Annotated in this window: 54 protein-coding genes (2 of these 54 running past the window's edge); 36 read left to right on the forward strand and 18 right to left on the reverse strand. The window is 70.1% G+C overall.

All coding sequences use genetic code 11. The annotated features are described in order from the left end of the window. On the reverse strand, positions 1-591 hold the 5' portion of the coding sequence (locus ABD191_RS13080; RefSeq protein ID WP_344080826.1) for a hypothetical protein. 72 nt of this gene lie to the left of the window's left edge; 591 of the gene's 663 nt are visible here — the first part of the coding sequence; it begins with the start codon at positions 589-591; the stop codon falls past the left edge of the window. 53 nt (positions 592-644) lie between these two features. Here ABD191_RS13080 and ABD191_RS13085 point away from each other — a divergent pair, with 53 nt between their 5' ends. The 7 genes from ABD191_RS13085 to ABD191_RS13115 all read left to right on the forward strand — a co-directional run bounded on the left by ABD191_RS13085 (position 645) and on the right by ABD191_RS13115 (position 7,691). After that, positions 645-1,982, forward strand: a complete 1,338-nt coding sequence (locus tag ABD191_RS13085) for a hypothetical protein (protein ID WP_344080829.1) — start codon at positions 645-647, stop codon at positions 1,980-1,982. A gap of 91 nt (positions 1,983-2,073) precedes the next feature. Further along, positions 2,074-2,553, forward strand: a complete 480-nt coding sequence (locus ABD191_RS13090; protein WP_344080832.1) for a hypothetical protein — start codon at positions 2,074-2,076, stop codon at positions 2,551-2,553. Continuing rightward, a complete protein-coding gene (locus ABD191_RS13095; RefSeq protein ID WP_344080834.1) occupies positions 2,550-3,767 on the forward strand; it encodes a hypothetical protein in 1,218 nt (405 codons plus the stop codon). Before ABD191_RS13090 ends, ABD191_RS13095 begins: the two co-directional genes overlap by 4 nt. Continuing rightward, a complete protein-coding gene (locus ABD191_RS13100; protein WP_344080836.1) occupies positions 3,755-4,879 on the forward strand; it encodes a S8 family serine peptidase in 1,125 nt (374 codons plus the stop codon). The genes ABD191_RS13095 and ABD191_RS13100 overlap by 13 nt, the downstream gene beginning before the upstream one ends. A 106-nt stretch (positions 4,880-4,985) precedes the next feature. Further along, the gene (locus tag ABD191_RS13105; RefSeq protein ID WP_344080839.1) at positions 4,986-6,173 is read left to right on the forward strand and encodes a MalT transcriptional regulator family protein; all 1,188 of its coding nucleotides are present in this window, start codon (positions 4,986-4,988) and stop codon (positions 6,171-6,173) included. Beyond that, the gene (locus ABD191_RS13110; protein ID WP_344080842.1) at positions 6,161-7,258 is read left to right on the forward strand and encodes a S8 family serine peptidase; all 1,098 of its coding nucleotides are present in this window, start codon (positions 6,161-6,163) and stop codon (positions 7,256-7,258) included. The genes ABD191_RS13105 and ABD191_RS13110 overlap by 13 nt, the downstream gene beginning before the upstream one ends. Positions 7,259-7,262: 4 nt before the next feature. Then, positions 7,263-7,691, forward strand: coding sequence for a cupin domain-containing protein (locus tag ABD191_RS13115; protein ID WP_425560712.1), 429 nt, complete (start codon positions 7,263-7,265; stop codon positions 7,689-7,691). Positions 7,692-7,702: 11 nt separating this feature from the next. Here the strand turns inward: ABD191_RS13115 and ABD191_RS13120 are convergent, their stop codons facing one another. Next, positions 7,703-8,056 (reverse strand): DUF1304 domain-containing protein, encoded by a 354-nt coding sequence (locus ABD191_RS13120; RefSeq protein WP_344080845.1) that lies wholly within the window; start codon positions 8,054-8,056, stop codon positions 7,703-7,705. A 306-nt stretch (positions 8,057-8,362) separates the two neighbouring features. Between ABD191_RS13120 and ABD191_RS13125 the strand changes: the two genes are divergently transcribed. The 4 genes from ABD191_RS13125 to fxsT all read left to right on the forward strand — a co-directional run bounded on the left by ABD191_RS13125 (position 8,363) and on the right by fxsT (position 15,765). After that, the gene (locus ABD191_RS13125) at positions 8,363-8,551 is read left to right on the forward strand and encodes a hypothetical protein (RefSeq protein ID WP_344080848.1); all 189 of its coding nucleotides are present in this window, start codon (positions 8,363-8,365) and stop codon (positions 8,549-8,551) included. Then, on the forward strand, positions 8,548-9,753 hold the full coding sequence (locus tag ABD191_RS13130) for an FxsB family cyclophane-forming radical SAM/SPASM peptide maturase (protein WP_344080851.1): 1,206 nt from the start codon (positions 8,548-8,550) through the stop codon (positions 9,751-9,753). Before ABD191_RS13125 ends, ABD191_RS13130 begins: the two co-directional genes overlap by 4 nt. A 201-nt stretch (positions 9,754-9,954) precedes the next feature. Further along, positions 9,955-11,145 carry an FxsC protein gene (fsxC, locus tag ABD191_RS13135; RefSeq protein ID WP_344080855.1) on the forward strand — a complete coding sequence of 397 codons (1,191 nt, stop codon included), beginning with the start codon at positions 9,955-9,957 and terminating at the stop codon, positions 11,143-11,145. 135 nt (positions 11,146-11,280) lie between these two features. Then, positions 11,281-15,765, forward strand: a complete 4,485-nt coding sequence (fxsT, locus tag ABD191_RS13140; protein WP_344080858.1) for an FxSxx-COOH system tetratricopeptide repeat protein — start codon at positions 11,281-11,283, stop codon at positions 15,763-15,765. A gap of 35 nt (positions 15,766-15,800) precedes the next feature. On the opposite strand, the gene ABD191_RS13145 is transcribed toward fxsT, so the two are convergent. After that, positions 15,801-17,012 carry a TIR-like protein FxsC gene (locus ABD191_RS13145; RefSeq protein ID WP_344080861.1) on the reverse strand — a complete coding sequence of 404 codons (1,212 nt, stop codon included), beginning with the start codon at positions 17,010-17,012 and terminating at the stop codon, positions 15,801-15,803. Between the two features lie 105 nt (positions 17,013-17,117). Then, a complete protein-coding gene (locus ABD191_RS13150; protein WP_344080863.1) occupies positions 17,118-18,845 on the reverse strand; it encodes an aKG-HExxH-type peptide beta-hydroxylase in 1,728 nt (575 codons plus the stop codon). Positions 18,846-19,399: 554 nt separating this feature from the next. Between ABD191_RS13150 and ABD191_RS13155 the strand changes: the two genes are divergently transcribed. Then, complete coding sequence (locus ABD191_RS13155) at positions 19,400-19,804, forward strand: hypothetical protein (protein ID WP_344080865.1); 405 nt, start codon at positions 19,400-19,402, stop codon at positions 19,802-19,804. 3 nt (positions 19,805-19,807) lie between these two features. Here the strand turns inward: ABD191_RS13155 and ABD191_RS13160 are convergent, their stop codons facing one another. The 7 genes from ABD191_RS13160 to ABD191_RS13190 all read right to left on the reverse strand — a co-directional run bounded on the left by ABD191_RS13160 (position 19,808) and on the right by ABD191_RS13190 (position 28,306). After that, on the reverse strand, positions 19,808-20,347 hold the full coding sequence (locus ABD191_RS13160) for a hypothetical protein (RefSeq protein WP_344080868.1): 540 nt from the start codon (positions 20,345-20,347) through the stop codon (positions 19,808-19,810). Next, positions 20,344-21,516, reverse strand: coding sequence for a M23 family metallopeptidase (locus ABD191_RS13165; RefSeq protein WP_425560713.1), 1,173 nt, complete (start codon positions 21,514-21,516; stop codon positions 20,344-20,346). Before ABD191_RS13165 ends, ABD191_RS13160 begins: the two co-directional genes overlap by 4 nt. Further along, entirely contained in the window at positions 21,513-22,031 is a 519-nt protein-coding gene (locus ABD191_RS13170; RefSeq protein WP_344080874.1) for a hypothetical protein, read from the reverse strand. The genes ABD191_RS13165 and ABD191_RS13170 overlap by 4 nt, the downstream gene beginning before the upstream one ends. A 43-nt stretch (positions 22,032-22,074) precedes the next feature. Next, entirely contained in the window at positions 22,075-23,940 is a 1,866-nt protein-coding gene (locus ABD191_RS13175; RefSeq protein ID WP_344081159.1) for a DMT family transporter, read from the reverse strand. A 107-nt stretch (positions 23,941-24,047) separates the two neighbouring features. Beyond that, the gene (locus tag ABD191_RS13180) at positions 24,048-27,614 is read right to left on the reverse strand and encodes an ATP-binding protein (protein WP_344080877.1); all 3,567 of its coding nucleotides are present in this window, start codon (positions 27,612-27,614) and stop codon (positions 24,048-24,050) included. Beyond that, complete coding sequence (locus ABD191_RS13185) at positions 27,611-27,973, reverse strand: hypothetical protein (protein ID WP_344080880.1); 363 nt, start codon at positions 27,971-27,973, stop codon at positions 27,611-27,613. The genes ABD191_RS13180 and ABD191_RS13185 overlap by 4 nt, the downstream gene beginning before the upstream one ends. Before the next feature lie 6 nt (positions 27,974-27,979). Continuing rightward, positions 27,980-28,306, reverse strand: coding sequence for a hypothetical protein (locus ABD191_RS13190; RefSeq protein WP_344080883.1), 327 nt, complete (start codon positions 28,304-28,306; stop codon positions 27,980-27,982). Between the two features lie 321 nt (positions 28,307-28,627). Between ABD191_RS13190 and folP the strand changes: the two genes are divergently transcribed. The 8 genes from folP (at position 28,628) to ABD191_RS13230 (ending at position 34,744) form a co-directional block, all read left to right on the forward strand. Then, entirely contained in the window at positions 28,628-29,479 is an 852-nt protein-coding gene (gene folP / locus ABD191_RS13195) for a dihydropteroate synthase (RefSeq protein WP_344080886.1), read from the forward strand. Next, entirely contained in the window at positions 29,476-29,841 is a 366-nt protein-coding gene (gene folB / locus ABD191_RS13200; protein WP_344080889.1) for a dihydroneopterin aldolase, read from the forward strand. Before folP ends, folB begins: the two co-directional genes overlap by 4 nt. Beyond that, complete coding sequence (gene folK / locus ABD191_RS13205) at positions 29,838-30,356, forward strand: 2-amino-4-hydroxy-6-hydroxymethyldihydropteridine diphosphokinase (RefSeq protein WP_344080892.1); 519 nt, start codon at positions 29,838-29,840, stop codon at positions 30,354-30,356. The genes folB and folK overlap by 4 nt, the downstream gene beginning before the upstream one ends. Positions 30,357-30,366: 10 nt before the next feature. Then, positions 30,367-30,903, forward strand: a complete 537-nt coding sequence (locus tag ABD191_RS13210) for a DUF3180 domain-containing protein (protein ID WP_344080895.1) — start codon at positions 30,367-30,369, stop codon at positions 30,901-30,903. A 192-nt stretch (positions 30,904-31,095) separates the two neighbouring features. Then, complete coding sequence (locus tag ABD191_RS13215; protein ID WP_344080898.1) at positions 31,096-32,241, forward strand: ABC transporter permease; 1,146 nt, start codon at positions 31,096-31,098, stop codon at positions 32,239-32,241. 28 nt (positions 32,242-32,269) lie between these two features. After that, the gene (locus tag ABD191_RS13220) at positions 32,270-32,566 is read left to right on the forward strand and encodes a hypothetical protein (RefSeq protein WP_344080901.1); all 297 of its coding nucleotides are present in this window, start codon (positions 32,270-32,272) and stop codon (positions 32,564-32,566) included. Between the two features lie 41 nt (positions 32,567-32,607). Then, on the forward strand, positions 32,608-33,075 hold the full coding sequence (locus tag ABD191_RS13225) for a hypothetical protein (RefSeq protein WP_344080904.1): 468 nt from the start codon (positions 32,608-32,610) through the stop codon (positions 33,073-33,075). Positions 33,076-33,184: 109 nt separating this feature from the next. Beyond that, on the forward strand, positions 33,185-34,744 hold the full coding sequence (locus tag ABD191_RS13230; protein WP_344080907.1) for a hypothetical protein: 1,560 nt from the start codon (positions 33,185-33,187) through the stop codon (positions 34,742-34,744). 1 nt (position 34,745) lies between these two features. Here the strand turns inward: ABD191_RS13230 and ABD191_RS13235 are convergent, their stop codons facing one another. Both ABD191_RS13235 and ABD191_RS13240 read right to left on the reverse strand, forming a co-directional pair. Continuing rightward, positions 34,746-35,894 (reverse strand): NADH-quinone oxidoreductase subunit D, encoded by a 1,149-nt coding sequence (locus ABD191_RS13235; protein WP_344080910.1) that lies wholly within the window; start codon positions 35,892-35,894, stop codon positions 34,746-34,748. Between the two features lie 60 nt (positions 35,895-35,954). After that, positions 35,955-36,884: an SAM-dependent methyltransferase gene (locus ABD191_RS13240; RefSeq protein WP_344081162.1), complete on the reverse strand. Its 930-nt coding sequence runs from the start codon at positions 36,882-36,884 to the stop codon at positions 35,955-35,957. 139 nt (positions 36,885-37,023) lie between these two features. On the opposite strand from ABD191_RS13240, the gene ABD191_RS13245 reads away from it, so the two are divergent. Genes ABD191_RS13245 through ABD191_RS13285 form a run of 9 tightly spaced genes read left to right on the forward strand, consistent with a single transcriptional unit; the run spans position 37,024 to position 45,397 of the window. Continuing rightward, on the forward strand, positions 37,024-37,908 hold the full coding sequence (locus ABD191_RS13245; protein WP_344080913.1) for a Rossmann-like and DUF2520 domain-containing protein: 885 nt from the start codon (positions 37,024-37,026) through the stop codon (positions 37,906-37,908). Then, complete coding sequence (panC, locus tag ABD191_RS13250) at positions 37,905-38,729, forward strand: pantoate--beta-alanine ligase (RefSeq protein ID WP_344080916.1); 825 nt, start codon at positions 37,905-37,907, stop codon at positions 38,727-38,729. The genes ABD191_RS13245 and panC overlap by 4 nt, the downstream gene beginning before the upstream one ends. Then, positions 38,729-39,178 (forward strand): aspartate 1-decarboxylase, encoded by a 450-nt coding sequence (gene panD / locus ABD191_RS13255; protein WP_344080919.1) that lies wholly within the window; start codon positions 38,729-38,731, stop codon positions 39,176-39,178. The genes panC and panD overlap by 1 nt, the downstream gene beginning before the upstream one ends. A gap of 51 nt (positions 39,179-39,229) precedes the next feature. Beyond that, on the forward strand, positions 39,230-40,141 hold the full coding sequence (locus ABD191_RS13260) for a septum formation family protein (RefSeq protein ID WP_344080922.1): 912 nt from the start codon (positions 39,230-39,232) through the stop codon (positions 40,139-40,141). Between the two features lie 5 nt (positions 40,142-40,146). Next, positions 40,147-41,034, forward strand: a complete 888-nt coding sequence (locus ABD191_RS13265) for a septum formation family protein (RefSeq protein WP_344080924.1) — start codon at positions 40,147-40,149, stop codon at positions 41,032-41,034. Positions 41,035-41,093: 59 nt separating this feature from the next. Continuing rightward, positions 41,094-42,014: a septum formation family protein gene (locus ABD191_RS13270; protein ID WP_344080927.1), complete on the forward strand. Its 921-nt coding sequence runs from the start codon at positions 41,094-41,096 to the stop codon at positions 42,012-42,014. Positions 42,015-42,063: 49 nt separating this feature from the next. Then, positions 42,064-43,704 (forward strand): L-aspartate oxidase, encoded by a 1,641-nt coding sequence (locus tag ABD191_RS13275; protein WP_344080929.1) that lies wholly within the window; start codon positions 42,064-42,066, stop codon positions 43,702-43,704. Between the two features lie 46 nt (positions 43,705-43,750). Next, entirely contained in the window at positions 43,751-44,632 is an 882-nt protein-coding gene (gene nadC, locus ABD191_RS13280) for a carboxylating nicotinate-nucleotide diphosphorylase (protein ID WP_425560717.1), read from the forward strand. 3 nt (positions 44,633-44,635) lie between these two features. After that, entirely contained in the window at positions 44,636-45,397 is a 762-nt protein-coding gene (locus ABD191_RS13285; protein ID WP_344080934.1) for a type III pantothenate kinase, read from the forward strand. 19 nt (positions 45,398-45,416) lie between these two features. Here ABD191_RS13285 and ABD191_RS13290 read toward each other — a convergent pair whose 3' ends face one another. Then, positions 45,417-46,172 (reverse strand): class I SAM-dependent methyltransferase, encoded by a 756-nt coding sequence (locus tag ABD191_RS13290; RefSeq protein ID WP_344080937.1) that lies wholly within the window; start codon positions 46,170-46,172, stop codon positions 45,417-45,419. A 128-nt stretch (positions 46,173-46,300) separates the two neighbouring features. Here ABD191_RS13290 and lysS point away from each other — a divergent pair, with 128 nt between their 5' ends. From lysS to ABD191_RS13305, 3 genes are all read left to right on the forward strand, one after another. Next, the gene (lysS, locus tag ABD191_RS13295) at positions 46,301-47,818 is read left to right on the forward strand and encodes a lysine--tRNA ligase (RefSeq protein WP_344080940.1); all 1,518 of its coding nucleotides are present in this window, start codon (positions 46,301-46,303) and stop codon (positions 47,816-47,818) included. A 126-nt stretch (positions 47,819-47,944) separates the two neighbouring features. Then, positions 47,945-48,301 (forward strand): histone-like nucleoid-structuring protein Lsr2, encoded by a 357-nt coding sequence (locus tag ABD191_RS13300; RefSeq protein WP_344080943.1) that lies wholly within the window; start codon positions 47,945-47,947, stop codon positions 48,299-48,301. Positions 48,302-48,620: 319 nt separating this feature from the next. Beyond that, a complete protein-coding gene (locus tag ABD191_RS13305) occupies positions 48,621-51,158 on the forward strand; it encodes an ATP-dependent Clp protease ATP-binding subunit (protein WP_344080946.1) in 2,538 nt (845 codons plus the stop codon). A gap of 96 nt (positions 51,159-51,254) precedes the next feature. Here the strand turns inward: ABD191_RS13305 and ABD191_RS13310 are convergent, their stop codons facing one another. Next, the gene (locus tag ABD191_RS13310; protein ID WP_344080949.1) at positions 51,255-51,482 is read right to left on the reverse strand and encodes a hypothetical protein; all 228 of its coding nucleotides are present in this window, start codon (positions 51,480-51,482) and stop codon (positions 51,255-51,257) included. A gap of 69 nt (positions 51,483-51,551) precedes the next feature. On the opposite strand from ABD191_RS13310, the gene ABD191_RS13315 reads away from it, so the two are divergent. Continuing rightward, positions 51,552-52,256 (forward strand): Crp/Fnr family transcriptional regulator, encoded by a 705-nt coding sequence (locus ABD191_RS13315; RefSeq protein ID WP_344080952.1) that lies wholly within the window; start codon positions 51,552-51,554, stop codon positions 52,254-52,256. Beyond that, on the forward strand, positions 52,253-53,419 hold the full coding sequence (locus ABD191_RS13320; RefSeq protein ID WP_344080955.1) for a hypothetical protein: 1,167 nt from the start codon (positions 52,253-52,255) through the stop codon (positions 53,417-53,419). Before ABD191_RS13315 ends, ABD191_RS13320 begins: the two co-directional genes overlap by 4 nt. Positions 53,420-53,425: 6 nt before the next feature. On the opposite strand, the gene ABD191_RS13325 is transcribed toward ABD191_RS13320, so the two are convergent. Further along, positions 53,426-54,367 carry an HhH-GPD family protein gene (locus ABD191_RS13325; RefSeq protein WP_344080958.1) on the reverse strand — a complete coding sequence of 314 codons (942 nt, stop codon included), beginning with the start codon at positions 54,365-54,367 and terminating at the stop codon, positions 53,426-53,428. Between the two features lie 29 nt (positions 54,368-54,396). Here ABD191_RS13325 and ABD191_RS13330 point away from each other — a divergent pair, with 29 nt between their 5' ends. Both ABD191_RS13330 and ABD191_RS13335 read left to right on the forward strand, forming a co-directional pair. Then, positions 54,397-54,915: a glycine cleavage system transcriptional repressor gene (locus tag ABD191_RS13330; RefSeq protein WP_344080961.1), complete on the forward strand. Its 519-nt coding sequence runs from the start codon at positions 54,397-54,399 to the stop codon at positions 54,913-54,915. An 8-nt stretch (positions 54,916-54,923) separates the two neighbouring features. Further along, positions 54,924-55,466: a peptide deformylase gene (locus ABD191_RS13335; RefSeq protein WP_425560718.1), complete on the forward strand. Its 543-nt coding sequence runs from the start codon at positions 54,924-54,926 to the stop codon at positions 55,464-55,466. Positions 55,467-55,690: 224 nt separating this feature from the next. On the opposite strand, the gene ABD191_RS13340 is transcribed toward ABD191_RS13335, so the two are convergent. Continuing rightward, positions 55,691-56,209: a tetratricopeptide repeat protein gene (locus ABD191_RS13340; protein WP_344080967.1), complete on the reverse strand. Its 519-nt coding sequence runs from the start codon at positions 56,207-56,209 to the stop codon at positions 55,691-55,693. A 91-nt stretch (positions 56,210-56,300) separates the two neighbouring features. Next, a protein-coding gene (locus tag ABD191_RS13345; protein ID WP_344080969.1) for an epoxide hydrolase family protein crosses the window boundary here: on the reverse strand, positions 56,301-56,538 show its 3' portion. Its footprint extends 890 nt past the window's final position; 238 of the gene's 1,128 nt are visible here — the last part of the coding sequence; the start codon falls outside the window, past its right edge; it ends in the stop codon at positions 56,301-56,303.

The raw sequence follows: 56,538 nt of genomic DNA on the forward strand, positions 1-56,538 counted from the left end.
CAGGCGCGGCGAGCGGGGCGCCCGGCCGATCGTGAGATAGCCCGCGACCCAGGCGATCACCGGGAAGACCAGGCCACACAGCGGCGCCCAGAACACGCCGCTGATCTCGTCGGCCACGCCCAGAAAAATGATCAGCTGCATGACGAGGACGATCCCCGCGTACGCGCCGTAGATTAGCGCGTTGCGTGGCCACGCCGTCCCGGCGTTCCCGGCCGCCGGCGCAGGGGCCGGCGCTGGCGGGTCCGCGAAGCGTACGCTGCCCGGCGCGGCGAGCAGCCGGTCCGCCAGATCCAGAGTGGACGCGCCGGTCGTGACGGCCTCCGCCACAGTCGCGGCGCTGAGGTCGCCGAGCGCCGTACGCGCGCCCGACACCTCGGCAGGAGTCGGCGCGAGCGACGGTACGGGCACCCCGTTGGCCGCGGCGACCTCCGCGAAGCGGGCCTGCTGCAGCAGCAGCCGCTCACGCAGAGCCGGCAGTGCGGCCGGTTCGGCGCCCGCACGGGCCGCCGCCACCACGAGCGCGGCCACGAGCCGATGGGCCTGTGCCGCCTGAGACAGGGCGGCCACCCCATCGGGACCCGAATCCACCACGCCGTCAGCGTACGGTGTGGTCGCCGGTGGACCGTGATGGATACGGTGTGCGCGTGGCGAGCGATCCGGTCGTACTCAAGACATTGGCCAGGCTGCGCCGCGCGGACCCGGCGGCGGCCCGACTGGCCCAGACCGGCCTGGACGACCTGCTCGCCGAGGGCGGACTCGCCGACCTGACCCAACACGACCTGCAGACCTACCTCTGGTTCACGCTGCCTGAGCACGACGAGTCGCCGCTGACCGCGGCCGCGCTCGCGCGGTTCTTCGAGCTTGCCGAGCTGGAGCGCTACGCCGGCATCGCGGAAGCCGAGACGACCAGGGAGGTGCTGCGCACCTACGCCGAGCGCGGCCAGACGGCCGGCCAGCGGGCCGCCACCCGGGCCATGGAGGCCTCCGGCGTCGTCCCGCCCGACCTGCCCGAACTCGAATGGGGCGAGGCGATGGGCACCGCCGAGGCCGCCGCGTACGACAGCGTCGCGACCACCCTGGAACTCGCGCTCGCCACCGGCGACCTGAAGCCGGGCGCCCGGGGCTGGCGGGTAACCCAGGCGCGGCTCACCCGCATCCAGCTCACCATGGCCCGCCACGACGGGCCGCCGTTCCTCGAACGCATCCGCGTCGAACGGCTGGAACTGTGGGCGCGCCACGGCGGCCAGGCCCGCCGCGCCCTCGCCAGCGCGGCGCTGGGCAACCTGACGTCCACGCCCGCGGTGCCGTCCGATGTGGCTGAGCGCATGGAACCCATGCAATGGCTGCTGGAGTTCGCCAACGGCCGCCCCGGCGACGCGCCCGGCGTCCCGCTTACGGTCACCGGCAACCTGGCCCGCCGCGTCGTTCAGGAAGCCGCCGAACGGTTCAACTGGTGGGACCTGCCCGACCGGCTGCCCCGCTCCGAGGGCGACATGTGGCGCCTCACCGTCCTGCGTACGGTCCTCGCCTCCGCCGGCGCCCTGCGCCGCGTCGGCCGCAAGCTGCTGCTCGGCACCCGCGGCCGGGGCCTGCTCGGCAACCCGCTCGCCCAGTGGCAGACCGCCACCGAACACCTGCTCGCGTCGTCGGGTTTCGAGGCGGCCGCCCAGGAGGCCGCGCTGCTGCTGTTGCTGCAGGCCGGCGGCATGGTCGAGATGCGCGAACTCGTCGCCGAGGTCGCCGACGTCGTCTCCGGCTCAGGCTGGCGCGACACCGGCAACGGCTCGCCCCCCGACGACCAGGACGTGAGTCGCGCGGTGTGGGCGTTCGTGCGCCGGTGCGAGCTGTGGTCACTGGTCGACTCGGGCCGTGGGCCCGGCTGGTCGACCCGGCTCCGCCTGTCGCCGGCCGGCCTCCTCGGCGGGTACGCCGCACTGCGCCACCAAGCGCTGCGTGCCCGCGCCGCCTCCGAAGTGGACTGACGCGTCATCCACAGGCCGTGTTCGTCGCTGGCCGGACAGTGACCAACCGCGATACCCTGCCCTACGGCCAGCACGCGCGAGGGGGGCGGGGATGGGCGACGTTCACCATGACTGGGACACGCTGGGGCCCAGCCAGGAGCCCACCGTCGACCTGCGGGTCAACCCGCGCGATCTCGGCGAGGCCGGTGCGGTCGTCGACAGGGAACTCGCCGACCACCTCCGACCGAGGGCCGTCGAGCTCGTCCGCGACTGTGAAGACGACCTGCTCACGTTCGGCCCCCGCTTCACGACCAGTTCCGTCTACGCCATGCGCGGCACCTACCAGGACGCACTCGCGCAGACGCTGGACAACGTCCGCGCGTACGTCACCGCCTCGCAGATCCTGATCGAGGCAATGCAGAAGATCCAATCCGGGTACGACTCGACGGACGGCGCGACCAGCGGCACCTTCGACGGCGCCGTCAAGGCGGCCATGGAGCGGGCCATGGGCGCGCTGGCCTACGAGAACGTCCAGCAGGCCAACCAGTACGTGTCCGATGTGCCCGACGGCTCCTGGGACGGCAAGCTGTGAGCGGGCAGTCGACCGGGGCGGACGCCAAGAGCCGCCTGACGGAGCTGTGGGCCCGACTGGCGCAGGAAACCCCGGAGGCCGGTGCGGCGCAGGTGAGAGCCTGGCTGGCGATCGATGGCATGTGCCGTCAGCACGCGGACGTGTTGGAGACCATGGCGACGCGGCTGGCCGACACGTGGACACCGACCAAAGGCAGTGCGGCGGAGGCGTTCCAGGCATTCGTTGGGCGACTGGTGGGGTCCATGCGGCTGACGGCGCAGGCCGCGTACCGCAACGGGCTGAACGTCGACGCCTTTCACCAGGACCTGATGGAGACCAGGACGGGTGTGGCCCGCCTGATGGCGGAGTTCGAACGGCGCGAGAACTCCGAGAGGACGAGTGGCAGTGGCGGCTTGGCCGGTTCGGCAGCGGCGATGTCGACGGGTGGGTGGCGACGTCGACTGGCGGATGATGCTGTCGCGCTCATGGCGGCCACTGACGCCAACGCCGACCTGGTCACGCGCATTGCCCAAGTCCCGCAGCGCTATGTTGTTGGCCATGACCGGTTTGCCGGCACACCGGGTGACCCGCTGAGCGGCGGAGGTGGTTCCGGTTCCGGAGGTTCGAACACGACGCAGGTTGGGCGGGATGGGGCCGCCTCCTCGTGGGCTGATGCGCCCCACGGTTCGAGCACGTCCGACCAGGGAGTGCCGGTGCTGACCGGCGGAGCAGTACCAGGACCAAGCTCCGGGTCCGCTGGTGGCGGTGGTTGGCACGCGTCAGGCGGTTCGGACTCTCCCGATCGTCCTACTGTTCCGGGCGGTTCCTCGGTGGGGAATCCCGGGGGCCGAATGGTCGGTCGGCTCCCCGCTGCTCCGGGTAATCCTGGCGGAGAGGCCGGGTCTTCGGGGCGTGCGGGCGGCATGCGGTCCGGCGCAAGCCCCAACGCAGGCGTTGGATCACATGGCGGTGGTCCGGCGGGCTTGATGGGTGCCCCGATGATGCCCATGACAGGTGGTATGCCGATCACCACGCGTGACGGCACCCGCATTGGCCGGCCGGGTGGGGTGATCGGTGGTCAGCGTGGTGAGCGCCCTTACGACCCGGACGACCCTTGGGCCGTGAGCGCCAAGGGGGTAGCACCGATCATCGGCGTTGAACAGATGGACACCACCGAAGAGTCTGACGAGGTCCTCCCGCCTGGTGTGGTGAAGGTCAGAGGATGGCCCAGGTGACCGCGGTTCGGGGGTTCGATACGCGGCGCCGTCGCATGCGGGCACGAATGCGACGGTGGTCGGCGTGCGCGCTGACCGGTTGGTTAGTCGTACTGGCGGTGCCACCCGCCCCAGCGGCGGCGATGGACAACATCGACGAGGGCCAGTGGTATGTGCAATCTCTGCGATTGCGGGAGGCACATCGGATTACGCAGGGGAAAGGTGTCACGGTCGCGGTGATCGATGGCGGCGTAGGTCGGCACGCTGACCTGGCCGGCAATGTGTTACCGGGCAAGGACGCGCGCCCGGGTACCGCTGAGCCGGACGCCCGCAATGATGAGAGCGGACATGGTACGGCGATGGCGGGTCTGATCGGCGCGCATGGTCGCGTGTTGGGAGTGGCGCCGCAGGCGACGATTCTTCCTCTGAAGTACAAGAGTCCGTCGACCCCGTTCGGTGAGATCGAGACATCGGTCAATTGGGCGGTAGCGCAGGGCGCCAAGGTCATATCCATCTCACAGGGCTACCCGACGGCGGGTGTATCGGACAGAAGAGCCGTGGAGAACGCCATCGCGGCCGATGTCGTGATAGTCGCCTCTGCCGGCAATGCCGATACCGGCACTCGGGTCGAGTACCCGGCGGCGTACCCGGGGGTCGTGGCTGTCGGGGGCGTTGACCGCGACGGCAATCATTCCAAGGTTTCGGTGCGGGGATTCGCGTTGGTGTTGTGCGCGCCGGCCGAAGACATCTCGTCGACGGCGCCCGGTGGCAAGTACCGGGTCGCCTCCGGAACCAGCAGCGCGACAGCGTTGGTGGCTGGGGCGGTGGCGCTGGTGCGGGCGAAGTTTCCCGAGCTGTCGGCGCAGGAGGTCATTCATCGGTTGACCGCTACAGCCGACGATAGGGGCCGGGCTGGGCGCGACGATGAGTACGGTTACGGGGTTATCAATATCGTCAGGGCGTTGACGGCCGACGTGCAGCCGAGCGCTGGTGCGCCGACCAGCGGCGGGTCGGCGACCGGGCCCGCTGGTGGCGGTTCGGGACGTTGGGTGTGGGTCGTGGGCGTGGCGGTGCTCTTGGGCGTACTCCTGGTGGTGGGGTTGTTGATGGCTCAGCGCGCTGGGCGCGGGTGAGTAAGGCGGTGACGAACCGGGCGATGGGCGCTTTCGCCTACGAGACCGTCCAGCAGACCAACCAGTACGTGTCCGATGTACCCGACGCGACGCGGGACGCGTCGCCATGAGCGACCAGACCAGCGAGCCAGACGCGAAAGCCCACATGGTCGAGCTGTGGGCTCGATTGGCGCAGGAAACTCCGGAGGCCGGTGCGGCGCAGGTGAGAGCCTGGCTGGCGATCGATGGCATGTGCCGTCAGCACGCGGACGTGTTGGAGGCCATGGCGACGCGGCTGGCCGACACGTGGACACCGACCAAAGGCAGTGCGGCGGAGGCGTTCCAGGCATTCGTTGGGCGACTGGTGGGGTCCATGCGGTTGACGGCGCAGGCCGCGTACCGCAACGGGCTGAGCGTCGACGCCTTTCACCAGGGCCTGATGGAGACCAGGACGGGTGTGGCCCGCCTGATGGCGGAGTTCGAACGGCGCGAAGCCGTGGAGAAAGCACGCGCCAGCGGCGGCATCGCGGGTTCGACGAGGACGATGGCATCGGCCGGCTGGCGCCGTCAGCTCGCCGATGAGGCGGCCGCCCTGGTGGCGGCCTCCGACGCCACCGCCGACATCGCTATGCGGGTTGCTCAGTTCCCCCAGCACTACAGTGTCGATTCCAGAGACGATGCCGAGCCCGAGCCGTCCGGTGGAAAGACGACGGGTGAGGGAGGCAGAGCCGGTGCCGGGGACTCGAACATGGGACCGGAAGTCTTCCCGCGTGGAGTGCCGGTGCTGGCGGGCGGCGTTGACTCACCAAGCTCCGGACCTGTCGGTTCCGGTGGCAGTCAAGCACCTGGCGGAACGCAGCCTGTCAGCGGTGCGGGCTTCCCAGGTCGTCAGTCAATGCCGGGCGGCTTGCCGATCGGGGTTCCGGAGGGTCGGGTGATTGGCGCGCATCCTATTGCCCCAGGCCCTCGTAGTGGTGACCCAGCGCCGACCGGGCGTGCCAGCGGGGTACGGCCCGGTGTGGCAACGGGCGGAGCGGCGGCGCACGGGGCGGTCGCCGCCGGGATGGTTGGCGCACCGATGATGCCTATGACGGGTGGTGTACCAACCACGGCACGGGACGGCACGCGCATCGGCCGGCCAGGCGGTGTGATTGGTGGGCAGCGTGGTAAGCGGCCCTACGATCCGGACGACCCTTGGGCTGTTGAGGCAGACGGCGTCACACCGATCATCGGTGCTGAGTGCGTCGACGCGGTCGAAGAGTCCGCTGGCGCTCTGCCGCCTGGTGTGGTGAAGGTCGAGGGATGGCCGAGGTGAACACCGGTTGGGGGCCCAGTGCGCGGCGGTGGTTGGCAGCCGTACTGGCGAGCTTGTTGGCCGTACTTGTGGCCCCACCGACTCCGGCGGTGGCACTGGACAGGATCGACAAAGGCCAGTGGTATGTGGACTTTCTCCGCCTGCAAGAAGCGCACAGGCTGACGCAAGGTGGGGGCGTCACCGTCGCGGTCATCGATGGCGGAGTCGGTCAGCACCCGGATCTGGCGGGAAATGTACTTCCGGGCAAGGACACCCGAACTGGAGTCGAGGAACCGGACGCCCGCAACGATGAGGACGGGCACGGCACCGCCATGGCGGGCCTTGTCGCGGCGCATGGCCGCATCCTAGGAGTTGCGCCGCAGGCCACGGTCCTTCCGGTGAAGAACCAGAGCCCTTCCACGCCATTCGGCGATATCGGAACGTCGATCGATTGGGCGGTGGCACAGGGCGCCAAGGTGCTGTCCATCTCGCAGGGTTCCCGGGACGACTCTGTCACGGAAAGACGAGCAGTGGAGAGGGCGATCGCAGCGGACGTCGTCATCGTTGCGTCCGCCGGAAATACCGACAGGGAAACCCGGGTCAAGTACCCGGCCGCGTACCCGGGGGTCGTGGCTGTCGGGGGCGTAGACCGCGACGGCAATCATTCCAAGGTTTCGGTTCGGGGATTCGCGTTGGTGTTGTGTGCGCCGGCCGAAGGCATCTCGTCGACGGCGCCCGGCGGCAAGTACCGGGTCGCCTCCGGGACCAGCAGCGCGACGGCGTTGGTGGCTGGGGCGGTGGCGCTGGTGCGGGCGAAGTTTCCCGAGCTGTCGGCGCAGGAGGTCATTCATCGGTTGACCGCTACAGCCGACGATAGGGGCCGGGCTGGGCGCGACGATGAGTACGGTTACGGGGTTGTCAACATCGTCAGGGCGTTGACGGCTGACGTGCAGCCGAGCGCTGGTGCGCCGACCAGCGGCGGGTCGGCGACCGGGCCCGCTGGTGGCGGTTCGGGACGTTGGGTGTGGGTCGCGGGCGTGGCGGTGCTCATGGGCGTACTCCTGGTGGTGGGGTTGTTGATGGCTCAGCGCGCTGGGCGCGGGTGAGAGGGTGGGCACCGACTACATCGCGGCGCTCGGGCTGGAGCCGCATCCGGAAGGCGGCTGGTACCGGCGGACGTGGGCGTCGCCGGTGACGTTCGTGCCGCCCGGCTACGGCGGTGCGCGGGCCGCCGCGACCGCGATCTACTTCCTGCTGCGACCCGGTGAGGTGTCGCGGTGGCACGTCGTGCGCTCTGCCGAACTGTGGTTGTGGCACGCGGGCGGCCCACTCGCGCTGACGCTGGGCGACGCGCTGCCCGTCGCGCGATCGGAGATCATCCTGGGTCCTCATGTGGGCGCCGGGCAGCAGCCGCAGGGCATCGTGCCGGGCGGCGTCTGGCAGACCGCCACACCCCGCGGGGACCAGCCCACCCTGGTCACCTGCGTCGTCGCGCCCGGCTTCGACTTTGCCGACTGGACGATGACGCCACCCGCCTGATCATGGCTGGGTCAGCCACCCAGCAGGACGGCGACGAGGGCCACCACGGCGGGCACCGTCTGGACCACCAGAATCCGCCTGCTCACCGTGGCGGCCCCGTACAGGCCGGCGATCGCCACGCACAACAGGAAGAAGACCTTCACCCCCAGGTCGCCCGAGACGGCGCCCCACAGCAGGCCAGCAGCCAGAAACCCGTTGTAGAGGCCCTGGTTCGCCGCGAGCACCCGGCTCGCCTCCGCGAACTCCCGGGTGGTGCCGAAGATCGCTCGCACCCGCGCCCTGGTCCAGCCGAACATCTCCAGCCACAGGATGTAGAGGTGCAGCACCGCCACAGCGACGACAAGAACGGTCCCGATGACCCTCACAGTCGCCACACTAGTTGGTTCAGCCCGGTTCCTGGTCAGGTGGCCGGATCCCAGGGGGAGATTCACGTCAGCGGGCAGCAGGAGATGCGCCACCGCGTAAGGCCCTCGTCGCCATTTTGCTTCCTGTCCGTCAGTACCTCTGTGTGGTCCGACCGTGGCTCGGGACCGGACGCTCGTGCCGGCATGATGGCGGGTGAGCGACATTCACGGCATACCTGGGACGTTTACATTCAGATATAGTCATGAATAGTGACCGGTGCCTTCCGAGCCACGGCAGTTCTGTCTTTGAGAACCGAAGAGGTTGCCATGTCCGAGCAGTTCGCGCCCGTCATCGATGATCTGGTGGTGACATTGAACTCCTTGAATCTCAATGAGGTGCTTGCGGTTGACGGATCTCTCCTCGCCGACGTGGTTCGCCGGCTCAAGGAGCGGGCCTGCCAGCCGGAGGCCGCAGTGGCCGCGTTCGGCAACGCACCCTCGCCTAGATTCACTTGAGTGGTGACCTGCGACCGGCGAGCGGCGGCGCCCGTATTCGACAGGTCCTCGTCAAAGTCCATAGCCGATGCAATCTGGCGTGCGATTACTGTTACGTCTATCAACATGCTGACCAGAGCTGGCGGGCCCGTCCCCGCGTCATGACGCGGGCGACCATCGATCAGACGGCGGGCCGTATCGCCGAACACGTCAAGAGCCACGGCATTCCGTACGTGGCGGTCATCTTCCATGGGGGCGAGCCGCTACTCGCCGGACCGGCCCTACTCGACCACGCCGCCCGGACCATGCGCGAAACATTGTCCGGCTTGGCCACTGTGGCGCTGAGCGTCCAGACGAACGGCATACTCCTGGACGAGGAGTTCCTCGAGCTGTTTCTAGCCCATCGCGTACAGGTGGGAATCAGTCTCGATGGCCCGGCTCACGCCAACGACCGGCACCGGGTGGGCCACCAGGGCAAGGGAAGCCACGCGGCCGTTATGCGAGGGCTGCGCCGGCTCCGCTCACCCCGGTACGAGAAGCTCTATGGCGGCCTACTCTGCACAGTGGACCTGGCGAACGACCCCATCGAGGTGTACGAGCACCTGTTGGGACTGGCTCCGCCGGAGATTGATTTTCTGCTCCCTCATGGCACATGGTCGAATCCGCCACCGGGACGCTCCGCCGACCCGACACAGACCCCGTACGCCGACTGGCTGGCCACGGTCTTCGACCATTGGTACGCGTCGCCTGGCAAGACCATCCAGATTCGACTGTTCGAATCGCTCATCTCTTTGCTGCTCGGTGGCCCCAGCGGGACGGATGTCGTCGGCCCCGGAGGCGTTGATCTGATAACGGTCGAAACTGACGGCACGCTGGAACAAGGTGACGTCCTCAAGGTGACCAGGCCCGGCGGGCCCGCGACCGGGTTGCACATCGGATGGGACTCTTTCGACGACTACCTCGCGCACCCCGCCGTGCTGGCTCGCCAAGCGGGCGTGGCCGGACTGAGTGAGGTCTGCCGCGCCTGTCCGGTCGTACGGATCTGTGGTGGAGGGCATTACGCCCACCGGTACCGGTCGCACAACGGTTTCGACAACCCATCCGTGTACTGCGCCGATCTCGCCAGTTTCATCGGACACGTTGCCGGTCGTCTCGCCACGGACCTCGCCCCGGGCGCCGGTGCGGAACCGAACCCCTCGGGCAGTCGCGATCCCCGCGGTTGAATACAGGATGACGTGACGCGACAGCACGTGCATGCCCGCGCGAGGTGGAGTACTAATGACATATGCCCGCGGGAGTTCCCAATGAACGCCAGACGTGTGGCGGCGGTGTGGGGTGTTGTCCGCTGAGCGGCCGGGCGGTGCAGGGTCTTCACGGAACCGGTGACTGATCGGAGCGACGAGTTGTGGCTCAAGGGAGAGCTGATGCCGTACTTCTTCCTGAGCCATGCGCCCGACGAAGACGCAATATTCGTTGAGCGGTTCTATCAGGATCTATCTGCGGAAATCCGAAAAAGAGCCATCGTCGATCCGCATGTCGACGTTGGTTACCTCGATATCGCGGCCCGGGAGGGCGCACATTGGCCTGCGGACGCAAAGGCCGCCCTGGCCGGCTGCCAAACGTTCATCGCGCTCTGCTCCGCCAAGTATTTCCTCACCAGCAGTTGTGGGCGTGCCTGGGGCGTCTTCGCCGATCGGCTCCGCAAGTTGGAGAGTGCGGGAGGGCAGCAGCCGCCCGCACTTGTCCCGGTGATCTGGTCCAGCGAAGGACTGCCGGAGGACTTCCTCGCTGAAGAGGACATCCGGCTCGCCCGGCAGCATACGCCGGGCGACGAGGATCTGCGGGTGCTGCTGCGACTGCGCCGGCACCGGCAGGCATACCGCGCGTTCGTGGCATCATTGGCCCACCGTGTCATTCAGACCGCCCGGGTTCATCGCCTGCCGCCGGCGTCAGAGCTCAACGTCGATACGCTGGAGAACGCCTTCGAGCGTCGCTCCCGGTGGCTGCATGGCGCGCAGCGACCGCAGAGACTTCACTTCATCGTGTGTGCCGGGACCCGGCAACAGATGGCGTCGATTCGCAGCGATCTGCAGTACTACGGCAGCCGTAGCGAGGATTGGTCCCCATTCCCGGAGGCGTCGCCCCAGCCCTTGGCCGCGCACGCCGGCAGCATCGCGGCACGCTATCTGCTGCGTTCTGTTGTGGTGCCCGTCAATGGCCTGGAGGACCAGATTTCGGCCGCGCGAGCGCGAAACGAGATAGTGGTGCTGCTCGTAGACGCATGGGCAGTTCGGCTTCGAGCGGTGCGCGACGCGTTGATGTCGATGGGCCGGGGTGACGAGGGGTACGTCGCCGTGCTCGTCCCGCACAGTCCTGATGATCGCGAGACGGCGACGCACTGGGAGGCGCTTCATCGACAAGTGCTGGATGCCCTGCCACACACATCGCAGCACCGCGACGGGTTCTGTTGGGAAGCACTCGGCTCACTGACAGATTTCGAAGCGCGGCTGGGCTGTGCCATCGTGGAGGCGCAGCAGCAGATTCACCGCCGTGGCAGGGCTTTTCGTACCCCCGGCGGCAAACCAACGTCCAGGCCGATCATTGATGGGCCGTAGGCGGCGATGCCGGTTGCTCAACGTTCAGTAGTCAGAGCCTTGCGCATAAATGGCGCACTCTGCGGTGGTGGCGTACTGACCGTACGCTGAGGGTCACATTTTCGCCCCTTGTTGGCCAGCCGCTGGAGCACGGGTATGCTGCCTTTCTTCTTGAGCCACCAGCACAGCCTCAGCGATGAACCCTCCGGGGACGTCTCTCAGCGACATGAATACCTGGTAAGGCGTTTTTTTCGTGATCTCTCCGAAGAGGTCCGTGCCATTATGGGCGTGGCATCTCGCGACCGGGTCGGCTACTTGGCCGATCCGGTCGCTGCGGTTCCGGAAAGATCTGCCATGCTTCGGAACTGCCATACGATGATCGCTTTGTTATCACCCCGGTACGTTGCTGATCCGCTGTGCGCGCAGGACATCGCCACGTTCCAGCAGCCCGATGCGGCGCCGGCTGCCGCCCGTCGGCGGCTGCTTCCGATCTTCTGGGAACCGACTGACGTCCCGGCGAACCTTGACGCCATCCAGCACGCGGACCCCTTGCTGAATGCCGCCTACCGCCAGCATGGGCTACGTCGACTGATGGTCGCCGACGACTATCGCAGTGACTACGTGGAATCGGTGAACGCGGTAGCACTGCGTGTCGTGCAGGCAGTGGGTGCGTCGCGCGTCGAGCCGGAGAGGCCACCCGCCCCGCAGGCACAGGTCCCGGCCGATCCGTCACGACACGGCCAGATCATCACTTTCTATTCCTTCAAGGGCGGCGTCGGTCGCACCATGGCCCTGGCCAACATCGCCTGGATCCTCGCCAGTACCGGCCGGAGCGTGCTCGCTGTGGATTGGGATCTGGAGTCGCCCGGGCTGCACCGGTACTTCGCGCCCTTTCTGGCGGACCGCGATCTGCGTCAGTCGCCCGGAGTCTTCGACGCGATCTGGCGGTTCGTGAACGTCGTGATGCAGCCGGCAGAGGATGGCAGCCAGGCAGAGTTGTCCGTGTCGGACATCCGGAAGGCGGCCCAGGCGCGAAGGTATGCGACATCGCTTGAACGCTATGAGTTCCCCCGAGGGGGGACCATCGACTTCATGCCGGCGGGCCGGCAGGGCGCCGACTACTCCCGCACGCTCAGTCACTTCGACTGGGACCAGTTCTATACCCGGCTCCACGGTGATCAGTTCCTGCTCGCCCTCGCCGATGACATGCGCGCGAACTACGACGTCGTACTCATCGACAGCCGCACCGGGCTGAGCGACAGCGCCGGCATCTGCACCGTGACCCTGCCTGACATTGTTGTCAATTGCTTCACCTACAACAATCAGAGCATTGAGGGTGCCGCGGCGGCGGCCCGCTCCATTACGGTCCAGAGCCGTGGCAACGTCCGGGTCTATCCGGTGCCGACCAGGGTGGAGGACGGCGAGGCGACCAAGCTCGATCGCCGACGCAGCCTGGCGCAGCAGCGCTTCGCCGATCATCTCGCGAGTCTCGGATATCCCGACCCCACGCGGTACTGGGGCCAGGTGGAGATCCCATACAAGATTTTCTATGCGTACGAGGAGACGCTGGCGACCTTTGGCGACCCGCCCTATCAGCAGAACACGCTGCTCGCCTCGTACGAGCGCCTCGCCGGTGAACTGTTCGGCGAACCGATAGGTTTTGACGGCGTTCCGGAACCCGTGCGGCGGGGCTGGCTGACAGAGTTCGAGCAGCGTGGCTCGGCCATCGCGGGCACTCTCATGATCGCCTACATGCCGCGGGAGCGGGTGTGGGCCGAGTGGATCGCGTACCAGCTCCGGCTGGTGGGACAGCGAAGCAACCTGCGCGATCTCAACGACAGCAAAACGGCAGTGGAGGCACTGGGGCAGGCCGAGCGTGCGATTGTGGTGCTTTCGGTGGAGAGCGCCAAGGCCTCGCCGGTGCGGACGTGGTGGGAGCACGCGGTCACCAGGGACGTCCCGGGCCAATGGCGGTTTCTGGTGCCGGTGCGGCTGGACGGCCAGCGCATGCCTTCGCCGTATGACAGCCACGAACCGGTCGACATGTACAACGTCACCGAGGCCGACGCGGTCGGTGCGCTCCTGGCCCGGCTCGGCCTACGCGACGCCCTGCAGGTGACCGAGCCGCTGGGCGGTGGTCCGCGTCCCCGGTTCCCGTTCACGCCTGCCCGCGTCTGGCGCGTGCCGTCGCGTAACACGGGTTTCGTCGGTCGTGATACCGCGATGGAGCGGCTGCGCGAGCGCCTGAACTCGAGCACGGCACAGACCGGGCCGGCCGTGCTGCAGGGTATCGGCGGGGTGGGGAAGACCCAGATCGCCGTGGAGTATCTGCATCGATTTGCTGCTGATTACGACGTGGTCTGGTGGATCTCGGCCGAGCAGCCGGCGCTGATTCTCACGGAGCTGGCCAACCTCGCCCAGGAACTCGAACTGCCCGTGGCTGAACGGCTTGACGACCAGGTAGGGGCCGTGTTGGAGGCCCTCCGGTTGGGTCGGCCGTCGGCGCGGTGGCTGTTGGTCTTCGACAACAATGACGATCCGGAGCAGCTCCGCCCGTTCATCCCCATCGGCGGCGGAGATGTGATCATCACGACGCCGGGGCAGGAGTGGTCGCGCGAGGCGTGGACCCTCGATGTGAATGTCTTTGAGCGTTCGGAGAGTGTCAGCCTGCTGATGAACCGGGTCGTCGGGCTGGCCGAACCGGACGCCGAGGAGATCGCTGAAAAGCTCGGTGATCTGCCACTGGCGGTGGAGCAGGCCGCCTCGTGGCTGGCCGCCACCGCCATGAGTGCCCGCGGCTACCTCGATCTGCTGGATCAGCAACTTCCCAAGATCCTTAACGAGCCGCCTCCGCCGGGATATCGCCATGCCGCGGCCGAGACATGGCGGCTTTCCCAGGAACGCCTGCGTCAGTCGAGCCGGGCCGCCGCGCACCTGACCGAACTGTGCGCCTTCTTCGGCCCTGAGCCCATCCCGACGCGGTTGATCGACAGCCCGGGAATGGCGGCTCTCCTCGCCGCGGACGACCCCAATCTTCGCGACTCGCTGGTGCGGGGTTCTCTCATTCGCGAGATTACGAGATTCGGCTTGGTTCGCGTGGATCCGGCGATTCACGCATTGCGGATGCATAGGCTAGTACAAAGCGTATTGCGTAATGATTTATCAGAATCTGAGCGAGTTTCACGGCAGAGGCAGGTACATGTGATCTTGGCGGCTGATACGCGCGGCGAGCCGGATGATTCAAAGAACTGGCCGACGTACCAAGGGCTCCTCCCGCATCTGGAGCCTTCTGGAGCGCTTGACACAGACGACTCTGACGTCCAGCAGTTCGTGATCGACATGATCCGGTATCTCCGCTACCGAGGCGACCTCAGCAGCGCTCAGGCCCTGGGTGACCGGGCCGATAAGGCATGGTCGGCACGTTCGGGTGACACCAACAAAGTGGCCGTCCTTCGCGTCCGCAGCGAGCTCGGCAACATCCTGCACGCGCGCGGTCGTTATCAGGACGCGCTGCGGCTGCAGGGTGAGGCCAGCGTCGGACTGACTCGCGCACTCGGCGAAACCCACCCGTATGCGCTTATCGCGGTCGGCGGGCAGGCGGCCGCCCAACGAGGGTTGGGCAACTATCGGGCGGCCAGGGATCTGGACGAGCTGTCCGCGATCCGTTGGCAGGCGACGCTTGGCGACAATCACGCCCGAACGCTGATCGCGAAGAACAATCTCGCCGTGTCGCTTCGCCTGACCGGGGACTTCGCCGGGGCGTTGCGGGAGGACGAGGAACTCGTGCGGGCGTCTGAGCGAGCGGGAGGAAGCAGCAGCTGGTGGACCCTCCTGTTCCGGGTGAACCTCGGCCGTGACCTCCGGGAGACGGGCGATCTCCTTCAGTCCAAGGCGGTTCTCGAGAAGGTGGAAAGTGACTGCCGCGCGGTGCTGGGCGATCAACACAGTCGCACCCTGTCCGCGGCGAAGAACCGCGTCATCACGATGCGACGCCTGGGTCTTTCAAAAGATCATCTCCAGCTGATCGACGATACCGTGGCCGAATCTGAGCGAACCTCCGGACCTCGCCATCCGAGCACGCTGCTGTGCGCGCTGGAGGCAGCCTGTGTCAGGTCGGCTCTGGGCCAGCATGATGAAGCCTTGTCGCGGGCGGAGACCGTGGTTTCCGCATACCGGGAGATCCTCGGAGCGGATAATCCAGTCACCCTGGCGTCGGTCAACGATCACGCCGTCTTCCTTTTGCGTCGTGGCGACGCGGCAGAAGCACTACGGGAACTCGTCGACACGGCTTCGCGGTTCAGGACCACCCTGGGCACTGACCACCCATACGTGCTGACCTGTGAGACCAACCTGGCGACCGCTCATTTCGCGGTCGGCAACCACGCCAAGGCTAACCAGATCGACCAGGGCGTCCACGGGCAACTGCGGGCAATCTTCAACGACAGTCACCCGGCTGTCCTCGCGGCGGCAGCGAATCTCGCGGCGAGCGAGGAGGCTCTCGGGCACTTGGACGCGGCGTTCACATTGCGGGAGGAGACAACCCGGCTAGCCATCGCCAAGTTGGGTGTCGAGCACCCCAACGTGCAGGCCATCCGCGACGGCGAGCGCATTACCAGCGACATCGATCCGCCTGAGGCGTGAATGCCCACCCATGGTCCGCACACGTCGACGGTGAGTCAGGGGTTCTGGATGATCGGGCGCTGGCCGGGGTTGCTCCGCCGCCGAGGGGCCTTCGCGTCGCGGATCGGATGCACCCGCTTGCGCTCCAGAAGGGCGCGCAGGCTCTCCGCAAACGCTTCCATGGTCGAAACGCCCTCCTGGAACACGACGTCCGGGCGCGCCGACAGCGTGCTCAACGCCGGACGTAGCGACATGAGCAGACTGCCCAGATGACGGTGGGTCTCGAGGTCATCGTCACTTGCCAGCACAAACACTCCCACCACCGAACGCTGCTGGGCCTCAACGGATGCGGTGAGCGCCGCCCGGCGGGCGGCGACCAACGCCACCCAGGGATCGACCAGGAGCACCGACATCGTGGCGCGGGCTGCACCGTCGTCGACCGCGCTGACGGAGACCACGAAGTCGTACTCCTGAGCAAGGGACCGGGCAAGGTCAGCCACGGGGACCTGCGACGTCGACTGGTAGGGAGCCCAGCGAGTGGCGTCGGGACCGTAGAACCGCGGGTCACGGCGAAACGCGGTGAGGTCCCGCGTCGCGAGATCGGCTCGCGTCGGGGCGGCCACGATGATCCGGATTGGACTGCGCGTCGGGGCCGTCCGGTTGCGCCGGGCGAACGCGTGGGGAATCTGTTCGAAGGTAAGATCGCTGGGCCCCGGCGGAATATCGAGATTCTGAGCGGCGTGGACGATCCGCTGCGCGAGCTCCGCGATGAAGCGGAAATAGTGATCCCGATGATCCTGAAGTCGCATGAGCTGGCGTAGGCCCGCCCTCCCGTAGACGGGAGGCAAATCTCCGTCGTAGAGCGTTTCTTCCACAAAGCGCGGCAGCTTTGGCGGAGGCAGCCAGAGAAGCGTCATATGAGCCGACGCTGCCTGTTGCCCGCGCGCCGTGGCCGCTCGAACGCGGTCGGCGAACACTTTCCACTCGCGACCACATGGTTCGCTGCCGAGATAGCGGGGGGAGGCCAACGCGATCAAGGTACGAGTCCGTAGCAGCGCCGAGACCAGCTCATCGGACCAGTACTGGCCAAGGTTCAAGGTCTCGTCATCGAGGAACCCAACTGGTACGCCGGGCGACACGCCGGCGTACGACCGCACCTCAGCGCTCAGGTCATTGAAGAACGTGCGGATCAGTTCAGAATCGTCACTTCTGGCGTAGCTGAGAAAGAAGTACAGCGGGGGGCGCTTCGGGTCATCTCGAACTGTCAATCAGTCCTCCCGGCCACGATGCGCGAATGGTGTGGTGGATCGCGCCGCGGCGTTTCCGATTGTATCGCCGGAGTTCCATCTCATCGGGTCGACGAAGTGGCCGGTTCAACGGCCGAACGGCGGACTCGGTCTGGTCGTGAGCCACTCCGCCAGTTCTTCCGGCGCGGGGTGCGGATATCGGTGAGCGAGTGCGGTGAAGAGGTCGCGCAGCACCGCCGGATACGTCTTCTCACCGGTCATGTCGGGACGGCCACGACGGTGCCAGGCCACGGCAAGGCCAGCCCAGTCGTCGACTCCGCCGCCCTCCTCGATCGCGGCGACATAGCGTACGGCCGCGGTGTCGTAGTCGCCGGCGACGAGGAGGGCATCGGCGGAGGAGCCGGCATCGGCCCCACCCGCTATCGCGCGGGCGGCGAGGTGCAGCCTCGGCATATCCCGCGCCAGTCGGGTGGCCGGCTTCGCATCGACTGCTGGCGGCTCATGTGACGGACACGGCTGACCCCGCCGCCAGGCCGAGGCAAGCCGGGCCACGAATGCTGAGGGCGCGGCGAAGTTCGTCAGACACCAGCGCACCCGGCCACCCAGGGCGACGTCCTCCGCCAGGCGCACGCAACGGCCGCTCACCGGCTCGCTGTCCCAGCTCTGGACTGTTCCGGCCATGCCGTGGACGAACCGTTCGCCGGCCGGTGTCAGCTCGCAGGAGCTGAGCAGCGAGGCGATACTGTCGCTGACCAGGCGCCGCCACAGGGTGAACTCGTAGTCCGCCCAGGGGCCGTCAAGACCGGGGCGCCGCAACCGCCAATAGTCGGCGACGGCGAGATGCGCGTACGTTCCCTGCATGAGAGCACCCACAGGCCGCGGATCCGGCCGCCAGGCCGCATAATGCAGTGCTCCGCCCGGCAGGTACAGGTCCACGTGTTCGAGCAGCGCATACAGCTTCATGTGCGCAACCTCGTGGATCGCGAGCTCCGCCAACTGCTGGGCGTTGTCCGTCGGGGAAATCGCGATGGCCCCATACGCGAACCGTGAGGCAGCACTAACCGTGTGACCGGCTGACGGCGGCATCACAGGTACGACGCAGCGGAGCGCGGCCCGGACGCCGTCTGCGTGGCAAGGGTGCTCGTGGTCGAGTATCCGGGTCGCCTCGGCCCAGGCAGTGCGCAACCGGTCGAAGTCCTGGTCCGACAGCCGGTCGAGGGGCGGCCACGAGTAGCAGGACCGGTACGGGTCAATATCGTCGAGCAACACCTCCGGATCACCGTCGGAGAGGCGCCGCACCGGCAGCCAAGCCGGCGTGTCGGCTGTGGCGGTCGACAGCCGGCCTATCCTCAGCTCACGGGTCGGGCCCAGGACGGCGACGCTCGCGACATCACCACGGATGGTCACCGCACCGGTGCCGATGCCGACGGCCACGCCGAGCCCTGGCAGTACAAGGTCCGGCGACGCGTTGTCCAGGCGCAGCTCGAACGTCAATTGCGCGGCGGCCGCGGCGGCGGCCGCGAAGGCGGCCAGCTCGCTCCTGATACGGTCACGCACGGCCGCTCGCCCCTCGCCGAGTCGCCGTAGCGCGTCGGAAAGCCAGGCATCAACATGTGGCGCAGTGAGTAGCTTCGCGACGGGATCAGGCGCTGCCCGCTCCGCCGCAACCAGGAGATCCATCAAGGGCTGCGCCGCGTCCGGGGGCAACTCGTCAACCACCGCACGCACCAGCAGCCGTCGCTTCGTTCCCTGCGCGGCCGTGAGCACCGCAATCGCCGCCGCGCCGCCGTAACCAGCAGCAAGGTCGTCGAAGTGGTCTGCCAGGCTGGGTGGAACTCCGGCGACGGGTGACATGGCGGGCGCTCCCTGCGTTCAGGGTCATCACGGCTGCCGGCATTGGCTGCCGAGGCCAGGTAGTCGCGAAGCGCACCGCTTCAACAGAGACAGTAGTCAATCAGTACCTGATTCGGCATCCCCCGTACTCGCAGAACTTGACAGACACGCTGGCAGCGTGTCGCGAGCCTGTCTCGGAGACATCGGTTCCCTACGGCCATCTTGTCTTTCCGGAGTCCGTGATCGCGGACCTCAACACTCGGGACCAGGCTGTATGAAGTCGCCCCGGTAGCCCGGACACCTAAGCCATCCCCAAGCGCCTCCACGAAAACACCGGACCCGTGCCCGCCGGCCACCGCACCCGGCCAGGTCCCGTCGCGGCGAGCGGATCACCGTTTCGTACGCCAGCATCGACCACGCCGTCGAAGACCTCACCGGCGCGTAGCGGCTACGCTGAGACCGTGGCTGACTTGTCGGAGCAGAGCGCCCCGTCGGGACCGTCGGAAACCCCTTCAACGAGTACGCCGCCACAGCCGTCCAAAGGACGGAAGGCGGCCCGCACGATCCTGCCCATCGTGCTGTTCGCCGTCATCGGCGTGGCATCCGCCCTGCTCGCGACCGGCGTCTTCGTCTACCAGAAGGCCACCGAACCTGACCGCTCCACGCCCACAGCGTCCGTTCAACAAATGCTAACTGCGATGTTTGTGGAGGAAGACGCGGCGAAGGTTGGACTGTTCATCTGCTCAGACTGGACCGCCGAAGAAGCGACGAGTGCTGTCAAGGGACAGATGGACTCGGAAGCGAGGGTGTCCTGGGGAAGCATGACAACGGCTGAAACCTCGGGCGACCGCGCGCAGGTGGAGGTTCGGATGCTATTCCGGTACCCAGAGGACGTGACACCGAGTGGCCAGCGTTATTGGACCTTCGACGTGATCAACGCCAGTGGCTGGCGGGTCTGTGGCGCTCATCCCAAGAGTTGAGCGTCATTCCACCCAGAGCAGGTCAACGGCCACCTCGACAGTGGCAGGCGTAGTGCCGGTTAGTGCCCAGGCGTACCACTCGGCTTCGTCGCAGACTCGGGCGCAGGCCGCACCGCTGTCGTTGTCGTAGATCTCGGTGACCGCCCGAAGGCCACGAATGTGTCCGTCAGGCACGCCGCGTACTACTCGCGCTCCCGTGATGTTGGTGGCAAGTGAAGCCGGCAGCGGCGCGCGCTGGGGCGGTGCGTCGAGTGTGATGGTGACGAGCATCGGGCTGCACCCCTCGGCGACCTGTTCGACCCAGACCCGGTCGATCGGCACGAGCGGAGCGAAGACCTCCAGGTCGTCGGTCTCGGCGCGGTAGTAGTCCTGCTCCGTGATGACGGGCACGAAGGTACGGCTGCCACGGACCACGGCGTCGTCGGCGCGCAGGTCACCGCGCCAGCCGAGGCCGGGCACGCCAACGATTACTCGGTGACCGCGCAGGGTGGACTGGCTCGCGGCGGGTACGGGCACGATCGGGGCTGGTGGGCTGCCGGTCATGCCCCCGATCCTGTCAAAGCGGCGCCCTTGGCCGCCATGAAGGTCACGGGATTCGTCGCCCCGGTGTCGCTGGCGTCCTTGTTGAGGTGCACCTCGAAGTGCAGGTGAGGGCCGGAGGAGTTGCCGCTGGAGCCCGACTTGCCGATGACATCGCCAGCCGCGACCATCTGACCGGGCACGACGAACGGGCGCTGCTGCATGTGGCAGTACCGGGTGATAACGCCGCCCGCGTGCTCGATGTCGACGTACCAGCCGCAGCCCTGCACGAAGATCCCACCGTCCCGATCGCAGCTATACGACCGCACACCGATGTGTGCGTTGCAGACGGCCGTCAGGACGACCCCTGACGCCGCAGCCCTGACGTCGGTTCCCTTCGCGACTCCGATGTCGACGCCGTCGTGCCCTGGGCGTGACAGGGTGCGGTAGCCCGAGGTGATGGGTCCCTTCAGCGGCACCGTCCAGCCGGATGCGGCGATCTCGCCGGGCGCTGCGCAGCGCACCGCCGCGACGTTGATCACGGAGCGGGCCGCGCCGCCGGTGAGGGCATCCACGATGTCCGAAGCCTGGGCCTCGTGCTTGGCATAGGCGTCCGGATAGGCGCTGATCTGGACGCGCTGCGCTGCCACTGTCAGCGCCAGCGTCTGCCAGGCGCGGACCTTGATGAGCTTCTCGTAGAACTTGCGGGCCTGGTACGCCGGGTCGGACAGCTGCTCGACGGTGCCCCAGCCCTGGCTGGGGCGCTGCTGGAACACCCCGATGGAGTCATGGTCGTTACGGTTGCCCAGGTGGGGGAGGTTGCTCAGGCGCGACTCCTGTAGCGCGGTCGCGATAGCGATCACCCAGCCGCGCGCCGGTACGCGCATCTGCTGGCCCACCTGGATGATGATGGCGGCGTTGCGTACCTGGTCGGACGTCAGGCCGCCGATCTGCGGCAGCTTTGTGTTGGGGTCGACCTTCACGCCGGCTCCGCAGTTCGCGTTGAGCGCGGTCGTCGCGGGGTCGTCGGTGAGCCCGCCGAGGAGACTCATCGTTGCGCCGCCGATGCAGAGCAGGCAGAGCAGCGCGACCACGCCGCCAGCGATGAGGCCCCGTCGCAGTGCCCGCCCGGCCGGTCGGGCCGCCTTCGCCGCTGCCGTGGCGGCTGCCGCAGTCCCGATGGGCCCCGTCATACCCGCTCCCAGTCCACCCCGTCGACGAGCCAGCGGCCGTCCGCCTGGCGCAGCCGAAGGCTGACGGTGCCGGAGTCCACGGGCACGTTGACCTGGGCGAAGTCCGCCTGCTTGGCCACGATCTCGACCGTGCCAGTGGTGCGGGTCGCCGGGACGGTGGCCGGGTCGACGCCGTCGAGCTTGTCGACGAGGTCGTCTGTGGCGAGCTTCGCGATGCCGTCGTGCCAGGCCTGGGCGGCGAGATCCGAGCGGAGCCAGGCCTTCATGAAGCTGTTGGCCGCGGCGCGTACGGCAGGATCGTCTGCGGGTGGCTTAGAGGTGGCAACTACTCCGTCGTGGCCCTCGGTCGGGTCCACCGTGGAAGGCACCGTTCCAGCGGCGCTGTCCGGGGCGGGCTCTCGGCGCGGCGCGGCGTCGCCGACGAGCCGGGCGATGCCGACGACGGCCGCCACGAGAATCGCGAGTACGAGGACGAGCGTGCCCCGCACACCGAGCCGCATCATCGCGTTGCGCACGTCGGCTCCTCCCTCCGGTGCCGTGCTCAGCCGCCGGCCGGCGTTAGTCCTGCTGTCGCGCCTCCGCCCGCATCGCCGGCCGCGATGGGGTGGCGCGTTCGGGGGTCACATTGCTGCGGCCGGGGCGATAGACCGAGTAGCTTGGCGCGGTCTCGATAGTGCCTGGCTCGCTCCACCCACCACCATCGGGCGGCGGCATGCGCCGGCGGGGTGCCGGAGCGGACGCAGGCGCTGGAGCCGGCGCACCGTCGGGCGTCGGCGGAACGCCGTCGGGCCGGAACTCGGGTCGCTGGTTGTCGTCGGGGCGCTGCTCGGTCCGTGTCGGCGGGGCCGGCTGGCCGGGTTTGCCCCGCGTGATGGCCTCCTCGGCGGCCGGCAGGGTGACCGCCAGCGTCGCCACGTCCCGCGCGTCGCGCAGGAACCGCCGATGCCAACTGCCCGGCGACGCGATCGCCGCTGCTGGGTCTCGCCCGCCGAGTTGGGTGATGCGTCGGTACGGTCGCAGTAGCAGCCAACCCACGACGCCGCAGAGCCACACCAACACGACCTGTAGCCAGCCCGCCAGTGTGGCCGTGCTCATGATCAAGTCCACGGCGAAAAGGTAGATAGCGGCGCCCGTGCCGAAGATGACGATGTTGAACAGCGCGGCGACGACGGCATTGACCAGCCGCCGGAATCCACCGCTGGCTGGGCGAAGGAGCGCCACTGTGCCGAGAATGGGCGCCGCGATGACGGCCCACCGGAAGATTAAGAATCCGAGAAGAACCAGGAGGGAGGCGACGATGTCGAACATCGCGAACAGCACCGAAGCGAGTAGCGCAATGAATCCGGCCCCGATCCGGTCCATGCCCTTCGCGCCAGTCAGATACTCGTAAGCCTCCGGATCCTCGGTTCGGATCTGTTCGGCGACTTTCATCCACTGGGTGCTTTTGCGTTGAATGATCGGTTCGCGCTGTGACTGATCATTGCGGATGTTTTCGATCTCATCCCAAGAAAACGACCGTGCCTCATATAGTGCCTGGCCGTACTTCTGGGCAGTGACGCTGTCGGCAGAACCGAGCACGCCACGCAGCCAGTTCTTGTAGAGCATCGATTCGACCGTCAGGTCGCTGGCGCGTACGGCGGGCGGTCGAATGTCCTGGCAGGACGCCTTGTTCTCGCGGTTGCACTCACTCTCGGGGATGGCGTCGGACGGCGGGCCGACCGCGTCGTGAACAACTGAAAGAGACGAGACAAGCGCCTGGTCGGCAAGGTGCGCGCTGAGGACGGGCCAGGAGGCGATCGCGGTGACCGCCACGGCGACGAGGACGGCCCAAGCGGCCGTGGTCATCGCCGCACTCATCTCGGCCTGCCTCGACCGCCACAGCAGGTAGAGACCGACGATGGCAAGCGTGACCGCGCCGAAGACCGTGAAGACCTTCTCGTAGACGGCTTTGGTTGCCTTCTCGACCAGGGGGTCCGCCCAGCCCCACATCAGGCCGGGGTCCCACGCGCGCTCCCGCAGTGCGTTGGACGCGCCGATGACGCCGGTGGCGAGCATGAACTCGCCATTGGCCACGGTGTTTTCGAACTTGTAGTCCGGATGCATGAGCGTGGGCACACACCCACCTACGTCGTACGTGGTGTACGAATAACCGGCGTAGCCGTAGGAGGTGTAGTAACCCTTCTGGCCGTCGTGCTTGCCGGCCTCGGGGCGGGTGGCGAACCATCCGGCTACGCCGGAGTCGGGAGCTTCGGGGGTGGGGGCCTTGAGGCATTGGACGCGTTGCGCCGTTACGTCCTTGAGTCGTTCTACGCACCCCTGAATATCGGCCTGCCACTCCTTGACCGTGCACAGGCCGGGTGCCTGGGCGACCGGTGCCGCTGGCCCCGCTGCTGCCGGTGCGAAGGGGAAGAAGACGGTCGCCATGGCGATGACGCCGAGTGCCAGGAGGAACGAGAACCATCGCTGCTTCGAAGTGGCGGGTGCCGTGGCATCCCGCCGGGCGGCGTGCCGGCGCGTCCAGGCGTACACGTCTAGTCCTCCGGCTCAACCTCGACGGTCGCCGCGCTGTCGGGCGCGGCGGGGGTGGTGTCCAGGTGCTCCAAAAGACCCGGCACGTACGAGACGTCGATGCGCGTCTTCTGTACGCGTCCGTCCACGTCGCGCATGACGAACTCGCGGAACCCCAGGCGTTGCGACGACGCGGCGTCGACCTGCGACAAGCCGGCGAGGACGGCTTCGTAGCCGTCGTCGACCGGGACCCGTAGGAGGCGTAGCGCCTCGGCGGCGATCTCGGCGTCCTCGGCGATGCGTCCGACGAAGACCGTCGAGACGAGGTTCTGGACGTCGAGGCCGAGGATGTCGCGGGGGTTCTGGGAGGCGACCAGGGCGGCGAGGTTCCACTTGCGGGAGTCGCGGGCCAGGCGTACGAGGAAGGAGCGGCCGGACCGCCAGCCTTCCATGAAGTGCGCCTCGTCGAGGCCGACAAGTTTGCGGGAGTCCATCGCGCCGCCGTAGCAGCGGCGTACGGCGAGGCGGTGGGCGGTGTGCAGCATGGGGAGGGCGAGCTGCTCCTCCGCCGACCAGTACTCCCGCTCGATCTTGAGGTCGGGTAGGCGCAGGCCGGCCATGGTGATCACGGTCAGGATGGCGTCGTCGCCGAGGGTGCCGGGCGGCGGCGAGCCGAAGAACAGCAGCGCGAGCGGCATCTCGGCGGTGTCGAGCAGCAGGTTGCCGAGTTCGCGGCTGTCGTCGTCGACGCTCTGCAGGACGGAAACGATGTCGTCCAAAGTGGACGACTCCTCGGCGGGCACCTGCCGGACGGCGTGCCGGAACGCGGTCGCGGTGGCCGCCTCGCGGGCGACCTGCGGCGGCACGAGCATGGAGCAGATGTCCTGCACGAGCATGCGCCGCTCGGCGCGCGCGTTGGACACGGCGATGCCGAATTCCTGCTCACCTGCGGGCGAGTCGGGGAAGTGGGCCCGCTGCGGGGTGGGGATCAGCGCGTACGGCGCGAGGGTGCCCTGCTCGGACCCGGTCAGGTTCAACACCCGGGAGTACGGGCGAAGTTCCGGCATCTGGGTGAGCCGCGCCAGCGGGCCGGACGGGTCGAGCAGGGTGACCTGGACACCCCGTCGTGCGGCCAGGTAGCCCAGCGCGCCCATCAGCGTCGACTTGCCGCCGCCGGGCTCGGCCACGAACACGGCCAGGCCGGAGCGTTCCCGCACTTCCATGGGGAAGTGCAGGTCGAGGAAGACGGGCCGCCGGCTGGTGCCGGACGTACGCCCGATGAGGTCGCCGCGCCGGTCGCCGACCGTGGACGCGGCCTGGGGCAGCGCGGCGGCGAGCAGCTTGACCGGCATGCGGCGCAGGTAGCCGGTGTTGGCGAGCGGTTCGCCCGGGATGAACTCGCGGGCCAGGTTGTCCTGCCCCTTCGGGTGCTGCAGCGAGATGCGCATCTCGCGCTGGTAGAGCTGGATGACGCGGCGGGCCCGTTCGAGCGCCTCTTCGCGGGTGGCGCCGCTGACGGCCATGCGGTGCCACCCGTGCACCCGCGACGAGTCGACCGGCAGGCCGGTGGTCATCTCGTCGCCGAGCACGAGCGCCCGCTGGGCGAGTCGTTCCAGCTCGGGCGGGGCGTCCATGCCGTGGGAGAGGTAGTCCAGCTGCTGGGAGCGGATCATCCGCAGCCGGTGCTCCAGGTTGCGGAACGAGTCGCCGGGCCCGAGGACGTCGATGCGCGACGAGATCTCCATGGGCCAGGGGAGCCGCTCGTGGAAGTGCAGCCACGGCTCGTGCCGCTCGGGGATCTCCAGCGGCTCCATCCGGCCGACCGTGAGGACGGCGACGTGCCGTTCCTCGCCGGTGAGCCGGTTGACCAGCCGGGTCGTCGCCCCGTACGGCGAGCGGAACCGCTCGATCTGCTCGGTGAGCGCGAGCAGGTCGCCGGTCTCCCACGTGCCGGACGCCTGCCCGGACAGCAGCGACGGCGGCGCCATGCACAGCGCCACCGACCGGTAGAGCAGCCATTCCAGTTCGGCCGCGCTGACCCGCCGGCCGCGCATGCCGAACGCGCCGAGCACCTCGTCGAACTGCTCGACCGTGCGCGCCCACCGGCGCCGCTCGCCGTCGCTCGTACCGCGCCCGAACAGCGCGCCGAAGCGTTCCGCCAGCGTGTCGCCCAGGGTCCGTTTCGCGAACGTGATGCCCAGGAACGTCTGCCCCTCGGCGTGGTTGACCTGCAGCAGGTGCCGCTGGGCGTTGACCAGGTGGTCGCCCCAGCTCGGCGCGCCGGGCACATCCGGCAGCGGCCGGTGCGTGTTGTGGTCGGCCACGCGCGCCCACTCGTCGGCCGGGAAGGGCCGGGTGGTGCGCCGCAGGTGCAGCCGGAACCCGGCCAGGCCCGCGTACTGCTCGGAGATCGCGATGATGAGCGCCTCGCGGTCGGCGTCCGGGCGGAAGGCCCAGCGCACCTCGGGCAGCCAGTACCACGCCGTGACCGTGTGCGGGGTGAACGTCAGGTGGCCCGCGATCTCCGTCATGGCCAGCTCGACCGCGGGATCGCGGTCCTTGCGCTTGGGTGCGCGGGCTGCGGGCGGTGGGGCATTGCGGGCTGATGCGGTGGTCCGGGCGAGGGTCCGGCTCGGCGCCGCCGTGCGGTTCTGGGGCAATGGCGTACGCGGGGACCGCGGGCCACCGGCCCCGTCGGCGCGGCCGGGCGCTGCCCGGCGACCGGTGTTGCGGCCGGGTTCGACCCGGGCCGGCAGGTTCGCCGGCGGGGCCTGGGGCGGCACGCCCGCGCGCGAGGAGCCGGCGCTGGCGGGCGGCCCGCCGACGCGGCCACCGGGCGGCACCACGATCCGGTGCTCCCCGGTGGGCCCGCCGGCTCGCGCTTCGGGCGCGGGTACGACGCGGTGTTCGCCGGTGGGCCCGCCGGCTCGCGCGCCCGGCGCGGGGACCGCGAGGTGTTCGCCGGTCGGTCCGCCGACCCGTGCTCCCGGCACGTCGCGGTGCCCGCCCGCTCGCGTTCCGGGGACCGTGGGGTGTTCGCCGGTCGGTCCGCCGACCCGGGCGGGCGGCGGCGTGTCGCGGTGTTCGCCGGTGGCCCTGGCGGGCCGTGTCCCCGGCGCGGGGACGACGGGGTGCTCGCCGCTGGGCCCGCCAACGCGCGGCACGATGCGGTGCTCGCCGGACGGGCCGGTCACGCCGGGCTGAGCGACGACCCGCTGGTCACCGGGCCGGGGAGTCGCGGTGCGCGGCTCGCCGCCAGCGGCGGGGGCGGCCCGGCGGGGGGCCGTGCTGAACGGCGGGGTGACGCGGGCGGGTCCGCCGCTGGCGGGGGCGGGCGACACGGACCCCGCCGCGGGCGGGGACACGGGCTCCTCGCCGTCGAAGAAGTCGAGGAAGGGCGAGTCGAGGTCCGGGCGCGCGCGACGGCCCGTACTCCCGGATTTTCTGCCGTTGGCCGGGGGTGGCGGGACCGGCGCCGGGGCCCCGAACACGGCCACCCGGCCCGTGCCCGCGCCGGTCACCGGGTCGACTCCCAGCAGGCCGGCGTCGAGGTCCTCGAGATCGTCAAGATCGTCATGCTGACGTGTCATACGACGTCCTCACGGACCCGGATGCGACGGGCCACCAGGCGGGGGGACCGGACGTCGTCGGCGCCGGCCTTGGCGCCGCGCCAGTCGGTCAGGGCTGTGCGGATGACCGTGCGCGCGGGTCGGTCGGGGTCGACGTGGCGCCAGATATATGAGGTGGTGACCATCGCGAGCGCGATCTCCCAGGCGGGGAACGGGTCGATGGTCCGCGTGAAGACGTAGTGGACGAACATGAAGAGCGGCACGAGCAGGATGAACAGCCCGTACTGCGCGTAGGGCAGCTGGATCGGCAGGGTGTAGCCGGGCGGACCGAGATAGACGAGCCTCGCCCGGTAGATGTCGTCGTCCGTCCGCAGCCGCATGGTGGCCTACTTGAACAGCAGCGAGACGAGACTCTCGCCGACGAAGAAGAGCGTCGCGGCACCCGCGATGAACGCGAGACCCACGATGGCGATAGCGGAACTCGTCAACACGCGCGACATTTCGCCCTTACCGGCGCGGCTCAGGAAGATCACGCCGAGTACAGCCAGAAGAATCGGAGTGATCTTCGTGGCGAGAAAGGTGAGGACGCCGTCGGTGTTGATTTCCTTCGGTTCCGGCGCAAACGGGACATTTATCAGCTCAGCGTAAGCGGGAATGCTCGCAGAGTGAGCGAGCTGGTCCCACGCCACCTGGGCGAGTGTGGTGACAATCATGGTTAGACCTCCCCGGTGCATGTGCGCCCAGCCTCTCGGAAAATCCGCCCGAGTGGAACCAGGTGCCGCCTTCCTAATGCACCGATCCGCGTCGAAGGTGCCTGCACTACCCGCCCGCTGGACAGAATATTGCAGCCCGTGCCTCCCCGTCACGTATCAGCCTCGCCGCGAAGGTTAGCCAGCCGGTCGGCGGCAGCCAAATGCCCAGGTCGCGCCCATCCGAACAGGTGTCCACCCAGCGGGATCGGACAATCTCTCAACGCGGACGAAACGGCACCTCCCGTGCCCAGTCGCAACCGGTCGACCCGTAACGTCTGTGTGGTGACTGTCCCGTTCAGCGCCGTCCCCCTCCGCCGCTCACGGTGTCCGGTCGTGTTGGGCGTGCTCAACGTGACGCCGGACAGCTTCTCCGATGGTGGACGGTATGCGGATCTGGAGGCGGCCGTCGCACATGGCGTGCGAATGCACACAGAAGGGGCAAGCCTCGTCGACGTCGGGGGTGAGTCCACCCGCCCGGGGGCCGGCCGGGTCGACGCCGCCACCGAGACCGCCCGCGTCCTGCCCGTGATCTCCGCACTGAGCGCGGCCGGCGTGCCCACGAGCATCGACACCACCCGCGCCGAGGTCGCCGCCGCCGCGCTCGCGGCCGGGGCCAGCGTGGTCAACGACGTGTCGGGCGGCCTCGCCGACCCGGGCATGGCCCGCGTGGTCGCCGACGCCGGCTGCCCGTGGATCCTCATGCACTGGCGCGGGCACTCGCGCACCATGCAGCAGCTCGCCGTCTACGACGACGTGGTGGCCGAGGTGCGCGACGAGCTGCGCCAGCGGGCCGACGACGCGCTCGCCGCCGGCGTGGCGGCCGACCGCATCATCCTCGACCCCGGTCTCGGGTTCGCCAAGACCGCCGAGCACAACTGGCGCCTGCAGGCCCGCCTCGACGAGATCATCGGGCTCGGGTACCCGGTGCTGGTGGGCGCCAGCCGCAAGTCGTACCTCGGCCGGCTGCTCGCGGACGCCGCCGGCGAGCCGCGCCCGGTCGACGGACGGGAGGCCGCGACGGTCGCGGTCACCGTGCTCGCCGCCGCCGCCGGCGCGTGGGGCGTACGCGTCCACGACGTCCTCGGGTCGGTGGACGCCCTCAAGGTGTGGCGCGCGACGGAGGACGCCCGATGAGTGATGTGATCACGTTGACCGGGCTCACGGCCCGCGGGCGTCACGGGGTCTACGAGTTCGAGCGCGAGCAGGGGCAGGACTTCGTGGTCGACGTGGTGCTCGCCCTCGACCTCGCGCCGGCGGCCACGTCGGACGACGTGGCCGACACCGTGCACTACGGCGAGCTGGCCGACCGGCTCGTGGAGATCATCGAGGGGGACCCGGTGAACCTCATCGAGACCCTGGCCGGCCGGCTCGCCGACGCCTGCCTGGCCGACCCGCGCGTCGGCACCGCCACGGTCACGGTCCACAAGCCGCAGGCGCCCATCGCCCACGCGTTCACCGACGTGGCCGTCACCCTCACCCGGGGACGGCCGGCGTGAGCCGGGCGGTGCTGGCCCTGGGCAGCAACCTCGGCGACCGGGAAAAGAACCTGGAACTGGCCGTCGCCACCCTCGGCGAGCTGGTGCGCGTCGTGTCCGGGGTGTACGAGACGCCGCCGTGGGGCGACCCCGACCAGCCGCCGTACCTCAACGCGGTCCTCATCGCGGAGGACGGCGACGAGAACCCGCACGCCTGGCTCACCCGCGCGCGGGCGTGCGAGCGCGCGGCCGGGCGTGAACGCGACCCCGAGCGGCCTTTCGGCCCCCGTACGCTTGATGTTGATGTCATCGCCGTCTGGGGCGGCGACGGGCAGCCGGTGATCTCCACGGACCCCGAGCTGATCCTGCCGCACCCGCGTGCCCACCTGCGGGCCTTCGTGCTGCGCCCGTGGCTGGACATCGAGCCGTTCGGCCTGTTGCCGGGGCACGGCTTCGTGTACGAACTGATCAACGAGCAGCCCGCCGCGGGCGACGTCGCCGGGCTGACGGCCCGGCCGGATGTCGCGCTGGGGTAGCCTGCGAGCAATGAGTACGCGCGAGCCAGGCAAACCACCCTCCGATGCCGGGCGGCCGAACGGCTCGCCACAGCCCTCGTTGCGCCCGACCAGCCCCGGCACCCTCGTCGTCGCCGGCCTGGCGTCGGCCGCACTGGCGTGGATCGTCATCAACCGCTTCTACGGCGACCTGCCGAGCCTCAACTGGTTGCCCGGCGTGACGCTCGCGGCGCTCGCCGTGGTCGAGGCCGTGGCGGCGCGCAATACAAAGGTGCGCATCGACCGCAAGCCCGGTACGCCCCGGGTGGACCCGCTGCTGGTGGCTCGCTGGGTGGTGCTCGCCAAGGCGTCGTCACTGGCCGGCGCGATCTTCGGCGGGGCGTACGGCGGGGTGGCCGTCTGGGCCCTCATCGAGCGCGGCACGCTGCGCGTCGCCGACGAGAACCTCATGCCGGCCATCGCCGGCCTCGTGGGCGGATTGGCGCTGGTCGCCGCCGCACTGTGGCTCGAACACTCGTGCCGGGTGCCACCGTCGCCGGACGACGAGGAATCGACGCACACCCCATAACGCCGCAGGGCTGTCGCACGTTGGCCTGGGGCGGTACCGTGCGAGCCGAGCGAACCTGGAGAGGCGTACATCATGTCGTTCGACGACGGGGCGCAGCAGCCCTACCGGCCCGCGCCTGTGCTGCCCCTTGGCGCACCCGTCAGTCCAGCGGAGAACGACAACACCCTCACCCTCCCCCGAAGGGTGCCACCCATGCCCCAGACTCCGAACCTCGACTACGTCTTCGACGACCCCGCCGACGGCGAGCCCGGCCGCGACCGGCTGCTCGTGCACGTCCTGTGGGAGGTGGTGCTGGCCCTGTTCGTGGGCGGCCTGGCCTACCTGCTGCTGCGCGAGAACTCCTCGGCGTTCTCCGGTGACTCGCTGCGCGGGCTGCTCCTGCAGGGCAGCGTGCTGGGCGCGATCGCGGTCGGCAGCGCGGTGGCGCTGCGCGCCGGCGCGGTCAACCTCGCCGTCGGTCCCATCGCGGCCGCGGCCGCCCTCTACTACGCCCAGAACGCCTCCGGCGGCCTGGCCGGCTCCCTCGGCGTCGCGATCGCGGTGGGCGCCGGCGTCGGCGTGCTCATCGGCGTCGCCGTGGTCGGGCTGCACGTGCCCGCCTGGGCCGCGAGCCTCGGTGCCGGCCTGGGCCTGCTGGTCTGGATGCAGGCGCAGGAGACGCTGAGCTTTGTCAGCGCGTACAACCCGGGCCCGCACGCGGGTTACTGGTTCGGCGGCGTGTGCGCGCTGAGCGTCTTCGCCAGCCTGATCGGCCTCGTGCCGGCGGTACGCCGGCTGGTCGGTCGGTTCCGCCCGGTCAGTGACCCCGCCGACCGGCGGGGCGCCGTGGCCGGCGTGGTGACCGTGGTCGCGCTCGCCGGGTCGAGCGCGCTGGCCGCGCTGGCCGGCGTGCTGATGGCGTCGAGCAGGGGCGTGGCCGGGCCGTCGGACGGCCTGCTGCTGACCGCCCTCGGCGTGGGCATCGCCCTGCTCGGCGGCACGAGCGCGTTCGGCCGCCGGGGTGGCGTCTTCGGCACGGTGCTCGCCGTGGCGCTGGTGACGATCGGCATGGCGTACACGCGCCTGATCGGGCTGGGTTGGGGCGACGCGGCCTTCGCGGCGCTGGGCATCGGCGTGGGTCTCGTGGCCACCCGCCTGGTCGAGCGGTTCGGCCGGCCGGAGCTCGACGACTACGCCGAGAGCGACGACGTGTGGACCACCAGCCCGGCGACCCAGCCGGCCAGCCAGGGCACGTCGCCCGACCTGTGGTCGTCGCCGCCGTCGCAGACGACCTCGTGGTCGGCCCAGCCGGGCGGTACGTGGGGTGGCACGGACGCGTGGGGCACATCCACCCGTTAAAGATCGGCGTCGTGGGTATGGTGTGACCATGGCCGACGAATCCGGTAGCACCGCGCTCCACGGGCTTTCCACTGAGGAGCTGCGGGAACGGGCGTTCGCCCTGGCGCGGGAGCGGCGCGACGTGAAGTTCTTCTGGTCGCTTTTCCAGCACCTGCCCACCGCCGACGACGCCGAGGCGCTCGACGGGTCGCCGTCGGCGATCGGTGGCACGATCGACGACGCCCTGGAGCTGTGGCGGCAGTTCACGGGCCATGGGCTGGGCGAGACGGAACCGTTGCTGCGGGCGAAATTCGTCGACTACCTGACCCAGCACTCAACCGAATAGCCGATAGGCCTGAGTCCGGTCAGCCATGGGTACTTAGTGGCATGGCCATCTTCACGCGTGCCCGTACGGCCACCAGTTCGGGCACACTCGCGATCATCGTACTGGTGCTGGCCTTCGGTAATCAGGCGTACACCGAATGGGCAGCACGGCATGCGCAGGGCGACAACACGTGGGACCTGTTCCTGCGTACGCTCGCCTGGCCGGCGTGGGCGTTCAGCGGCAAGGACGTGCTCGCGCACGACCTGCGGGCACTACTGCTGATCATCTTCGTTGCGGCGATCATCGGCGTGGCCGCCAATGGCGTGACGGCGGGCGCGGGCGCGTTCTTTCTGGGTTGGTTCGCGGTGATACTCGGGGCGGCACTCGCCGCGATGCTCACCGCGTTCCTCACCCGGGACGCGTCGCTCTACAGTGCGATTCTGGCTGCGGCGAACGCCGCGGCCTACGGCCTCATCGTCGGTTGGATCGTGGGCATCGCGACCTCAGCCGGCCGCAAAGCGGCGGGATAGCCAGTCCGCCGCGACACCACAGCGGTGCCCCGGTCGCTGCACTGGGTCGGGGCACTCGCCTGACGTCGGCGGCTTCACATGACCGGCGACCCTGAGTAACCTCTCACCCATGCCGGTCACCGTTTCCCAGCAGGACCAGCGCGGGGCACGGCCGCTCGTGATCTTGTTCTGGAGCGGGGTGGGCCTCGCTCCCCTCGCAGCGCTTTTGTTCCTGGTCGGAGTCACGAGCCTCGGCGGAGTGCTCGCCGTTCTCACGATGGTCCTGATCGGACTGTCGATCACCTTGCGTCGTGACTCGGATTCGGTGCGCATCGAGCTTCAGGAAACTCTCCTCGGCGAGCTTGACCAGCTTCGCAACGACGTGCGGGACGACATGGCGACCGCCGCCCGCAACACCCACCGCACGCTCACCGAGCGGATCAACGTGCTGACCGAGACCGTGGAGCGGGTGCGCAACCAGGCCGAGGGCATCGAGGCCGTCCGGGTCCAGCTCCAGCAGTTGCGCGTCCAGGTCGAGGAGCTGCAGAGCCGCCCGGCGCAGCAGGTCAGCGCCGTCCCCCAGCAGCGCCAGGCGGCGGCGCCGCCGGGCGCCCCCGGCGTGGTCCGCACCGAGACCGTCGAGGTCACCCGCCGCACCATGACCGTCGAGGGCGAGGAGCGCGGCACCGTGTACGGCTCGCGCAACGCCGAGGAGCCGGTCAGCTCCGGCGCGCGTCGCGGCGGCGGCCGTCGCCGCGCGGCCGACGAGGACTTCGAGGACTGGGACGACAGCAACCCGCGCTGGACCCCGGGCGCCCGCGGCGAGCGCCAGCAGGACTGGGATGAGCCGCCGCAGTCGTGGCGGGCCGAGGAGTGGCACGAGCCCACGGGCGGCGGCCGGCGCCGTCGGGAGACCGACAGTCGCGCCGATCGACAGCGCGACGCCGTGGTCGAGGGCCAGTGGGAGGGCACGGCGCACGGCGACCGGTGGGCCGCCGTCCGCGCCGATGAGCACGGCCGCGAGCTGCGCGTGGGCGAGCACCGCAGTTCGGTGCGCAGCGACGCGCACGGCACGGAGATGCGTGTCGAGGACCGCTGGGCGGCCGTCCGGCGCGCCGAGCGCGAGGGCAGCCACGGCGTGCCGCAGCCGACCTGGGTGCCGCCCCGCGAGGCGGGCCCCGCCCCGCGGGCGCTGCCCGCGTCGCGCGGGGAGTCGCCGCAGGCGTACACGGGCGGTGGCCGGCGGGCCGCGCCCGACCCCGAGTGGGAGCGGGGCGCCGACCCCGAGTGGGAGCGGGGCGTACGCGAGCGGCGCGAGGAGCGCGACCAGACAGAGGGCCGCACCGCCCGCGAGTCCAAGCTCGTACGGGCGCACCGCGACGCCGACGCGCGCGAGCACCGGGACGGCCGGTTGGAGGAGCGCGAGGGCGGCGGCCGCCACGAGGGCCGGCGTCGCGCGAGCGGCGACGCGGCACCGCGCAGCCATCGCAGCAACGGTCGCGACCGCGACCGCGAGGACCACCAGCACGTCGGCGCCGAGTACGACTGGAGCCCCTTGCAGGACTTCGGCGCGGTCGAGGACGACGACGAGTGGGGCGGCGAGCCGAACAGCGGCGGCGGCGCCTACACCGGCGGGAGCTGGTCGGTGCCGCGCCAGCGGGCCGCCGAGGAGTACGACCGCTGGCGCTGAGCTACTTGTCGATGTCGCCGACCACGAAGAACATCGAACCCAGGATCGCGATCAGGTCGGCGACCAGGCAGCCCGGCAGCAGCGTCGACAGCGCCTGCACGTTGGCGTAGGACGCGGTGCGCAGCTTCATCCGCCAGGGCGTCTTGTCGCCGCGCGAGACCAGGTAGTACCCGTTGATGCCGAGCGGGTTCTCCGTCCACGCGTACGTGTGACCCTCGGGCGCCTTGACGACCTTGGGCAGCCGCACGTTCACCGGCCCGCGCAGGGTGTCGACCCGGTCCAGGCACGCGGCCGCCAGGTCCAGCGACGCGTACACCTGGTCGAGCAGGCACTCGAACCGCGCGTGGCAGTCCCCGGTCGTCCGGGTCACGACCGGCACGTCCAGCTCGCCGTAGGCCAGGTACGGCTCGTCGCGGCGCAGGTCCAGGTCGAGGCCCGACGCGCGGGCGACCGGGCCGGAAGCACCGTAGGCGGCCGCGTCCGCCGCGGTCAGCACCCCCACGCCCACCGTCCGGGCCAGGAAGATGTCGTTGCGCCGGATCACGTTGTCCAGGTCGGCCATGCCCGCGCGGACGGAGTCGACCGCGTGCCGGGCCCGGGTCGTCCACCCGGCCGGCACCTCCTCCTTGAGGCCGCCGACCCGGTTGAACATGTAATGCATCCGGCCGCCGGAGACCTCCTCCATCACGGCCTGCAGGGTCTCCCGCTCCCGGAACGCGTAGAACATCGGCGTGATCGCGCCGATCTCCAGCGGATAGGACCCGAGAAACATCAGGTGGTTGAGCACCCGGTTCAGCTCGGCGAGCGCGGTGCGCAGCCACACGGCGCGCTCCGGGACCTCCATGCCCATGAGCCGCTCGACGGCCAGCACGACGCCCAGCTCGTTGCTGAACGCCGACAGCCAGTCGTGCCGGTTGGCCAGGACGATGATCTGCCGGTAGTCGCGGACCTCGAACAGCTTCTCCGCGCCCCGGTGCATGTAGCCCACGATCGGCTCGGCCGAGACCACCCGCTCGCCGTCGAGCACGAGCTTCAGGCGCAGGACGCCGTGCGTGGAGGGGTGCTGGGGGCCGATGTTGAGCACCATGTCGGCGGTGTCGAGCCCCGCCCCGGTCCCGACGGTGACCTCACGCAGCGCGTCCGTGCTCACCCGAGCATGGTAGTCCCCGGCGTCGCGCCCGCCCGCACCCAACGCGTGACGTTGGGGTCGCTACCGCGGGCGAAGGAGATCCGGCGGCGACACGCCCACGCCGTGCAGGAGCCAGTAGTGCGAGCCCAGCCCGCCGGGGTCGGTCAGCTCCGCCGCCAGCGACGCGGCCGACAGGGCACGGACGTAGCCGGCCGGATCGGTGCTGGCCAGGCTTATCGGTGGTCGCCGTCCGTCGGCCCCGAGCGCCCGGAGCGCCTCGCTCTGCCGCATGAGTACGGCCGGAGCGCGCCCGACCGCCGCCGCTACGGAGTCGATCGCCACGTGGGCGGTGATGTCGCAGCTGCCGTCCGCGACCGGGGCCACCTGCCGGCCCGCGCGGTAGCCGGTGAGCGTGCCGGACGCCGGGCGTTCGCCGGTGACGTGTCCATAGTCGACCGCCAGCGCGAGGCCGCTGGTCAGCCGGGACACGGCGGCCGCCCAGGCGAGATCCCGGGTCCGCCCGACCTCGGCCGGGCCGTCCCCCGGCCACCAGCGGGCGAGCCAGGCGGCGTCCTCGGGTGCGACCGGGTCGCCCAGCGTGTCGTCGACACGCACGTAGCGGCCCTCGCGGACGACGTCCAGCGGCACGTTGTCGAGCCACTCGACGGCCGTGAGCAGGCCGGTCACCGAGTCGGGCAGCCGGTCGGTCCAGGCGATGTCCGCCGGCAGGTCGCCCGGGCGGGGGGCCAGCTCCACGGCCACGAGCCGCAGCCGCTCGCGCAGCGCGGGTGGCGCGGTCGCGCGTACGCCCAGCAGAAGCTCGCCGCGGCCCGCACCGACATCGACAAGATCGACCACCGGGGGGTTGTCGAGCGCCGCGTCGAGGCTGGTCAGAAGCGCGAGTACGGCCGTGAGGAACGGGCCGGAGGCGTGACTGCTCGTGCGGAAGTGGGCGGCCGGGCCCGCGCCGGTGGTGAAGAAGCCGGCAGGGCCGTAGAGCGCCTGTTCCATCCCGATCCGCCAGGTTGGGGCTGCTGGGGTCACCCGGCCAACCTACGCGGTGAAGATCCCCACAATGTGTTTCGAGAAGGCGTCGAGGGTACGCATACTGGACACGACCGGTACCCACCTTCGAGGACTGGATCGATATATGAGGGCCCTGTCCGTGGGCATCATCGGCGCCGGCCGGGTCGGCGCCACACTGGGGGCCGCGCTCATCCGCGCGGGCCATCGGGTCGTTTCCGCGGCGGCCGTCTCGGTCGCCAGCCGCGACCGCATCCGAAGCTACCTGCCCGACGCCGAGATCCGGCCGGCCGATACGGTCGCCGACGGCGTTGATCTTCTGCTGCTCGCCGTTCCGGACGACGCCCTGGCCGGGCTGGTGGCCGGGCTCACGGAGGCGGGCGCCATCCGCCCCGGCCTGGTCGTGGCCCACACCTCCGGCGCGCATGGCACGGCGGTGCTCGCCCCGGCCACGGCCGCCGGCGCCCGCCCGCTCGCCCTGCACCCGGCGATGACCTTCACGGGCCGGGCCGAGGACCTCGACCGGCTCGCGGGCATCTCCTTCGGCGTGACCGCCCCGGCCGACGTGCGGCCACTGGCCACCCGGCTGGTCGCCGACCTCGGCGGCGTGCCCGAATGGATCGACGAGGCCGATCGGCCGCTCTACCACGCGGCCCTCGCCCATGGTGCCAACCACCTGGTCACGCTCGTCAACGAGGCGATGGACCGGCTGCGCGACGCCGGCGTCCTGCACCCCGAGCGGGTGCTCGCGCCGCTGCTGCGCGCGGCGTTGGACAACACCCTCTCGTACGGCGACGCCGCGCTCACCGGACCGGTGGCCCGCGGCGACGCCGGCACCCTGGCCGGACATCTGGCCGTGCTGCGGCAGACCGCGCCGGAGAGCGTGCCGGCGTACGTGGCCCTGGCCCGGCGCACCGCCGACCGGGCCATCGCGTCGGGCCGCCTGCCCGCCGCCGACGCCGGCGACCTGCTGGGCGTCTTCGCGGACAACGCCTCGGAGGTGCCGGCATGAAGGTTGTCTCGAAGCGGTCGGACCTGGCGGCCGCGCGTGGCGCGCTGACCGGGCGGGTCGCCGTCGTCATGACCATGGGGGCCCTGCATGAGGGGCACGCGGCGCTGTTGCGCGCGGCCCGCGCGGAGGCCGACCACGTCATCGCGACGATCTTCGTGAACCCGCTGCAGTTCGGGCCGAACGAGGACCTCGACAAGTATCCCCGCACGCTGGCGGCCGATCTGGACCTGTGCCGGGAGGTCGGGGCCGATGTCGTGTTCACCCCGGCGCCGGACGAGATCTACCCCGACGGGGCGCCGGCCACCCGGGTCACCGGCGGCCCGCTGGCCGCCCTGCTGGAGGGCGCGAGCCGGCCCGGCCACTTCGACGGGATGCTCACGGTCGTGCTGAAGCTGCTGCACCTCACCCGGCCGGACGTGGCGTACTTCGGGCAGAAGGACTACCAGCAGTTGACACTCATCCGGCAGATGGTGCGCGACCTCGATCTGCCCGTGGAGATCGTCGGCGTGCCGACCGTCCGCGAGCCGGACGGGCTGGCCCTGTCCAGTCGCAACCGGTACCTGTCGGCGGAGCAGCGGACGGCCGCGTTGGCCCTGTCGGCGGCCCTGCGCGCGGGCGCGGCGGCGGCGCGGGCGGGCGTGGACGTCCTGGGCGCCGCGCGCGCCGTCCTCGCCGCCGAGCCCGGCGTGGTGCCGGACTACCTGGAGCTGACCGACCCGGCGCTCGGCCCGGCGCCCGCGCACGGCCCCGCCCGCCTGCTCGTGGCCGCGAAGGTCGGCACGACCCGCCTCATCGACAACCTCGCCGTGGAGATCCGCTGATGTTTCTGCGCACGATGCTCAAGTCGAAGATCCACCGGGCCACGGTGACGCAGGCCGACCTGCACTACGTCGGCTCGGTGACCGTGGACGAGGACCTCATCGACGCGGCCGGTCTGCTGCCGGGCGAGCAGGTCGCGATCGTGGACGTGACCAACGGGGCGCGCCTGGAGACGTACGTGATCCCGGGTCCCCGGGGCACCGGCGTGATCGGCATCAACGGTGCGGCGGCGCGCCTCGTGAGCCCCGGCGACCTGGTCATTCTCATCTCGTACGCGCAGATGGACGACGCCACGGCGCGGTCCTTCGTGCCGAGCGTCGTGCATGTCGACGCGCACAACCGGGTGATCGACATCGGCGGCGACCCGGCCGCCGCGGTCGAGGGCATGGTGGGCGATCTCGCGCGTGGTGACGATCTGGCAACGGGGGCCGCCGACGGGGCCGCGCGCTGAGTCGTACTCACATATGCTGCCGCTCTTTGAGGAGATCAGGGAGATGGTGGCATGCGGCGACGGGGGCGGCTGGGGGCGGTGGCGGCAGCGGTTCTGCTGGCGCTGACGCTCGGTGCCTGCGGCGTGAAGACCGCTGGTGACGCGGACCTGACCGGCGACTGGGCGATCCTGCCCGAGGCGAAGGTGCCGCCGCCGGCCAACAGCGTGTGCCGCGACGGCAGCGCGACGACCGTCGACTGGGAACTGGACGTCTTCGACAGCCCGCCGATGGCCTGCACGACCGCGCATGTCACCGAGACGTACTACGTCGGCACGATCACGGACAAGAAGACCGTGGCCCTCGACGATCCGCCCGGTGCCGGCGAGCCGGAGTTCAAGTCCATCTACCAGACCTGTGTGAAGAAGGCCGCGGACTTCCTCGGCGGCGACTACCACCGGGCCCGGGTGGCCGTCGTACCGGTGGTGGCCACGGACACCCAGTGGCAGGCCGGCGCCCGGTTCTACCGCTGCGAGCTGCAGGAGGTCCTGGCCAACCGCAAGCTCGTCAAGCGCAACTCGTCGGCCCGCGACGGCCTGCGCGGCAAGAAGCCGCTCGCCATCGGCTGCGCCAACAACAAGGTCGACAGCTCCGACCAGATCACCTCGTTCGCGTGGATCAGCTGCAGCAAGCCGCACACGATGGAGTTCACCGGCCTGTACACGCACAAGGCCGGCAAGTTCCCCAGCGAGAAGACGTTCTACGACAGGGCGTCCGCCGGCTGCCTCGCCGTGGGTACGGTCTACACCGGGCACAGCGTGTCGCAGATGCAGGCGACCGGCGGGTTCCAGTGGATCTTCTCGGGCTCCGATGACGCGGAGACACTATGGAACATGGGCGACCGCACCCACCGCTGCTATCTGGGGGCGTACCCGCAGAAAAAGCGGACGGGCTCCATCAAGGGAAAGCTGCCGTCCCAATGGTGAGGCGGGTGGTGGCCCTCCTCGCGGCCGCGGCGGCGCTCGCGCTGGGCGGCTGCGCGGCCGTGGCCGGCGACGGCGATCTGACCGGCGACTGGGCGATCCTGCCCAAGGCCCAGGTGCCCGTGCCGGCGTCGGGGGTGTGCCGGGCGAACATCATGAGCGAGAAGTCGATCGACTGGGACCTGGCCCTGTTCGTGGCCCCGCCGGTCGACTGCAAGACCAGGCACGCCACCGAGACGTACTACGTCGGGAAGATCACGGACGCTAAGGCCGTCAAGTCGACCTCCCCGCCCGAGTACGGCGACGCGGCGTTCAAGACGGTCTACACGAACTGCGCGAAGCAGGCGACGAAGTTCCTCGGCGACGACTACCACGACGCCCGCGTCTTCATCGCCCCCGTGCTGCCCACCGACCTCGAGTGGCGCGGTGAGGCGAGGTTCTACCGCTGCGAGATGATCGAGCTGGCCGCCGACGGCGAGGGCATCGCGGAGCGCGCCGCGTCGCTCAAGGACGGCCTGCGCGGCAAGCGGCCGGCGGCGGTGCAGTGCGTGAACTACTCCGACGAGGGCGACCACGTCGAGGACCTGCGCTTCGTCCCGTGCGCCAAGCCGCACCTGGCCGAGTACACCGGGACGTACATGCCCAAGGACGGCAAGTTCCCGGGCGAGGACAAGGCCTCCGATCGCGGCGCCGCCGGCTGCCTCGCGGTCAGCGCCCGGTACGTCGGCATGACGGTCGCCGCGCTCGACGCCGTGGGCGGTTACCAGTGGATACACGACGGTACGAGCGAGGGCCTGTGGAGCATCGGCGAGCGAGGCGAGCGGTGTTATATGGGGTCGTACCCGGGCAAGAAGCGCACCGGGTCGATCAAGGGTAAGTCGCCTTCGCGGTGGTGAGCTGACGTAGGACCCCTCACGTATGCTCGGCAATTCGAGCTGATCGTGGGGAGGGCGGCATGCGGCGAGGCAGGCGAAGGCTGGTGGCCGGGGTCGTGGCGGCGCTGGCACTGTCGCTGGCCGGCTGCGGTGGCGCGGCCACCGTCGGCGACGGGGATCTCGGCGGCGACTGGGCGCTCCTGCCGGAGGCGAAGGTGCCCACCCCGGACGCCGGGGTGTGCCGGCCGAAGACCGGCGACGACAAGGTCGTCGACTGGACGCTGGCCGCCTTCTTCGCCGAGCGGCCCGTGCCGTGCACCCAATCGCACGTCACGGAGACGTACTACGTCGGCAAGCTGCCCGCCTCCCAGAGCGACAGGACCTCGCCGCCCGACCCGGGCGACGCCGGCTTCAAGTCCGCGTACACCAGCTGCGCGAAGCAGGCGAACACGTTCCTGGGCGGGGACTTCCACGACGCCCGGGTGTCGATCGTGCCCGTGCTGCCGCTCGAGCACGAGTGGCAGGGCGGCGCCCGGTGGTACCGGTGCGAGATCGTGGAGATCTCCGACACACTGGAGAAGATCGTCGCCCGTACGGGCTCCGCGAAGGACGGGCTGCGCGGTTCGAAGCCGCTCGCCATCACGTGCGCCAACGACACGCTCACGGACGACAAGAAGTACGTCACCAACATCGCGTTCATCGCGTGCGCCAAGCCGCACTACATGGAGTACACGGGGACGTGGCTGCCGGGCGACGGCAAGTGGCCCGGCAAGGACGCGCAGGCCACGGCCAAGAGCAGGAACTGCTACCGGCTCGGCGCGGAGTACCTCGGCATGACCGCGAGCGAGCTGGACAGCACCGGCGGCATCGCGTGGGACACCTGGGGCGGCAGCGAGCTGATGTGGAGCGTCGGCGACCGCGGCGTGCGCTGCTTCCTCGGCGACTACGACCGCAAGAAGCGCACCGGCTCGATCAAGGGCAAAAAGCCCAGCGAGTTCTGACGATGGGGCCGCCCGATGCCGGCCGGGGCGGATGGCTGAGGATAGGCCCATGTCGCAGACCACGCTCGCGCGCCGGCTCGCCGCCCCCGAGCCCGGCTGGGCCGAGACCACGGACGTCGTGGTCGTCGGCTCCGGGATCGCCGGGCTGACCTGTGCCCTGCACCTGCGCGAGGCGGGACTGCACGTCACCGTCGTGACGAAGGTCAATATCGACGACGGCTCCACCCGCTGGGCGCAGGGCGGCATCGCCGCCGTACTCGACCCGCTCGACACCCCGGCCGCCCACGCGCAGGACACGATCGTCGCCGGGGTCGGCCTCGGCGACCGCGCCGCGATCGACGTTCTCGTCACGGAGGGCCCCGCCCGGGTCCGCGAGCTGATCCGCTGGGGCACCCGGTTCGACCGGCACGAGGACGGGTCGCTCATGCTGACCCGCGAGGGCGGCCACCACGCCAACCGGATCGTGCACGCGGGCGGCGACGCCACCGGGGCGGAGGTGCAGCGCGCCCTGCACACGGCCGTACGCCGCGATCCCTGGATCCGCCTCATCGAGCACGCCCTCGTCCTCGACCTGCTCACCGACGCCGACGGCCGGGCCTGCGGCATCACCCTGCACGTTCTCGGCGAGGGCAGCGAGGACGGCGTCGGCTCGGTGCTCGCCCGGGCGGTCGTGCTGGCCACCGGCGGCATGGGCCAGGTCTTCGCGGTCACCACGAACCCGTCCGTGTCCACCGGGGACGGGGTGGCGCTCGCGCTGCGGGCCGGCGCCACGGTGACCGACGTGGAGTTCGTCCAGTTCCACCCCACGGCCCTCTACCTGGGCGCCGAGGGCCGGCGCGCGGCCCAGCAGCCGCTCGTCAGCGAGGCGCTGCGCGGGGAGGGCGCCCACCTGGTCGACGCCGACGGCAAGCGGTTCATGCTCGGCCAGCACGAGCTTGCCGAGCTGGCGCCGCGCGACGTGGTCGCCAAGGGCATCCACCGGGTCCTGCTCGCCACGGGCGCCGACCATGTCTTCCTCGACGCCCGGCACGTGCCCGACCTGACCACCCGGTTCCCCACGATCACCGCGTCGTGCCTGGCCGCCGGCGTCGACCCGACCACCGACCTCATCCCGGTCGCGCCCGCCGCGCACTACGCCTCCGGCGGCGTACGCACGGACCTGCGCGGCCGCACCTCCATCCCCGGCCTGTACGCCTGCGGCGAGGTCGCCTGCACGGGCGTGCACGGGGCCAACCGCCTCGCCTCCAACTCCCTGCTGGAGGGCCTGGTGTTCAGCCGGCGCATCGCCGACGACGTGGCCGCCGACCTGCCTCCGCAGGCCGACCCCGTGCCGGTCGAGGTCGCCGAGGCCTGGGCCGTCGACGACGCGGTCAAGGATCCGCTGCAGCGCGCCATGACCCGGGGCGCCGGGGTGCTGCGCAGCGCCGGCTCGCTCGCCGCGACGGGCGCCGCCCTCGCCGAGCTCAGCGCCACCCGGGCCCGGGCCAACAACGCCACCTGGGAGGCGACCAATCTCGTCACCGTGGCGAGCGCCCTGGTGGCCGCCGCCACCGCGCGCGAGGAGACGCGCGGCTGCCACTGGCGCGAGGACCACCCGAACGCCCGGGACGAGTGGCTCGGCCACCTGCTCGCGGGCGTGGACAGCACCGGAGCACTGACCGAAACCTGGGAGCCGATGTCCCATGACTGAACCGACCCGTCGCGCCAGCCGCCACGCCGCTCCCGAGCTGGAGCAGCTGGCCCCGGAGACGATCGCCGAGCTGGCTACCGCCGACCTCGACCCGGTGGCCGTCACCGCGATCGTGAGCAACGCGCTCGCCGAGGACCTCGGCGACGGCGTCGACGTGACCAGCGCCGCGACCATCCCCGCCGAGCAGACCGACACCGCCGAACTCGTCGCCCGCGCCGACGGCGTGCTGGCCGGCCTCGCCGTGGCGCGTGCGGTGTTCGACCTGGCTTCCGGGCGTACGCTGCGATTCTCGGAGAAGGCCCACGACGGCGGGCGAGTGGTTCGCGGCGATGTGCTCGCCGTGATCAGCGGCCCGACGCGGGCGCTGCTCACCGCCGAGCGGACGGCGCTGAACCTGCTGTGCCGCATGTCCGGGGTGGCCACTCACACGCGGGCCTGGGCCGACGCGCTCGCCGGCACCGGCGCCACCGTCCTGGACACCCGCAAGACCACGCCGGGACTCAGAATCCTCGAGAAGTACGCGGTCCGCGCGGGCGGCGGCACGAACAAGCGCATGGGCCTGTACGACGTCGCGATGGTCAAGGACAACCACAAGCTCGCGGCCGGTGGCGTCGCGGCGGCGTACGACCGGGTGGTTTCCGCGTTTCCGGGCGTGCCCGTCCAGGTGGAGGTCACGACCGTCGCGGAGGCCGTCGAGGCGGTCGATGCCGGGGCGACCTTCCTGCTGCTGGACAACATGGCGCCCGCGTTGCTGCGCGAGGTCGTGGCGGCGGTCGGGGGCCGCGCGGAGCTGGAGGCCACCGGCGGACTCACCCTCGCCGGCGCGCGCGAGTACGGCGGGACGGGCGTGAACTACCTGTCCGTCGGGGCGCTGACCCACTCCTCGCCTATCCTCGATATCGCCCTTGACCTGCGACCGCGAGCGTGATCCATGCTGTTGTGCATCGACATCGGTAACACCAACACGGTGCTCGCCACGTTCGTCGGCGACACACTCGTGCACAGTTGGCGGGTCAAGACGGACGCCCGCAACACCGCCGACGAGCTGGGCCTGCAGTACCGGGGGCTGCTCGCCGCCGAGCAGGTGCCGGTCACCGGCATCGCGGCCTGCTCCACGGTGCCGGCGGCGCTGCGCGCGCTGCGCACCATGCTGACCCGGTACTACCCGGACGTGCCGACCGTCGTCGTCGAGCCGGGCGTGAAGACCGGCGTGCAGCTCGCGATCGACAACCCCAAGGAGGTCGGCACCGACCGGGTCGTCAACACCCTGGCCGCGCACACGCTGTTCGGCGGACCGTCCATCGTCGTTGACTTCGGAACGTCGACGAACTTCGACGCGGTGTCGGCGCGGGGGGAGTTCCTCGGCGGCGTGCTCGCCCCGGGCATCGAGATCTCGGTCGACGCGCTCGCGGCCCGCGCCGCCCAGCTGCGCAAGGTGGAGCTGGTCAAGCCGCCGAAGGTGATCGGTAAGAACACGGTCGAGTGCCTGCAGGCCGGCGTGGTGTACGGGTTCGCCGGTCAGGTCGACGGCGTGGTCCGCGCGATGACGGCCGAACTCGGCTCGGTGACGGCCGTGGTCGCCACCGGCGGCCTGGCGCCCGTCGTGCTGGAGGAGTGCGCGACGGTGACCCATCATGAACCGGCCCTGACCCTGGTCGGGCTCCGCCTGATCTTCGAGAAGAACCAGCCGTAGCCCGTTGCGCGGGGTCGGGTCAGCGGCGCGTGGCGCGGAAGGCCGTTGTCACGTAGGGCAGCGGGAACTCCTCACGCTCCCGCAGGTCGGGGTGGTCGGCGACCAGGGCCCGTACCTGGTCGTCGAGTTGCCCGCGCAGGTGGGGTGACGCGGTCAGGTAACGCGAGCGGCTGTGCATGAGATCGAGCAGGCCGGCGGCGGTCTGCTTCGCCTCATGGGCGAAGCTGGCGTGCTCGACCGTGGTGAACAGCGGCCCGAACTGGATGCTGTCCGGGTCGGAACGGCGCCGGCTCACGTGACGGCGTCCTGCGGGCCGGTCGGCCCCCTCGATGATCTCGGCGTATTCGGCCACCCACGGCACCGACTCGTCGCGGTCGTTCCAGATCGCCGCGAAGGTGCCACCGGGCCGGATGACGCGACCGATCTCCGTGAGCGCGCGCTGGGGGTCGAACCAGTGGTACGACTGGGCGGCGACCACGCCGTCGACGGATCCATCGGGCAACGGAATGGACTCGGCCGCCCCGCCCAGCGCGGTGATGCCCGGGCTGGCGGCCAGCAGGCGGGCCCGCATGAGGGAGTCCGGTTCGACGGCGGTCACCTCGTACCCGAGGTTGACCAGGACCCGCGTCATGATTCCGGTGCCCGCGCCGAGGTCCACGATCCGCCGGCCGGCGCCGTCGAGCGCCCAGCGCAGAGCCTCGGCGGGGTACGTGGGTCGGATGCGGTCATACAGTTCGGCCGCGGTACCAAATGAAAGCGCTGGCTCATTCCCCATGCCGAGCACTATGCCGGATACACAGGTGAGCGGCTCGGACGCATTGAGTAGGCTCGGGCGGACGCATTCCGTATCGTGCCCGGCTGTCCCGTCGTGATGCCGGCCACGTCGCCGAGAAAGAGCCCCCGATGACCGAAGAGTCTCCTGTCACCGCGCCCGAGGACGACCTGCCGGAGCAGATGCGGGTCCGCCGGGAGAAGCGGGCGGCTCTGCTGGCCGACGGCGAGGCGTACCCGGTGTCGGTGAACCGTACCCACACTCTGGCCGAGCTGCGCGCCGCGTACGCGGACCTGCCGACCGACACGGCCACGGGCGACAAGGTGTCGGTGACCGGCCGGGTCATGTTCGTCCGCAACACCGGCAAGCTCTGCTTCGCCACGCTGCGCGAGGGGGACGGGACGGAGCTGCAGGCGATGCTGTCGCTGGACCGGGTGGGCGCCGACGCGCTGGACCGGTGGAAGCGGCTCGTTGACCTTGGCGACCTGGTCGAGGTCTCCGGTGAGGTGATCACGAGCCGGCGCGGCGAGCTGTCCGTGCTGGCCGACACGTGGGCGATGGCCGCCAAGTCGCTGCGGCCCCTGCCAGTGGCGCACAAGCCGATGTCGGAGGAGGCCCGGGTCCGTCAGCGGTACGTGGACCTGATCATGCGCCCGCAGGCCCGTGACATGGTCCGTACGCGCGCCGCGGTGGTCCGCAGTCTCCGCGACTCTTTCCACGGGCGCGGCTTTATCGAGGCCGAAACTCCGATGCTGCAGCTGTTGCACGGCGGCGCGGCGGCGCGGCCCTTTGTTACGCACAGCAATGCCCTCGACACCGATCTCTATCTCCGTATCGCCCCGGAGCTCTTTTTGAAGCGCTGCGTGGTGGGTGGCCTGGAGAAGGTCTTCGAGATCAATCGGAATTTTCGGAATGAAGGCATGGACTCCACCCATTCCCCGGAGTTCGCCATGCTGGAGGCGTACGAGGCGTACGGCGACTACAACACGATCGGGGAACTGACGCGCGGCATCGTCCAGGAGGCGGCGCTCGCGGTCGCGGGTTCCCTCGTCGTGCGCCACTACGACGGCACTGAATACGACCTCGGCGGCGAATGGTCCACGATCACGCTGTACGGTTCGCTTTCCGAGGCGCTCGGTGACGAAGTGACGCCGGCCACCCCGATGGCGACATTGTTGCGCTATGCGGAAAAGCACGGGGTCGCGGTGGATCCGTTGGCTGTGAAGGGCCACCTCGTGCCGGGCAAGCTCGCGGAGGAACTGTTCGAGGCGCTTGTCGTCCCCGGGCTGCTCCGGCCGACTTTCGTGCGGGACTATCCGGAGGACACCACGCCGCTGACGCGGGCCCACCGCAGTGCGCCCGGTGTCACCGAGAAGTGGGATCTGTACGCCTGTGGATTTGAGCTCGCGACGGGATATTCTGAACTGGTCGATCCGGTGGTCCAACGTGAACGCTTTGTGGCGCAGTCGCTACTGGCTGCTAAGGGTGATCCCGAGGCGATGCAGTTGGATGAGGACTTCCTGCGCGCGATGGAATACGGTATGCCCCCTGCCGGCGGCATGGGAATGGGCATCGACCGCTTGCTGATGGCCCTGACGGGCCTTGGGATCCGGGAGACTATCCTCTTCCCGCTCGTCCGCCCGGAGTAACGCCGGGGGAGTAACAGTTTCCCTAGAGTAATGGCGCACCTCGTCAATTCGGGTTATCTTTCAGTCGCGAATGCAAAACGGCACAGCGAACGATGTGCACCCTCGGTGCATTGGAAGGACTAGGACGTGGCTAAGGAGACCGTGGTCAAGCTCATCGATGACCTCGATGGGACTACCGCTGACGAGACGGTGAAGTTCGGTCTGGACGGGGTTTCCTACGAGATAGACCTCTCGGAGAAGAACGCCCATAAGCTTCGCGAGTTTCTTGCCCCGTATGTTGAGAAGGGCTCGCGGTCGGACCGTCGTCGGGCGGTGACCATCGGCGGTCGCAGTGCCACCGCCCGAGGCCGCGGTGCGGCTGCCGAGCGGGAGCAGAACAAGGCCATCCGCACCTGGGCGCAGCGCAAGGGGATCTCGGTGGCGCCCCGCGGCCGGATCAAGCAGGAGATCGTCGAGCAGTACCACAAGGAAGCCGGGCGCTGACGCTCCGGTGATCGTGGGCGGCGGCGTGATTGCGGTCACCCGCCCCCCGCGATCGTGAACATATCGCGTCGCCGGTTTGTTGACATGTTCGCTGTGCGCGTACCGGTTCGATCTTCACGGGTGATGGTGTGGCGGACAAAACCCTACAAAACGGGTGCGTTTGCCGCCCGTTTGGGTGATAAGTCCGATTCGATCAGCCCGATGCGGTGCGCGAGCAAGACGGCAGCGTCCATTCACCGCGTGGAGTCGTCCTCTGTCGGAGATAGAGTGTTGACATCCACAGCGCGGTGCTTTGCCGGCACGTGAGGAGCACGAGCGAATGTTTGAGAGGTTCACCGACCGGGCCCGACGGGTGGTCGTCCTGGCGCAGGAAGAAGCCAGGATGCTCAACCACAACTACATCGGTACGGAGCACATCCTGCTCGGCCTCATCCACGAGGGTGAGGGCGTGGCCGCGAAGGCCCTGGAGAGCCTCGGGATCTCTCTGGAGGGCGTGCGGCAGCAGGTCGAGGAAATCATCGGCCAGGGCCAGCAGGCGCCGAGCGGGCACATCCCGTTCACGCCGCGGGCCAAGAAGGTGCTGGAGCTCAGCCTCCGTGAGGCTTTGCAGCTCGGGCACAACTACATCGGCACCGAGCACATCCTGCTCGGGCTCATCCGCGAGGGCGAGGGCGTGGCCGCCCAGGTGCTGGTCAAGCTCGGCGCCGACCTCAACCGGGTGCGCCAGCAGGTCATCCAGCTCCTCTCCGGCTACCAGGGCAAGGAGCCGGCCGCGGCCGGCCCCGGCGCTGGGACCGAGGCGGCGCCGTCGACGAGCCTCGTGCTCGACCAGTTCGGCCGCAACCTCACCCAGGCCGCCCGGGAGGGCAAGCTCGACCCGGTCATCGGGCGCGAGAAGGAGATCGAGCGGGTGATGCAGGTGCTCTCCCGCCGCACCAAGAACAACCCGGTGCTCATCGGCGAGCCGGGCGTCGGCAAGACCGCCGTCGTCGAGGGCCTGTCCCAGGCGATCGTCAAGGGCGAGGTCCCGGAGACGCTCAAGGACAAGCAGCTCTACACGCTCGACCTGGGCGCGCTGGTGGCCGGCTCCCGCTACCGCGGTGACTTCGAGGAGCGCCTCAAGAAGGTGCTCAAGGAGATCCGCACCCGGGGCGACATCATCCTGTTCATCGACGAGATCCACACGCTCGTGGGCGCCGGCGCGGCCGAGGGCGCGATCGACGCGGCGAGCATCCTCAAGCCGATGCTGGCCCGTGGCGAGCTGCAGACCATCGGCGCCACCACCCTCGACGAATACCGCAAGTACGTCGAGAAGGACGCCGCCCTGGAGCGCCGCTTCCAGCCGATCCAGGTGGGTGAGCCGTCGTTGGCCCACACCATCGAGATCCTCAAGGGCCTGCGCGACCGTTACGAGGCCCACCACCGGGTGAGCATCACCGACGCGGCGCTCGTGGCCGCGGCGACGCTCGCCGACCGCTACATCTCCGACCGGTACCTGCCGGACAAGGCGATCGACCTGATCGACGAGGCCGGCGCCCGGATGCGCATCCGTCGCATGACCGCGCCGCCGGACCTGCGCGACTTCGACGAGAAGATCGCCCAGGTGCGCCGCGACAAGGAGTCCGCGATCGACGCGCAGGACTTCGAGCGGGCCGCGCAGCTGCGTGACAAGGAGAAGCAGCTTCTCACGCAGAAGGCGCAGCGGGAGAAGGAGTGGAAGGCCGGCGACCTCGACGTCGTGAGCGAGGTTGACGACGAGCAGATCGCCGAGGTGCTGGCCAACTGGACCGGCATTCCGGTCTACAAGCTCACCGAGGAGGAGACGGCCCGCCTCCTGCGCATGGAGGACGAGCTGCACAAGCGCGTCGTCGGCCAGGAGGACGCGGTCAAGGCGGTCTCCAAGGCCATCCGGCGCACCCGGGCCGGCCTGAAGGACCCGAAGCGCCCGTCCGGCTCGTTCATCTTCGCCGGCCCGTCCGGCGTCGGTAAGACGGAGCTGTCCAAGGCGCTCGCCGAGTTCCTCTTCGGCAGTGAGGACGCGCTCATCCAGCTGGACATGAGCGAGTTCCACGACCGGTACACGGTGTCCCGCCTCGTGGGTGCCCCGCCCGGGTACGTCGGCTACGACGAGGGCGGCCAGCTCACCGAGAAGGTCCGCCGGCGTCCGTTCTCCGTCGTGCTCTTCGACGAGATCGAGAAGGCGCACCCGGACGTGTTCAACACGCTCCTGCAGATCCTGGAGGACGGTCGCCTCACCGACGGTCAGGGCCGCATCGTGGACTTCAAGAACACGGTGATCATCCTGACGACCAACCTGGGCACCCGCGACGTGGCGAAGGCGGTGTCGCTGGGCTTCCAGACGTCCAACGACGCCGACTCGAACTACGAGCGGATGAAGCAGAAGGTCAACGACGAGCTCAAGCAGCACTTCCGGCCTGAGTTCCTCAACCGTATCGACGACACGATCGTGTTCCACCAGCTGCAGGAGGACCAGATCCTCGGCATCGTGGACATCATGGTGTCGCGCATCGAGACCCAGCTCCGCAACAAGGACATGGGCCTCGAGCTGACCGAGAACACGAAGAAGTGGCTGGCGAAGAAGGGCTGGGACCCGGTCATGGGTGCCCGTCCGCTGCGCCGGACCATCCAGCGCGAGATCGAGGACTCGCTCTCCGAGCGCATCCTCTTCAACGAGCTGCGGCCCGGCCAGATCGTCGTCATCGACACCGACGGCGACCCCGCCGACATCGAGAAGACGAAGCTCGTCTTCAACGGCGCCGACAAGGGCGAGACGCCCGACGCGGTGCCGGCCGCCCTCGGCGGCGCCTCCGATGTCGCGGGTACCGCGGCTGAATAGACAGGTAACGATAGACAGAGGGGCGGCGCGCCAGGCGCGTCGCCCCTCTGTCGTCTCCCCGACAGGTGTCGAGGCGTCGACCCGGCGGCAATCCCTTCATCTGCGGGGGATCGAGCGCTGGTCGCGCAGCAGGCTGTCCTTGGTGATCGCCGGACCGGCGGCGCGCGTGCCGCGCCGGAGGTTGGGTCGACGGGGGATGACGCGGGCGGCGACCTGCGTCACCGATGCCGGCCGCCGGTCGGGACGGGTGGCCGCCGCGCCCCGGACGCGACGACCCCGGGTACGCCCGGCGTCAAGCGCCGGGTGCGCGGACCCGCTGGACACGGGGCTGCGCGTCCGCTCACTCAGCCGTAAGGTGGACCAGCTACCACCCATTTAGGCGACGAGGCGGCTGTGCGCGACCGGTTCGAAGGCCCAAACCCGCCGTCGTGGGCGCCCAGCAGCCTGCTGACCCAGCTGTCGGTCGAGGACGCCGAGGCGCTGCTGGCAGCCGGCTCACCCCGCACCTTCGCCCGCGGCGACTGGCTCATGCTCCTCGGCGAGCCCGGCACGTACGTGGTCGTCCTCACCAGCGGCTGCGTCAAGGTCCTCGGCGGTCCGGCCGACGGGCGGACAACATTGCTCGCCGTGCGCGCGGCCGGCGACGTCGTCGGCGAGCTTTCCGTCCTCGACGGCGAGCCGCGTTCCGCCTCGGTCGTCGCGGCGAGCCACGTGCGCGGCCGGCTGATCGAGGCACGCGCCTTCCGGTCCCTGCTCGCCACCCGGCCCAGCATCGGGCTGGTGGTGCAGCGGGTGGTCGCCGCGAAGCTGCGCCGGCAGATCCGCCACCGGATGGACGTAGGCGCCCAGCCCGTGGCCGTGGGTCTCGCCCGGGTGATAGAGCACCTGGGCACGGAGTACGGGCAGCAGACCCCCGAGGGCACCCTCATCGCCGTGCCGCTGAGCCAGCCGGAGCTCGCCGCCCTCGTGGCGGCCGAGCGTTCCAGCGTGGAGCGGGCACTGCGCCGGCTGCGCGAACGCGGCGCCGTGAGCACCGGCTACCGCCGGGTCATCGTCACCGACTGGGCCGCCCTGCGCGCGGTCGCGGCCGGCTCATGAGCGAGCGTGAGCGGCTGCCGCCAGCCATCCGGCGGCTGTGTCTCGTGGTGGACATCGAGTCGTACAGCGCCCTCGATCATCCGGCGCAGCTGCGGGCCCAGGCCCGGCTCGCCAGCGCGCTGACCACGGCCGTTCGCCGCGCCGGCATCCGGCCGGGCCTGCCGCGCCGAGGGGTGATCCGGCAGAACCGCGGCGACGGGCAGCTGGTCCTCCTGCCGCCCGGCATCGACGAGGCACGGGCGATCTCCGGCCTGGTGCACGGCCTGGCCGAGGCGATGCTGAGCATCAACGCGCAGCCACCCCGCCTGCGACTGCGGGTGGCCCTCGCGCAGGGGGTCGTCCAGTCCGCGGCCACCGGGTACGTCGGCAAGGCGATCGTGGACGCGTGCCGCCTCGTCGACTCCGACGCACTGCGGGAGGCCCTCGCCGCGGCGCCCGAGCGCGACTTCGCGGTCGCGTTCACGGACGACCTGTTCCGCGACGTGGTCGTGCACGGCTTCGGTGGCCTGGTAGGCAGCGACTTCCGCCAGGTGGACGTCGTGCAGGAGCGCAAGGGCTTCGCGATCGCCGCGTGGGTGTCACGGCCGGACCTGGTGGCGACCTCGCCGCCGGCCAGCGCGGGGAGGTGGCGCCTGCCCGCCTCCCGGGTCGGGCGCGCCGTCCTGACGGTCGTGATCGCCGTGGCGATGGTGGCCGTGGTCGTGGCCGGAGCCTGGACGGCCACCAATGATCCGGGGAGACAGGGGGTGACCAGGGCCGCCTCGCATTCGGCGGCCCGCGCCGCCCGGCCCAGCCCACCCGAGGAGATCATGTTCTTCGACTCGGGCCAGCAGCTGGACCGCTGCATCGAGCTGACCGGTTCCGGCGTCGTGCCGGAGGGCTTCGAGCTGCGCCTCTACGTCAAGGCAGGCGAGTTCTACTACCTGGCCCTGCTGCCGGCCATACCGGATCGGGAGGCGGGAATCTGGACCTTTCCGCAGGTCATCTTCGGGCCGACCCCGAAGGCCGGCGTCCCGATCACCCTCTACCTCGCGTTGATCCCGGAGGCCGAGTCGCGCCGCCTCACGGACAACTACGAGACGCAGTACGCGTTCCGTGAACTCCCACCGACCGTGGTGGCCCAGCACACGTTCCTGCGCTCGGCCGACAACGGTCCCTGCTGACGCCGCTCAGGGCAGCGCGTAGAAGCCTTCGGCCGGCTCGACGAGCAGCCCGTCGTCGAGGAGACTGGCCAGCGCGCGATCGCGCTGGACGCCGTCGGCCCAGACCGCGTCGAGCGCCGCGCGCGGCACGGGGACCTCCGTCCCGCGCGCCACGGCCAGCAGCAGACCCCGGACCTGCCGGTCAGTCCCGGCGTACCGCTGTGGTTTCCGACTGGGCCCGCCAGGCGGCGCCGCGACGCCCGCGTCGCGCGCCCGCCGCCAGGCGCACACGGCCGTCAATGGGCACTGTTCACACAACGGGGTACGGGCGACGCAGCGGACCGCGCCCAGCTCCATGAACGCGGCCGAGGCGACCGCGGCCGTGGCCGGGTCGGCGGGCAACAGCGCCTCGGTGGCGGCCAGGTCGGCGGCGGTCGTGGCCGGCCCGGCGTCCGCCAGGCCCCCGGCCGCCCGCGCCACGAGGCGGCGCACGTTCGTGTCGACCACGGGATGGCGCTGGCGGAAGGCGAAGGCGGCGACCGCCCGCGCCGTGTACGCCCCGACCCCCGGCAGGGCGAGCAGCGCGTCGAGGTCGTCGGGGATCTCGCCGTCGTGGCGCTCCCCGACCGCCACGGCGCAGGCGTGCAGCCGCAGGGCGCGGCGCGGGTAGCCCAGGCGCCCCCACGCCCGGATCGCCTCCCCGGACGCCTCCGCGGCCAGGTGGGCGGGGGTGGGCCAGCGGGCGAGCCACTCCAGCCAGACGGGGGTCACCCGGGCCACCGGGGTCTGCTGGAGCATCACCTCGCTGACGAGCACGCCCCACGCGGTGGTGTCCGGCTTGCGCCAGGGCAGGTCGCGGGCGTTTCGGGCGTACCAGTCGACCGCGAGGTCGGCCAGGCGGGCCCGGTGGTCCGGCTGGCGGGGCGGCGGTGGTCCGTCCGTCGGGACGGCGGCGGAGCGTCGCGACATGGTGGCGACGATTGTTGCACGATGGCGTCGTGCACGATCTCGCCATCACCGTGCTCGGCCACGACCGGCCGGGCATCATCGCCGAGACGACCGGCATTCTCGCCGGCCTCGGGTTGAACCTGACCGACTCCAGCATGACCCGGCTGCGCGGCCACTTCGCGATGACCCTGGTCTGCACGGGCGACGCGCCGCCGTCGGCGGTCGAGGCCGCGCTCGGCCCGCTCACCGCGGATGGCCGGCTCCTGGCGACCGTACGCCCGATCGAGCCCGACGCGGCGGCGACGGCGGTCGGGGGCCACTACGTGCTGAGCCTGCACGGGGCCGACCGGCTGGGGATCGTGGCCTCGGTGACCCGCCTGCTCGCCGACGCGGGCGGCAACATCACCGACCTGACCACGCGGTTGGCCGGCAGCCTGTACCTGGTGATCGCCGAGGTTGACCTCCCCGACGGGGTGGCCGTCGACGAGTTGTCAGCGCGCCTGGCCGAGCTGGCGGGCGGGCTCGGCGTCGAGGCGAGCCTGCGGCCCGCTGAGGCGGACGTCCTGTGACCGACCCGCTGCTGGCGCCGTGGGCGGCGATCGCGGCGACCCACGAGCCGGCGACCCGCCCCGTCGTTACCGCCCCCGCCACGGTCCTGAGCGCGGCCGGCCCGAAGGTCGACCCGACCGACCCGGAGGTCGTGCAGCTCGCCGTCGATCTGGTCGCCACGATGCGGGTGTCGCCCGGCTGCGTGGGCCTCGCCGCGCCGCAGGTCGGTGTGGGCGCCCAGGTGTTCGCCGTCGACGTGACGGGCCACCCGAAGGCCCGTACGACTCATGGGTGCTTTGTGTTGTGCAACGCCACGGTCACCGCGTCGTCGCAGTGGAAGGCGGGCCGTGAAGGCTGCATGTCGGTGCCGGACTTCACGGGCGACGTGAAGCGGGCCGGCAAGCTGACGGTCGCCGGCCAGCTCCCCGGCACCGGCGAGACGGTCGAGATCGTCACGGACGCCTTCGAGGCCCGCGCCCTCCAGCACGAGATCGACCACTGCGACGGCCTGCTCTTCCTCGACCGCGTGGCGGGCGCCCATGCCATCTACCCCCGCCAGACCTACCTGTAGCGCATCACGGTCAGTGACGAGCGCGAAGAGTGACGGAGCCACCTCCTCGGCATACGCCTCCCTCCACCCTTTGCTCTGCTTACTCAGAGGAAGCGGCCACTGACCTGCGTTGTTAGAAAATCACCCTCCAGCACCATCGTCACCGTGCGTGTTGCTTACTCCAGGTAAGCAGAGCAAAGGGCGGCGGGTGGTGGGGTGGGGGTTCGGGGCGAGATAACGCTTAGTTACGTTGGCTCGACGAGGAGGCGGGCGTAGTTGGCCATGGAGCGCTGGTAGCGGGGCAGCGTCGGGGCGATCGCGCCGATCAGGAGGCTCACCGCCGCGCGGTCGCGGTCGAGGCTCGTCAGGGCCAGCGCCAGGACGCAGTGGGCGGCCAGGTGAAGCTCGGCGGCCTCCGGGTCGACCTCGCGGGCCAGTTCCTCCGTGAGTAGTGCCACGCTCTCCTCCGGGCGGCCCACGTTGCGGAGCGAACTGGCCAGCTGGATGACCGCGCGGCGACGGCGCAGGCCGGTCAGGCCGAGGGCGAGCGCCTCGCGGTAGAGCGGCACGGCCAGGTCCGAGTGGCCGGTGGAGTCGAAGGCGCACGCCCGCTCGAAGTACCCGATGCCGCTGCCGTCGGGCAGTTCGGAGGCGAGGGCGTCGATCCGGGCGCGGAACGCCTCGGCCGCCGGCTCGTCGTCGTCCGGGACCTGCTCAAGACTTGCCCAGGCCGCCGCGAGACGCTGCTCCCATTCCGTGGTCATGGTCCGTAGCCTGCCACCGGGCGGCCCGGATCCGGGCACGCGGCGGCGGCCGGCATGAGCTGAGTCACGCCGGCCGCCCGTCCGCAGTGTCCTAGAGCATCGCGAAGAAGGTCCGGATATCCCGGCTCAGCACGTCCGGGAACTCGTGCGCGGCGTAGTGGCCGCCGACCTCGTCCGGGTTCTCCGTGCCGTACGAGTTCCAGCTGACGATGTTCGCGTGGTCGCGATCGGCGAGCGGGCGCATCGACTGGAAGTCGCCGGCGAACATGGCTACGCCCAGCGGGACGGTGGTGGGCCCGTCCGTCTCCGGGGTGTGCTGAGCGTCCTCG

The sequence above is a fragment of the Luedemannella helvata genome, from assembly GCF_039528415.1.
GTDB classification, from domain to species: Bacteria; Actinomycetota; Actinomycetes; order Mycobacteriales; family Micromonosporaceae; genus Luedemannella; species Luedemannella helvata.

What these genes read in the sequence shown, in the direction of transcription:
- ABD191_RS13245 (WP_344080913.1), top strand. Translation starts at nt 37,024, where the DNA reads ATGAGGGCCCTGTCCGTGGGCATCATCGGCGCCGGCCGGGTCGGCGCC.
- ABD191_RS13090 (WP_344080832.1), top strand. Translation starts at nt 2,074, where the DNA reads ATGGGCGACGTTCACCATGACTGGGACACGCTGGGGCCCAGCCAGGAG.
- ABD191_RS13110 (WP_344080842.1), top strand. Translation starts at nt 6,161, where the DNA reads ATGGCCGAGGTGAACACCGGTTGGGGGCCCAGTGCGCGGCGGTGGTTG.
- ABD191_RS13240 (WP_344081162.1), bottom strand. Translation starts at nt 36,884, where the DNA reads ATGGAACAGGCGCTCTACGGCCCTGCCGGCTTCTTCACCACCGGCGCG.
- ABD191_RS13275 (WP_344080929.1), top strand. Translation starts at nt 42,064, where the DNA reads ATGTCGCAGACCACGCTCGCGCGCCGGCTCGCCGCCCCCGAGCCCGGC.
- ABD191_RS13305 (WP_344080946.1), top strand. Translation starts at nt 48,621, where the DNA reads ATGTTTGAGAGGTTCACCGACCGGGCCCGACGGGTGGTCGTCCTGGCG.
- fsxC (WP_344080855.1), top strand. Translation starts at nt 9,955, where the DNA reads ATGCCGTACTTCTTCCTGAGCCATGCGCCCGACGAAGACGCAATATTC.
- lysS (WP_344080940.1), top strand. Translation starts at nt 46,301, where the DNA reads ATGACCGAAGAGTCTCCTGTCACCGCGCCCGAGGACGACCTGCCGGAG.
- ABD191_RS13220 (WP_344080901.1), top strand. Translation starts at nt 32,270, where the DNA reads ATGGCCGACGAATCCGGTAGCACCGCGCTCCACGGGCTTTCCACTGAG.
- ABD191_RS13225 (WP_344080904.1), top strand. Translation starts at nt 32,608, where the DNA reads ATGGCCATCTTCACGCGTGCCCGTACGGCCACCAGTTCGGGCACACTC.
- ABD191_RS13175 (WP_344081159.1), bottom strand. Translation starts at nt 23,940, where the DNA reads ATGGCGACCGTCTTCTTCCCCTTCGCACCGGCAGCAGCGGGGCCAGCG.
- ABD191_RS13320 (WP_344080955.1), top strand. Translation starts at nt 52,253, where the DNA reads ATGAGCGAGCGTGAGCGGCTGCCGCCAGCCATCCGGCGGCTGTGTCTC.
- ABD191_RS13150 (WP_344080863.1), bottom strand. Translation starts at nt 18,845, where the DNA reads ATGTCACCCGTCGCCGGAGTTCCACCCAGCCTGGCAGACCACTTCGAC.
- ABD191_RS13105 (WP_344080839.1), top strand. Translation starts at nt 4,986, where the DNA reads ATGAGCGACCAGACCAGCGAGCCAGACGCGAAAGCCCACATGGTCGAG.
- ABD191_RS13230 (WP_344080907.1), top strand. Translation starts at nt 33,185, where the DNA reads ATGCCGGTCACCGTTTCCCAGCAGGACCAGCGCGGGGCACGGCCGCTC.
- ABD191_RS13340 (WP_344080967.1), bottom strand. Translation starts at nt 56,209, where the DNA reads ATGACCACGGAATGGGAGCAGCGTCTCGCGGCGGCCTGGGCAAGTCTT.
- ABD191_RS13325 (WP_344080958.1), bottom strand. Translation starts at nt 54,367, where the DNA reads ATGTCGCGACGCTCCGCCGCCGTCCCGACGGACGGACCACCGCCGCCC.
- panC (WP_344080916.1), top strand. Translation starts at nt 37,905, where the DNA reads ATGAAGGTTGTCTCGAAGCGGTCGGACCTGGCGGCCGCGCGTGGCGCG.
- ABD191_RS13125 (WP_344080848.1), top strand. Translation starts at nt 8,363, where the DNA reads ATGTCCGAGCAGTTCGCGCCCGTCATCGATGATCTGGTGGTGACATTG.
- ABD191_RS13285 (WP_344080934.1), top strand. Translation starts at nt 44,636, where the DNA reads ATGCTGTTGTGCATCGACATCGGTAACACCAACACGGTGCTCGCCACG.
- ABD191_RS13215 (WP_344080898.1), top strand. Translation starts at nt 31,096, where the DNA reads ATGCCCCAGACTCCGAACCTCGACTACGTCTTCGACGACCCCGCCGAC.
- ABD191_RS13260 (WP_344080922.1), top strand. Translation starts at nt 39,230, where the DNA reads ATGCGGCGACGGGGGCGGCTGGGGGCGGTGGCGGCAGCGGTTCTGCTG.
- panD (WP_344080919.1), top strand. Translation starts at nt 38,729, where the DNA reads ATGTTTCTGCGCACGATGCTCAAGTCGAAGATCCACCGGGCCACGGTG.
- ABD191_RS13100 (WP_344080836.1), top strand. Translation starts at nt 3,755, where the DNA reads ATGGCCCAGGTGACCGCGGTTCGGGGGTTCGATACGCGGCGCCGTCGC.
- ABD191_RS13180 (WP_344080877.1), bottom strand. Translation starts at nt 27,614, where the DNA reads ATGACACGTCAGCATGACGATCTTGACGATCTCGAGGACCTCGACGCC.
- ABD191_RS13270 (WP_344080927.1), top strand. Translation starts at nt 41,094, where the DNA reads ATGCGGCGAGGCAGGCGAAGGCTGGTGGCCGGGGTCGTGGCGGCGCTG.
- folB (WP_344080889.1), top strand. Translation starts at nt 29,476, where the DNA reads ATGAGTGATGTGATCACGTTGACCGGGCTCACGGCCCGCGGGCGTCAC.
- ABD191_RS13190 (WP_344080883.1), bottom strand. Translation starts at nt 28,306, where the DNA reads ATGATTGTCACCACACTCGCCCAGGTGGCGTGGGACCAGCTCGCTCAC.
- ABD191_RS13160 (WP_344080868.1), bottom strand. Translation starts at nt 20,347, where the DNA reads ATGACCGGCAGCCCACCAGCCCCGATCGTGCCCGTACCCGCCGCGAGC.
- ABD191_RS13290 (WP_344080937.1), bottom strand. Translation starts at nt 46,172, where the DNA reads ATGGGGAATGAGCCAGCGCTTTCATTTGGTACCGCGGCCGAACTGTAT.
- ABD191_RS13185 (WP_344080880.1), bottom strand. Translation starts at nt 27,973, where the DNA reads ATGCGGCTGCGGACGGACGACGACATCTACCGGGCGAGGCTCGTCTAT.
- fxsT (WP_344080858.1), top strand. Translation starts at nt 11,281, where the DNA reads ATGCTGCCTTTCTTCTTGAGCCACCAGCACAGCCTCAGCGATGAACCC.
- ABD191_RS13165 (WP_425560713.1), bottom strand. Translation starts at nt 21,516, where the DNA reads ATGACGGGGCCCATCGGGACTGCGGCAGCCGCCACGGCAGCGGCGAAG.
- ABD191_RS13210 (WP_344080895.1), top strand. Translation starts at nt 30,367, where the DNA reads ATGAGTACGCGCGAGCCAGGCAAACCACCCTCCGATGCCGGGCGGCCG.